Consider the following 56721-nt stretch of genomic DNA (forward strand, 5'->3'; position numbering starts at 1 on the left):
CGACGAGGAGCGGCTCGCGGCCGAGCACCGCCCCGGCGTCGCCGCTGGACATCCGACGCCCCGGCCCCCGCCGCAGGAGCACCTGTCCGGCCCCGCCCGACCGGTTCCGCGCCGCCAGCAGCCCGCGCAGGTCGGCCCCGACGAGGTCGAACCGCCGGTCGACGGCCAACCCCATGAGGTCGGCGTCGCCCAGTGATCCCCGGTCGAGCACGAGCAGGTCGAGGTCGCTGACGAGGGACTCGACGACCGACCCCCGTGCCCGTGCGCCGACCGTGCAGTCCTGACGCCCGGCAGAGACGAGATGGACCCCGTCGATGGACGGCAGGTGGGTGCGCAGGTCCCCGACGGTGCCGCGGGCCGAGGCCAGCTGCGGCCATCGCCATCCATCGACCCGTTCGGCACCGACGAGGAGGTCGAGCCCTCCGCCTCCCGGGTCGAGCTCGACGAGGGCGCACGACCATCCCGCGTCGACGGCGCTGAAGGCCACTCCTGCCGCCATGGTCGAGGCACCCAGTCCACCGCTGGCCTGTCCCAGGAGGAGGACGACACCGCGACCGGAACGGCGTACGCCCTCGCGGAGCAACTCGGCCAGGGTGGAGCTGGCCGACGGCACGACGACGACGCTGGCCCGCAGGACCGCCGACCATCGGACGACCTCCTGGGCGTCCTGGCCGACCAGGTGGACCCCGCCACGGTCGGGCAGGCTCCACGAGGCGACCTGGGCGGCCAGGTCCTCGCCGATGAGCAGGGGCCCGTCGGTGTCCCGCCAAGCGGCGTCGACGGCGGACCGATCGGCCAGGACCGTGAGGTCGACCCCGACGCTGGCGCCCACTGATCCGACGACCTCGACGAGGCGATCGTCCTGGCTCACCAGGGGCACGCTCAATGGCCCGTCCGGTTGCCGGGCGGGCCATTGAGCGTGCCCCTGGTGAGCCAGGGCGATCGCCTCGTCGAGGTCGTCGGATCAGTGGGCGCCAGCGNAGCCGTGCCGATCCGCACTCGCCCGCTGGCGGGAGGGGCGGGCGAGTGCGGATCGGCACGGCTGGGGTGGTTCATGGATTCTCACACCCACAGTTATCGGGGCGAACCGGAGAATCCGGCACCCGGATGCGAACCTGTGGACGGCGTCGTCCAGCCCCCTGTGGACAACTCTTCTCCCTAGACTGTGTGCCATGCCGTCCCCCGCCACGCCCCGATTCCCCGCCGGGTCGCTCGAGTGGCTCTGCGGCGAGCGCCTGGGCCCCGACGCCAGGATTCTCACCGTGGCCGCCCCCGTCTCGTTGTGCCGCACCCTGGCCGCCCATGGCGCCCGGGTCATGGCCGTCCACCCCGACCTCGGCGTCGCAGCCGTGAGCAACCGGATCCCCGGCGTCACCGGTGTGTGCGCGATGGCGGACTCCCTCCCCCTCGACGGGGCCAGGTTCGACGCGGCCCTCGTCCACCAGCACTTCCACCGGCTGGCCCCCGGGCTCGTCCTGCCCGAGCTCGCCCGCATCCTTCGGCCCGACGGCTGTCTGGGGATCTCGTGGCTGGTCCGTGACGACTCGATCCCCTGGGTGCGTCGGCTGGCGACCCTCCTGCGCACCGTCGATCCGTCCGCGATGACCGGTGACTACGGCACCGAGGCCATCACCGCGGTCGAGGAGTCGGCGTACTTCCCCTCCCTCGAGTCGCGTTCGCACCGGCTGTGGGTCCCGGTGACCAAGGCCGCCCTCGTCGAGATGGCCATGTCGCGTCCCGCCGTCCAGGCCCTCGATGAGGCGGCCCGGGCCGGACTCCAGGCCCAGGTCGAGCGTCTGCACGACGACTCCTGCGGCCCCGGAGGGCTCCGGCTGCCCTATGAGCTGGCCTGCTGGCGGGCCTGGGTCGACCACGACGAGCTCACCCAGCCCATCGAGGTGGACCGGCACGGCCTGGTCATCCGCATCTAGGCGCGTTCACCATCCGGGACGTCCGTCCGCAAGGTGGTCAGGCCCATTAGCATCACCCGTGGTGTGCCGGGAAGTCTGGTCGGCGATGAAGAACTCCTACCCCTGGAGGTGACGCATGGCCGTACGACGTCGTGGAACCCTGTTCCGCCCTGTCTCGGGCCCTGATGCCCTGCACCTGTCCGACATCCTGCGCAACGAGACGACCGGCGGCCTGCTCATGCTGGCAGCCACCGTCGCCGCTCTGCTGTGGGCCAACATCTCGTACCACTCCTACGAAGCGGTGCGGTCCACCACCCTCGGCCCGCTCACCATCGAGGCCTGGGCGGCCGACGGCCTGCTCACCGTGTTCTTCTTCATCGCCGGGCTCGAACTCAAGCGTGAGTTCGTCGAGGGATCCCTGTCGCGTCCGGCCGACGCCATGTTGCCCATCGTCGCGGCCCTGTCGGGGATGCTCTTCCCGGCCGGCATCTACGCCCTCATCAACATCACGGTCGCCGGCGGACACCCGGCCGGCTGGGCCGTGCCCATGGCCACCGACATCGCCTTCGCCCTGGCCGTCCTGGCCATCGTCGGGGCGGGTCTGCCGCAGGCCGTCCGCGCCTTCCTGCTCACCCTGGCCATCGCCGACGACCTCGGTTCGATCATCGTCATCGCCGTCTTCTTCGCCCACGGACTGCAGATCTGGTGGTTCGCCGGAGCCCTCGCCTGCCTGGGGCTGTGGTGGCTCATGCAACGGTCCCGCAAGGTCGAGAACGGCTGGTTCTACGTGCCGCTGTTCCTCCTGGGCTGGTGGTGCATGCTCCACTCCGGGGTGCACGCCACCATCGCCGGAGTCGGGTTCGGACTGCTCACCCGCACCAACGCCGACGAACTCAACGACCCCATCGACCGCTGGCAGGCCCGCGTCGAGCCGTGGTCGGCCGGACTCATCGTCCCCGTCTTCGCGCTTATGAGCGCCGGCGTCAAGGTGACCGGCGAGGCCTTCAAGGCGCTGTGGACCAATCCGGTGCCACTGGGCATCATCTGTGGCCTCGTCATCGGCAAGACGGTCGGCATCACGCTCGGGTCCTGGCTCACCGCCCGCTTCACCTCCGCCGAGCTGGGCCGCGGCGTCGTCTGGCGTGACATCATCGCGGTGGCCTGTCTGGCCGGCATCGGATTCACGGTGTCGATGCTCATGACCGACCTGTCCTTCCCCCGCAGCCACATGTACGCCGACGAGGCCAAGGCGGCCGTGCTCGCCGGGTCGGCGATCGCCGCCCTCGTCGGCGGCGCCCTCGTGCGGCACCGTGGACGTCAACACCAGCGGTGGGACGCCCCCCACCCCGACGATCCGCCCGTCGCCGCCGGCGCATGAGGGGCAAATACCCCACCTGGGCGTCGCGGCGCAGTCCTTTCCCACTAGGCTGACGTCGACCGACATCCACGACTCGGAGGCTTCCATGGCAGACAAGCGCCAGGTCAGCGACTTCATCGCAACCCTCAAGACGGACGGCCCGTCTCTGGTCAAGGACAACATCGCCCTTGTCAAGGCCGAGATCAAGCCGGCCGTCAAGCACGCCGGCATCGGCGGCGGGATGTTCGGCGGCGCCGGGTACTTCGCCATCGTCGGCGTCAACATGCTGTGGCTGTGCGCGGCGTTCGCCTTCACCCTCATGTGGCACGCCGCCGTCTCGAGCGTTCTCGTGGCGCTCGTCCTCGGGTTCGCGACCGACGGCGTCGTCATGCTCGTCATCGCGGGCATCCTGGCCCTCGTCGGCAAGGGACAGATCTCCAAGGTGCAGCCGCCCAAGGAGTCCGTCGCCGAGGCAAAGAAGACGGTGGCCACCCTCAAGTCCTCCTTCGCCCGGGGCAAGTCGAACGCCCTGACGCAGGCTCGGGCCGAGGCCCCGCGGCGCCTGCAGGGCTGACGCCGAACCCCGCTGCCCGACTCAGCTCACCGGCCGACCGAGGTAGTCCGAGGGGATCTCGACGACCCGCTCGACGTCCCAGGGACGCTCCCATCCGCCCAGTCTCAGGACGGCGTCGAGCACGTGGGCGGTAAATCCCCAGACGAAGAGGTCGGGCAGGCAGAAGGCCGGCCCGAGCCCACCGCGCGGGAAGCGTGCACGGGCCCGCACCGCCGGGTTGGCCAGCTCGCCGACGCCCACCCGCCGGATCTGGGCCACCTCGGCCGGGTCGGCGATCCGCAACCCCTCGCCGCCGTCCCAGGTACCGACGACGGCGGTGACCTCGGCCTGGCTGACGATGACGTGGAAGGAGGGCAGCTGGCCGAGGACATGGACCCGCTGCGGGGCGATCCCCACCTCCTCCTCGGTCTCACGGAGGGCCGTGGCGACGATGTCGGCGTCCTCCTCCTCGGCCCGGCCTCCGGGCAGGGCGACCTGTCCGGCATGGAATCTCAGGGTCGCCGGTCGACGGGTGAGGACGATGTCGGGCCGGTCGGCGTCCGACAGGAGGACGAGGACACCGGAGGGACGTCCCCGGGGCGGCTGCGGGGCCTCGTCGGCCCGGTCGGCCAGGGACTGCTCGAGGCGTGCGAACCTGCTCACTGCGATCTCCTCCTGACTCGGGTCCTACCGCCCCAGGGCGGCGTCGACGGCCCGACGCAGTTCCTGGGCGGAGGTCCAGGCCCCGTCCCGACGCGCGACGACGACACCGTCGGCGTCGACGACGAGGGTGACCGGCATGCCGGCGACCCCCCAGGCAGTGCGACTGGTCCGGTCGGGGTCCTGGAGCTGGGGGAAGGTCCACCCGGCGGCACGGGCGAAGTCGACACCATCGGTGGCGGCGTGTTCCCCGTAGTCGACGCCGATGACGTCGACCCGACCCGAGCGTGCCAGGGCGGCCATCATCGGCGCCTCGGCCCGGCACGGTCCGCACCAGCTCGCCCACATCGTCACGACATGGGGGGTGCCGGTGAGCACCGAGGAGGTCGAGACGACGCGGTCGCCGCCGAGGCATGACAGGGTGAGCGCGGGCAGCCTGCGGCCGATACGACCCACCCCGCCGACCTCGTCGGTCCCCTTCGGGGCTGACGACGAGCTCGTCGACGGCCAGGCCGAACAGTCCGGGATCCCCGATGCCGCCCGCGCCGAGACTGCCGCTGAATCGACCGCCGTCCCGCTCTGGCACCCGGCGACGAGGGTCGCCAGGAGGACGACCGCGATCCACCGGCGACACCCCGCCGGCACACGGCATGGGGGGTGCGGCAGGGACGGCATGGGCCCAGCATAGGGCGCGCGACGGGGGCGGCTGTGGGCTCCGATGTGACAACTGCCACAATGGTCGTCAACGATCGACGATCCGGGCCGGATCGTCGACGCCGTGCACGGGGTGGCCGCCGAGCCGACCCCGTGCTCGAGGAGCGAGCGACCGACAGACCGGTCACGGAAGGATATCGATGACGAGCGTCGTGACGACGGCTGCGACCCAGCCGTTCTTCTCCGCTCTTGGCCCCAGTTCAGCGGCCAGGCTCATGGCCATGTGCGAAGCCATGGTGTGCGCCCGCGGGACGGTGCTCTTCGAGGCAAGCGAACCCGCCAAGGACCTCTACCTCGTCGTCGAGGGCAAGGCGAAGCTCACCCGCCCAACGGTCGACGCGTCGACCGACCACCGCGAGTCGCTGCTGTGGATCATGGGCCCCGGTGACATGTTCGGGGAGCTCTCACTGGTTGACGGCGGCACCCGTTCGACGACGGCCACGACGCTCACCCGGGCCAGCCTGCTACGGGTGCACGGCGCCGACCTGCAGGCGCTCGTCGAGAGCCGGCACGACGTCGCCCTGGCCCTGCTGGGGCGCATGTCCGAACGACTGCGTCGATCCGACGACAACACCGCTCACTTCGTCACCGGCGATGTGCCGAGCCGGTTGGCGTACATCCTGCTCGACCTGGCACAACGCTTCGGGACCGTGAGCCCGACAACGGGACATCTCGTGGTGCGCCACGACCTCACCCAGAACGAGCTGGCTCAAGCGGTGGGTTCGTCCCGGGAGACGGTCAACAAGGCGCTCACCGACTTCACGAACCGGGGCTGGATCACCGCTCGCCCCAAGGTCGTGACGATCCTCAACCGCGAACGGTTGGCTGCCCGGGCCGGGTGACCGGCTGTCCCTCGTGCATGTGTGCCTGGCCGGCTCAGGCCTCGACGGTGAGTTCGACCTCGACCGGCGAGCCCAGCGGCAGGCTCGCGACGCCGACCGCGCTGCGGGCGTGACGTCCGGCGTCCCCGAAGATCTCACCGAGGAGTTCGGAGGCCCCGTTCGCGACCTTCGGCTGGTCGGTGAACTCGGCCGTGCTGTTGACGAAGACGACGACCTTGACGATCCGTCGGATGGCATCGACCCCGCCTGCGACGTCGGCCGCCGCCGCCAGGGCGTTGAGAGCGGCGACCCGCGCCTGGGCGGCGCCGTCCTCGAGGCTCACCTGCGCACCGAGACGCCCGACCAGGGGCAGCGCCCCGTCGACGAACGGGAGCTGGCCCGAGGTGACGATGGTGTCACCCGAGCGGACCGCGGGGACGTAGGCGGCCACCGGCTTGGCGACCGGGGGCAGGGCGAGGTCGAGTTCGGCGAGGCGATCGCAGATGCTCATCGCTCCCCCTCGGCGGGCAGAGGACGCTTGAAGTAGCCGACGAGGCTCTCCGGATTCGGTCCGGGGACGATCTGGACGAGTTCCCACCCGTCGGCCCCGAAGTTGTTGAGGATCTGCTGCGATGCGTGCACGAGGATCGGTGCTGTGAAGTACTCCCAACGAGTCATGGGCTCACCCTAACCCGCTGACGGTTGCGGTCGACGCCTCACCGATCAGTCGGTGCGCGAACCTGCCGGGGTACGGATCTCGGCCTCGAGGACCTCTCTCCAGTTGGTGACGTCGGGACGGTCGCGCAGCAGCTTGCGGCGCTCGCGCTCGGTCATGCCGCCCCACACGCCCCACTCAATCCTGTTGTCGAGCGCCTCGGCGAGGCACCGTGCCTGCACCGGGCAGTCGGCGCAGATCCGTCGCGCCCTTCGCTGCTCCTTGCCGTCGGGGAAAAGAGCATCAGCCATTCCGCGACAGTTCGCGAGAAGGGTCCAGTCATCAGCCTCACCGCCTGTCACAGCCCGTACACTACCGCTTCCCACGTTGGGACGACAATACTTGTCAGAGGCTGGACGCTGGACTCGTCAGGGGCTGGACCACCGTCCGCCCGACCCTCCCGGGCCGCGGCCGGGACCTCGTCGACGGCCACCCGAACCCGGCGCGCGGCCGACTCCACCGTGCCATCCGGGCACCCGTCCGACACCGCCGCGCCGTCCGGAGGACGGGGCCTGTCGTCGTCCTGACGTACGCTGTTGCCCATGCCGTCCCTGCACACCCGATGGTCTCGACCGAGCGGACTGGGCTCGCAACTCGACAAGTTCGAGCGGTTGACCGAGCGTTCGAGCCACCTGTCCGCCCTTGCGATGTTCTGCGTCGTGAGCATCCTCGCCGGACTGCTCGCGGCGGGATTCGTCGTGCCCGCGGCCGCCCTCGGTGGATCGGTGGCGCGGGCCGGAGCCGACGCCCTGGAGAACCTGCCGGCCGACTTCAACGTCAACCCGCAGGCCCAGCGCTCGCAGATCCTCCTGGCCGACGGGTCGGTCCTGGCGTCCTTCTTCGACGAGAACCGCGAGTACGTCGCGCTCAAGTCGATCGCCCCCATCATGAGGCAGGCCCAGGTCGCCATCGAGGACAACCGCTTCTACTCGCACGGCGCCATCGACCTGCGCGGCACCTCACGCGCCCTCCTCACGAACATCGCCGGGTCGGCCACGCAGGGCGGCTCGACCCTCACCCAGCAGTACGTCAAGCAGGCGCGCATCGAGCAAGCCGTCTCCGCCGGTGATGAAGCCGGGGTGCAGGCCGCCCAGGAGCAGACCGTCAGCCGCAAGCTCCAGGAGCTGCGCTACGCCGTCGCCCTGGAGCAGAAGCTGTCGAAGGACGACATCCTCGAGCGCTACCTCAACATCGCCTACTACGGCGACGGCGCCTACGGCGTCGAGGCCGCGGCCAAGCACTACTTCAAGACGACGGCCGCCAAGCTCACCCTGGCCCAGGCCGCGATGCTCGCCGGACTCGTGCAGAACCCCGTCGCCTACGACCCGGTCAACCACCCCGACGCGGCCATCCAACGACGCAACATCGTCCTGGCGCGGATGGAGCAGCTCAAGATCATCACCCCCGAGCAGGCCGCAGCGGCAAAGAAGGAGGGGTTCGACGACAAGCTCGTGACGTACCCCAAGAACGGCTGCATCAGCTCGAGCTACCCCTTCGTCTGCGACTACGTCTACCACGCCCTGCTGCAGATGCCGAGCCTGGGCAAGACGAAGGCCGAACGCGAGAAGCTCATCAAGCGTGGCGGCCTCAAGATCCACACCCTCATCAGTCCCAAGGCCGAGGACGCCGCCCTCAGCGCCGTGTCCTCCATGGTCGGCCCCAAGGACCCCGTCATCTCCGGTGTGGCGATCGTCCAACCGGGTACCGGGCTCATCCTGGCCATGGCTCAGTCGCGTCCGCAGATGGGCACCGCGTCGGGACAGACGTACTACAACTACCTGGCGCCGCTGAACATGGGCGGGTACGGCGGCTTCCAGGCCGGGTCGACCTTCAAGGCGTACACCATGGCCTCCGCCCTCGAGCAGGGGTTCCCCATCTCCACCCGGTACACCGCGTCGTCCCCGATGGACTTCACCGGCGAGACCTTCACCAGTTGTTCCGGGGCCTTCAAGTCGGGTTCCTTCGAGGTCTCGAACTCGGTGGGACACTCCTGGAACATCGATCTGCGGGAGGCCGCGGCGTACTCGGTCAACACCTACTTCGTCCAGCTCGAGCGTGACGCCGGGCTGTGCAACGTCACGAAGATGGCCCAGCGCACCGGCGTCGAACTGGCCAGTGGCAAGGACATCGTCAAGAGCTTCAACCAGGTTCCGTCGTTCACCCTGGGTACCGCCTACGTGACCCCGCTGTCGATGGCCACCTCCTACGCCACCTTCGCCGCCCGCGGGATCCACTGCGATCCCATCATCCTCAAGTCGGTCATCAACCGTGAGGGCAAGGCCCTGGCCGTTCCCAGCGCGAACTGCCGACGGGTCATGAGCCAGCAGGTGGCCGACGGCGTCAACTCGGTGCTGCAGGGGGTCATGCAGGCCACCGGTGCCCCGGCGACGATCCCGGGGGGCTACCCGCAGGCCGGCAAGACCGGTACCACCGACTCGCACGAGGCGGTGTGGTTCGACGGCTACACCCCGCGGGCCGCCGGCGTCGCGATGATCGCCGCCGACCCGGCGAGTTCCTACTTCAAGGGACGTGAGGAGAAGTCGATCAAGGGCCTCACCCTGAGCACCGGCGTCTACCTCCAGGGTTCCGGTGGCGGTGACGCCGGAAAGATCTACCAGCGAGCCATGACCGCCGTCCTGGCCGGGCAGCCACGGACGTCCTTCGTGGACCCGACGAAGGACATCCTGTACGGCAAGCAGGTCGCCATCCCGGACACCTCGTCGATGACCTACGACGAGGCCAAGGCGGCGCTGACGAAGGCCGGCTTCTCGACCGAGGTGTGGCACGTCTACTCGAGCTCGTCCTACGGCACCTTCCTCGGCACCGACCCGTCGAGTGGCACGGCGACGAAGGGATCGACGGTCCATCTGCTCGTCTCCAAGGGCCCGCAGCCGTACGTGCCGCCGGTGCAGAAGACCACCCAGCCGACCACCCAGCCCTCCGCCACCCAGGCGCCGACGAGCACCGCTGGGGGTCAGAGCGCCGGTACGGGCAACGGGAATGGCAACGGCAACGGGAACGGGAACACCCAGCCGACGACCAAGCCGTCGAACCGATGAGCACCCGCCGCGTCATGGCGAAGCTCGCCCTCGGAACCGTGGGACTCGGCCTCGCCGGCCTCACCTGGGGGTTGACGGAGGCCCATCTCTTCACGGTGCGGCGGGTCGAGGTGCCGGTCCTTCCGGCCGGGGCGGGGCCGATGAGGGTCCTGCACCTGTCCGACCTGCACATGACGGCGTCCCAGCACGACAAGCAGCGGTTCGTCGAGGGTCTGGCCGAGCTCGAGCCCGATCTCGTCATCGACACCGGTGACAATTTCTGCTCGCAGCAGGCCTTGGGCCCGCTGCTCGACAGTCTTTCGGGGTTGCTGCCGCGGCCCGGGGCGTTCGTCTTCGGGTCGAACGACTACACCGCCCCGGGCTTCCGGAACCCGGTGAGCTACCTCGTCCACGGGAGGTCGCACATCGACCACGAGGTCAACGACCTGCCCACCGAGACGCTGCGCTCCGCCCTGACCGACGCCGGCTGGGTCGACCTCGATGACGCCGCCGGCTCACTCGAGGTGGGCGGCTTGCGCATCGACCTGCGCGGCACCGACGACGCCCACCACGACCGCGACCACTACGACCGGGTCGCCGGCCCCACCGATCCGCGGGCCGACCTCACCCTCGGCGTCACGCACGCGCCGTACCGTCGGGTGCTCGACGCGATGACCGCCGACGGGGTCGACCTCGTCATGGCCGGGCACACCCACGGTGGGCAGGTCTGCCTGCCCCTCAAGGGTGCCCTCATCACGAACTGCGATCTCGACACCGCCCGGGTCAAGGGCCTGTCGACCCACTCGGCCGGCGGACGCACCGCCTGGCTGCACGTGTCGGCCGGGGTCGGCACGTCCCCCTTCGCCCCGTACCGCACCTTCTGCCGGCCCGAGGTGACGCTGCTCACCCTCGTCGCCCGGTGAGCGCGCGTGCCGGCCGGCGTCGCGGGCGCACCGGCCTCAACTCGTCTTGCCTCATGTCAAGATGTCCGGATGAGCGCAGCGCTTGCCTCAGCTGAAATGTCCGGATGGAGATGAGTCAGGCGGCGGGTTGGTCGGTCTGGGTGCGACGCTCGGCTAGGCGGATGAGCTGGTTCTGGATGTCGGTGATCCGCCGGGCCAGATCGGCGGGGTTGAGCCTGTCGTGCTCGGCTGCCAGGCGGGCCCGTGTGGCGGGGTCCAGGACACGGGAGTCGACCAGCCGCTGGTAAGGGGTCTTGGGCTTGTCGTAGACCCGCTTCTTGCGCCCCGCGGAGGTGGTGGTCCAGCCGATGGCCTTGACGCAGGGCAGTAGGTGGTTCTTGCGGGCCATCACCAGGGGCCACAATTGGTTGAGCAGCTGAAGCTCGGTTGCGGTCTCGTAGCGGTATCTGAAGGCGTGGCGGCGGACCCAGTCGCCGTTGCGCTGCTCGACGTGGGCGTTGTCGTTCTTCTTGTAGGGCCGCGAGCGGGACATCGCGATGTCGTGGCCCTTTGCCCAGTCGATGAGGCCCCAGTTGATGAACTCCGACCCGTTGTCGACGTGGACCTCCGCCACGGGCACGGGCATCTGGTCGACGATCCGGTCCATGCCGGCCCCGATGTGGACGAATGCCTTGTTCTTGACCGTGGTCAGGACCGTGTAGCCGGAGACGGGCAGGGTGGCCGACAAGGTCCACAGGAATTCCCCGACCAGGGTGTGGCCGCAGTGGGCCACGGTGTCGACCTCTACCAGCCCGGGATCGGTGATCGGCCCGTCCAGGCTGGTGCGCAGGGGCACCGCGGCACGCAGGATGTGAGGGGCGGGTCGGGTGGCTGACAGGCCGGCGGCCGGGTAGGCGGCGTCCTTGAAGGGGTTCAGGTACCTGTCGATGGTGGCCGCCGACATGGAGCGCAGTTCGGTCAGCACCGCGGGGGTGGCCCGGCGGGTGACTTTCCCGAACTCCTTGAAGCGTTCCAGCCTGTTCAGGGTGTCGTCCATCACGGGGGCCAGGTACTTCCCGGAGGGCTGACCCGTCACGCTCCACACGTGCTGGAGGACCTTCACGGCGTCGTAGGAGTACTTGCGGGGCCGGGGCCGGCGCTTCTGCTGGGACGCGGCACCTTTCCGCGTCAGGGCTGCCCGGATCGCGCGGCGGGCGTGGTCACGGGTCCAGCCTGTGGTGGCGGTCAGGGAGTCCAGCAGCACCGACTTGTCCTTCTTCGATGCGGCCCGGTACTGGTGGGCGTACTTCTTGGTGATCTCACGGCGTGCGGCCATCGACAGCTCCCGATCCATGGCCCGGGCCTACACCGTCAGTACGCGGACATCCTCATCTGAGGCACGTGCTGCCGCATCCGGACCTTTTACGTGAGTCTCGTCGCGANACTTCTTGGTGATCTCACGGCGTGCGGCCATCGACAGCTCCCGATCCATGGCCCGGGCCTACACCGTCAGTACGCGGACATCCTCATCTGAGGCACGTGCTGCCGCATCCGGACCTTTTACGTGAGTCTCGTCGCAACTTGGCGGGCGCTGTCCCCCTGGGTTAGACTGGCCGTCGGCCTCACGGGGCCAGCGATTCGCAGGAATCCATCGGGGTGTGGCGCAGCTTGGTAGCGCGCTTCGTTCGGGACGAAGAGGTCGCAGGTTCAAATCCTGTCACCCCGACCACGGGACGGCCCGGGACATGATGTCCCGGGCCGTCGTCGTTCTCCCCCGCGACACCTGCTCCACCCGGGGACGAGCGCCCATCTCCCGTGAGCCGAGTCGCCGTCACCCCGACACCGGAGTGGACATTCGACGTGGAGGGCCCTGAAAGGCCAGTTTCACGTCTAGGAACCGCGCTCCAGGTCGAGAATCCACCCACCTCGACCACCGGGCCGGGCCCCGACCGCGACACGGCGAAGACCCATACCACACCCCGTCAACCCCCAGCCGCCATCCCTGCCGTCAGACGCAAAGGTTGCAACTCAATAACAATGCGGTGCTGGAGCCGTCCAGACCCTGTGAAGATCGCGATCGACCGGGCAGACTTCTGGCCACCAAGCCCCCGGACTTCCCGGGGGGCCGGCGACCGGATCGCCGGACCAGCTCGGAGGAGACATCAATGCGTCGAATCTCGCCTGTCGTGGCGCTCTCGGTCGCAGGCGTCCTGGCCCTGTCCGCCTGCGGACAGGACGTCGCAGCCCCCAGTGACACGAGCAGCAACAGCTCAGCCAGCACCAGCACCTCGTCGGAACCCGCCAAGGATGGCGGCACCATCACGATTCGCGGCTGCACCCCGCAGAACCCGCTCATCCCGGCCAACACCAACGAGACCTGCGGCGGCAACGTCCTGGACGCCGTCACCGCCAAGCTCGTCCACTACAACTCGGACACCGCAGCGCCCGAGCTCGACATCGCCGAGTCGATCGACACGACCGACAACCAGAACTTCACCGTGAAGATCAAGTCCGGCTACAAGTTCTCCGACGGCACCGAGGTCAAGGCCAGCAACTTCGTCGACGCCTGGAACTGGGACGCCTACGGACCCAACGCCCAGCAGAACTCGTACTTCTTCGAGCCCATCGAGGGGTACGCCGACCTGCAGTGCTCCGACGACACCTGCAAGGCCAAGCCCAAGGCCGACAAGATGACCGGTCTCAAGGTCGTCGACGACCACACCTTCACCATCAAGACCACCGAGAAGGTCTCGAACCTCAAGGTGCGTCTGGGCTACACCACCTTCGCGCCGCTGCCCGACGCCTTCCTCAAGGACCCGAAGAACACCAAGTGGGCGAAGATGCCCATCGGCGCCGGCCCGTTCACCGTGACGGCCAACTCCGCCACCCAGATCGAGCTCACCCGCAACAAGGACTACTCGGGCAGCTACAAGGCCCACGTCGACAAGGTCATCTACAAGATCTACAACGACGCCGCGCCGGCCTACAACGACACCGTCGCCAACCAGCTCGACGTCACCGACCTCATCCCCACCGACCAGCTCACCAATGACCAGTGGAAGCAGGATCTGGCCAACCGGTGGAGCATCCGCCAGTCGGGCGTCTTCCAGTCGATCACCCCGTCCAGCAAGGACAAGCAGCTCGCCAATGCGGACCTCATCAAGGCCCTGAGCATGGACATCGACCGCGCGACCATCACCAAGCAGATCTTCGCCGGCTCCCGCACCCCGGCCGACGGCTGGGTCTCCCCCGTCGTCGACGGCTACGTCAAGAACGCCTGCGGTGACCTGTGCACCTACGACAAGGCCAAGGCCAAGGAGCTCTACCAGAAGTCGGGTGGCTACAAGGGCACCCTCACCATCGCGGTCAATGGCGACGGTGACCACAAGGCTTGGTCCCAGGCCGTGTGCAACGGGTGGAAGAACGACCTCGGCCTCGACTGCCAGCTCAAGGTGACCCCGGACTTCAAGACCCTGCGTGACCAGGTCAACAAGCGTGAGCTCACCGGCTTCTTCCGCACCGGTTGGCAGATGGACTACCCGTCGATCGAGAACTTCCTCACCCCGCTGTATGCCACCGGCGCCTCCAGCAATGACGGCGACTACTCCAACAAGGCCTTCGACGCCAAGCTCAAGGAGGCCGCCGCGGCGACCGACGAGAAGCAGGCCAACACCCTCTACGGGGACGCCGAGAAGATGCTCGCCGAGAAGGTCCCGGCCATCCCGCTGTGGACGGTCTCGACCCCCTTCGGCTGGTCGAACAAGGTGACGAACGTCAAGCTCACCCCGTTCGGCACGATCGACCTGTCCTCGATCAGCGTCAAGTGACCCACCTGGTCCGATGACCGCCGGGGCGGTCCACCGGGAACATCCGGTGGACCGCCCCCGGTCACGAGGACCCCGCTGCGAGGAAACACATCATGGCCAAGTACGTCATCCGACGTCTGCTCCAGATGATCCCGGTGGTCATCGGCGCGACGTTCATCCTCTTCGCCCTCGTCTTCGCCCTGCCCGGTGACCCCACCGCCGGACGATGTGGCGAGCGCCCCTGCCCGCCGTCCTACGTCGCCGCCTTCCGGGCCGAGTACCACCTCGACCAGCCGCTGCTCGTCCAGTACGGCATCTACATCGGCAAGCTGCTGCACGGCAACCTGGGCACGAACTTCTACGGCAACACCGTCGTCAGCGAACTGGCGGTGCGCTACCCCGTGACGATCCGGCTGGCCCTCATCGCCATCCTCGTCGAGATCATCGTCGGCATCGCCGCCGGCGTCGTGGCCGGGGTGCGACACGGCAAGTTCATCGACTACCTCATCCTCGTGTCCTCGCTCGTCGTCATCTCCATCCCGATCTTCGTCATCGGCTCGCTGGCCCAGCTCGTCTTCGGCATGCGCCTGCACTGGGCCCCGGTGACGGCCTCCGACGGCACCTGGGGACAGCTCATCCTGCCGGGGTTCGTCCTCGGTGCCCTGTCGGTGGCCTACGTCGCGCGGCTCACCCGGACGAACCTCATCGAGAACCAGCGCGCCGACTACGTGCGCACCGCGAAGGCCAAGGGCCTCTCGCGGGCCCGCACGGTGACCGTCCACACCCTGCGCAACTCGCTGGTGCCCGTCATCACGTACATCGGGTACGACTTCGGCGCCCTCATGGGCGGTGCCATCGTCACCGAACGCATCTTCAACATCAACGGCATCGGCAATTTCATCTACCGGTCCATCAACCAGCGCGACGGCGTCTCGGTCGTCGGCGCGGTGACCTGCCTGGTGCTCGTCTACCTGCTCGCGAACCTCGTCGTCGACCTGCTCTACGGGGTTCTGGATCCGAGGATCAGCCATGACTGAGGCACACCTGAGCGAGGCCACCGACGCTCCCGAGGACATCCCGATCGGCGGTCAGGACGGCGGCCAGGCCGTCGTCGGGTCGACGCTGTCGGCGTCCTCCCCGAGGTCCCTGTGGACCGACGCCTGGGCTGATCTGCGACGCAACCCGCTGTTCTGGATCTCGGCGATCCTCATCGTCGTCTTCGTCGTCATGGCCGCGTTCCCGGGGCTCTTCACGACCAAGGACCCCCGCTCCTGCGACCTGTCGGCGGCGCGGCACATCCCGTCGGCGGTGCACTGGTTCGGCACCGACGTCCAGGGGTGCGACGTCTACGCCCGCACCGTCTACGGGGCCCGGTCCTCGATGCTCGTCGGCGTCCTGGCCACCCTGGGCACGGCCCTGCTGGGTTCGGTCATCGGCCTCATCGCGGGCTTCCGCGGGGGATGGGTGGACAGCCTGCTGGGCCGCGTCGGCGACATCTTCTACGCCATCCCGCTGCTGCTCGGCGGCATCATCATCCTCTACACCTTCCCCAACAAGCTGGGGACGCCGTACATCGTCGTCGTCCTCAAGGTCGTCGGGGCCGTCGTCATCCTCGGCTGGCCGTCCATCGCCCGGCTCATGCGGTCGGCGGTGCTCCAGGTCATGCCGAACGACTACATCCAGGCCGCACGCGCCCTGGGAGCCAGCCCGCGGCGGATCATCATGAGCCACATCCTGCCCAACGCCATGGCCCCGGTGCTCGTCGTCTCGACGATCAACCTCGGTGCCTACATCGCCATCGAGGCGACGCTGAGCTACCTGGGCATCGGCCTGCAGGAACCGGCGATCAGCTGGGGGGTGTCCATCTCGGACGCCTCCGGTCTGGGGTACGTGAGGTCGGCACCGCACATGCTCCTCTTCCCGTCCCTGTTCCTGTCGCTGGCCGTGCTGGCGTTCATCTTCCTGGGCGAGGCGGCGCAGAGCGCCTTCGACCCCAAGCGGCACTGAGAGGAGCCGTCATGCCACTGTCCAGAGCACGTCTGCAGGTCGAACCGGTCGACGGCAAGCTCCTGGAGGTCGACGACCTCCACGTCGAGTTCCGCACCCGCGACGGCGTCGCCAAGGCGATCAACGGGGTGACCTTCTCCCTGTCGGAGCGCGAGACCCTGGCCATCCTCGGGGAGTCCGGGTCGGGCAAGTCGGTGACCGCCCAGGCCATCATGGGGATCCTCGACAGCCCACCGGCCCACGTCACCGGCGGCTCCATCCGCTACTGCGGGCTCGAGCTGCTGTCCATGCGCAGCCGTCAGATGCAGGACATCCGCGGCGAGCACATCGCCATGATCTTCCAGGACGCCCTGAGCGCCCTCAACCCGGTGTTCCCGGTGGGGTGGCAGATCGCCGAGATGTTCCGCGTCCACCGCGGCATGAACCGATCCGACGCCCAGGCCGAGGCGGTCCGGCTCATGGAGCGGGTGCGCATTCCCGCCGCCAAGGAGCGGGCGGGCAACTACCCGCACCAGTTCTCCGGCGGCATGCGCCAGCGCATCATGATCGCCATGGCCATCGCCCTCAACCCGAGGGTGCTCATCGCCGACGAGCCGACGACCGCCCTCGACGTCACCGTCCAGGCGCAGATCATGACCCTGCTCAAGGAGTTGCAGGACGAGTCCGACATGGGCCTCATCCTCATCACCCACGACCTGGGGGTCGTCGCCGACGTCGCCGACGACATCGCCGTCATGTACTGCGGCCGGTTCGTCGAGCACTCCGACGTCCACCGGCTCTACGCCAATCCGGCCCATCCGTACACCGTGGGGCTCATCGACTCGATCCCCCGGCTCGACCAGAAGGGCGACCAGCTGTACGCCATCGGCGGCCTGCCGCCGTCGCTGACGAACCTGCCGTCCGGGTGTTCCTTCCATCCCCGGTGCCGGTTCGCCACCGACGAGTGCCGGGTGGGCGGGGCACCCACGTTCAAGGAAGTGGAGCCGGCGCGGTTCGCCGCCTGCCACCATGCCGAGGAGGTGCTCCATCGTGAGCGAGTCTGAGCTGACCATCCCGCGCCGGTCGCAGGAGGCGTCCCCCCGCCCGGAAGGCGCGCGCGAGCCGATCCTGTCGGTGCGCGACCTCACCAAGCACTACCCGCTCAAGGCCGGGGTCGTGCGGCACACCGTGGGTCACGTCAAGGCCGTCGACGGGGTGAGCTTCGACCTCTACCCCGGCGAGACCCTGGGTGTCGTCGGCGAGTCGGGCTGCGGCAAGTCGACCCTGGGGCGTCTGCTCGTGGCCCTCGAGAAGCCCACCTCGGGCACCATCACCTTCGAGGGCAACGACGTCACCGACGCCACCGGTTCCCAGATGCGCAAGCTGCGACGCGACATCCAGATCGTCTTCCAGGACCCGTACACCTCCCTCGACCCGCGCAAGACCGTCGGCGACATCGTCGGGGAGCCGTTCAAGATCCATCCCGACGTCGTCCCGAGGGGCAAGCGGGAGGAACGGGTCAAGGAGCTGCTCGACCTCGTCGGCCTCAATCCTGAGCACATCAACCGCTACCCGCACCAGTTCTCCGGCGGCCAGCGTCAGCGGATCGGGATCGCCCGCGGCATCGCCCTCAACCCCAAGGTCGTCATCTGCGACGAGCCGGTCTCGGCCCTCGACGTGTCCGTGCAGGCGCAGGTCGTCAACCTGCTCCAGCGGCTGCAGAAGGAGCTGGGCCTGGCGTACGTCTTCATCGCCCACGACCTGTCGGTGGTGCGGCACATCTCGGACCGGGTCGCGGTGATGTACCTCGGTCGGATCATGGAGATGGGCGACGAGGCGCAGATCTACGACCGGGCGACCCACCCGTACACCCAGGCGCTCATGTCCGCGGTACCGGTGCCCGACCCGCAGATGCGTGGCAAGCGAGAGCAGATCATCCTCCACGGCGACGTGCCCTCCCCGGCCAACCCGCCCTCGGGCTGCCGGTTCCACACCCGGTGCTGGCGGGCCCAACCCATCTGCGCCGAGAAGGACACCGAGCTGCTGCCGCGCGACGACGGGGCCGGCCAGCACGACTGCCGGTGCCACTTCGCCGCGCTCTTCGAGAAGGCGGCCGAGGACATCACGGCCGACGACCTCATCGGCTGAGGGATCCCCCACCGGCACGAGTCGGGGGCGGCTTCGAGGACCGGCCGCCCCCGATGCGCGTGCATCGGTTAGCGTGTGCCCGTGCTCGTCCTGCTGTCCCCGGCCAAGACCCTCGACCTCACCTCGCCCCTGACGACGCCGTCGAGGCACCACTCGACGCCACTGTTCGTGGACCGGGCCGACACCCTGGCGGCCCGGATGGCGGAGCTGTCGGTCGACGAGCTCGCATCCTTGCTCGGCGTCTCGCACGACCTCGCGGCGCTCAATGCCGGGCGCTACGCCACCTTCGGGTCCGGGCCCGGCCGACCGGCGGCGCGGTGCTTCGACGGTCCGGTGTACCGGGCCATGGCGCCGTCCACCTTCGACACCCGCGACTGGACGGAGGCCACGAAGACGCTGCGGATCCTCTCGGGGCTCTACGGATGGCTGCGCCCACTCGACCTCATCCAGCCCTACCGCCTGGAGATGGGGGTGCGCCTCGACGGGCGGACGATGGCCGCTCGCTGGCGCCCGGCGGTCACCGCGGCGCTGCTGCGCGACGTGGACCGGTCCCCCGGGCCGCGGGTCGTCGTCAACCTCGCCTCGGCCGAGTACTGGGACGCCGTCGACGCCGCCGCCCTGGCCGACGCCGCGGTGCGGGTCGTCACACCGAGGTTCGAGGACCTCGACGGGCAGGGTCACTGGCGGGTGTTGTCGTTCCCGGCCAAGTCGGCACGAGGTCACCTGGCGGGGTGGATCGTGCGGACCAGGCTGCGATCGGTGCGCGGACTGCGCGAGGCCGACGGCGTCCACCGGTGGGTGCCGGGGAGCCCGGTGGACGAGCCGGTGTTCCGCGCGACGACGGGTCGAGCCGCGGCGGGGGCGAGGCGGGTCCATCCCGGGCGTTGACCGCAGCCGCGGCGACGTCGCTGCCGGCACCGGCGTCATCCCCGCCAGGCCATGGATCCGGGCCCCCGCTCCATGCCATGACGGGGGCCCGGACGTCTGCGGGTCAGGCGCTCCTGCGCCCGTATCGGCGGTTGAACTTCTCCACCCGGCCGGCGGTGTCGACGATCTTCGCCTTGCCCGTGTAGAAGGGGTGGCTCGCCGAGGAGATGTCGACGTCGATGACCGGGTAGGTGTTCCCGTCGATCCACTCGATGGTCCGGTCGCTCGTCGCCGTCGACCTGGTGAGGAAGGTGAAGTCCGCGGAGATGTCACGGAAGACGACCGGATGGATGTCGGGCTTCATGTCGTCCTCTCGGTGGCGGATCTCGTCTCTTCGTATATGATAACGGTTCTCATTACGTTTTGCATCCATCAGAGGAGGATCCATGTCACGACGCTGCCAGGTCCGTCAGACCCGCCCCGGGTTCGGCAACAGCGTCTCCCACTCGCATCGGCGCACCCGCCGACGCTGGGACCCGAACGTCCAGACCAAGCGGTACTGGGTGCCGTCGCTGGGGCGCACCGTCACCCTGCGCCTCACCCCCAAGGCCATGAAGACCATCGAGCGACGCGGGATCGACGTCGTCGTCGCGCAGATGCGTGAGCGCGGGGAGAGGTTCTGATGGCCAAGAAGTCCAAGGACCTCCGTCCGATCATCAAGCTGAGGTCGACCGCCGGCACCGGCTACACCTACGTGACGACGAAGAACCGCCGCAACACCCCCGACCGCCTCGTGCTCATGAAGTACGACCCGGTCGTGCGCCGACATGTCGAGTTCAAGGAGACCCGCTGATGGCCAAGAAGTCCAAGATCGCCGCCCAGAAGAGGCGCGAGGAGATGGTCGCCCGGTACGCCGACCGGCGCGCCGAGGTCAAGGCCGCCGCCAAGGACCCGCGGGCCTCGCTCGAGGAGCGGATGGAGGCCTCCCGCCAGCTGGCGCGGCTACCGCGCGACTCCAGCCCAGTGCGACTGCGCAACCGGGACGCCGTCGACGGACGCCCCCGCGGATTCCTGCGCAAGGCCGGGATCAGCCGGGTGAGGTTCAGGCAGATGGCCCACGACGGGGAACTCCCCGGAATCACGAAGTCGAGCTGGTGAGGCACCCATGGCAGTACCGAAGCGAAAGAAGTCCCGTTCGACCACGCGCCATCGGCGTGCCCAGTGGAAGGCGACCGCGCCCGAACTCGTGTCGATCCGGGTCGAGGGCCGCACGATCCGCGTCCCGCGCAACCTGGTCAAGGCCTACCACCTTGGGTTGATCAAGCCCGAGGACTGAGTCCGTGCCGGGGCCCACCAGCCCCTCGGCCGGCACCCCCGGGCCCGGCCCGCGTCGACGGCGACCGTCCGGGTCGACGGTTCCGGCCCGGCCGCCTTAGGCTCGTTCCCATGGACAAGCCCCACGTGACCCTGCCCGATGCAGCACCCGAGGACCTCGTCATCGAGGACATCACCGTCGGCGACGGACAGGAGGCCCAGGCCGGCAACCTCGTCGAGGTGCACTACGTCGGCGTCGCCCTGAGCAACGGCAAGGAGTTCGACGCCTCCTGGAACCGCGGCGAGCCGCTCACCTTCCAGCTCGGCGTCGGCCAGGTTATCCCCGGCTGGGACACCGGCGTGCAGGGGATGAAGGTCGGCGGCCGCCGCCAGCTCACCATCCCCCACCAGCTGGCCTACGGCGAGCGCGGGATCCCCGGCGTCATCGCCCCCGAGGAGACCCTCGTCTTCGTCTGCGACCTCGTCAACGTCATCTGACCGTCAGGAAAATCCCCTGAGCGCGGCTTTCCTCCCCTGGCGGGGAACAGTCCTCCGCTCAGGGTGATTTCCCGACACCTGCCATGACGGACCACCCCTGGCAACCCCCGGTCGTCGACCCGGCGACCGCGATCGAGGACGCCCGGACCCTCCCGACACGAGCCGGGGGCCGAGCGGTCATCGGACTGTGCGGCGAGCCGGGGGCCGGCAAGTCGACCCTGGCGGCCCTCCTGGCCCGCGAGGCCGGGGCGGTCGTCGTCCCCATGGACGGGTTCCACCTGGCCCAGGTCGAGCTGGAGCGCCTCGGCCGGGCCGGACGCAAGGGCGCCCCGGACACCTTCGACGCCTACGGTTTCGTCGCCCTGGTGCGACGCATCGTCACGGCCACCGACCCCGTCACCTACGCCCCGGCCTTCCACCGGGACATCGAGGACTCCATCGCCGGGCAGATCCCGGTCGCCGCCGACGACCTCTTGGTCGTCATCGAGGGCAACTACCTCCTCCTCGACACCGAGCCGTGGTCCCAGCTCGCCGACCTGTTCACCCGGACGTGGTACGTCGAGGTCGACGAGCGGCTGCGCCTCGAGCGGCTCGTCTCCCGCCACGAGGCCTTCGGCAAGTCCCATGAGGCCGCCGTCGCCTGGGCGAACGGGCCCGACGAGGCCAACGCCCGGCTCATCAGGCGGTGCCGCACCCGAGCCGACCTCGTCGTGCACCCCTGATCCAGGGCGACCCCACCCCCTTTCAGGCGACTCGACCATCCCCACAGATTCACCCGCCAGATCCGCACCACGCCGAAGGTTCTGCTGCCAATCACGGGACGATCGACGAAACTCACAGGTTTGAGTCGGGAAGATTCCACGTAACCTCTTCCCTTGCCGCCCAGCGACAGCTAGATTCTGCACATCGGCAAAGATGCCCAGAGACGCCACCGGGTGGGAGGACCCATGACGACGACCCCTGCGGGCCAGACGACCCCGACGATCCGTTCCGTCGAGCGCGCGCTCGACCTTCTCGGGGTGGTGTGCGACCACCCCGGCATCACCCTCAGCGACGCCGCCCGGAAAGTCGATCTGGCCCCCTCGAGCGCGCTGCGCCTGCTGCGTACCCTCACCGAGACCGGACACCTGTCGCGCAGCGCCGACGGGCTCTACGACGTCGGTCCCGAGCTCATCCGGATCGCCGGTCGAGTGCTCGCCGACAACTCCCTGCGCCGCATCTGCCGTCCGACGATGACGGCCCTGGCCGCCGAGGCCGGGGAGTCGGTCTACCTGTCGGTACGCCACCTCGACCGGGCCATGTACATCGCCCTCGCCACCGGGTCGCGGGCCATCCAGCACCGTTCCTGGGAGGGTCAGACCATTCCCCTGGAGACCAGCGCCTCCGGCGCGGCGCTCACCGGACGGATGGGCCGGGCCCGGTTCGCCGTCGTGGCCTCCGGCGTCGAGAAGGACGTCACCGCCATCGCCGCCCCCATCTGCCTGCACGGGGAGACGGTCGCCGCACTGAGCATGGTGGCCCCGTCGTACCGCCTCACCCCCGAGCTCATCAGCAAGTACGGAGCCCTCGTGGCGACGAAGGCCGCCGGTCTGTCGAAGATCCTCGGCGACAACCCGCCGCCACAGCAGCGTCGCAAGTCGTCCCGACGTCGCACGACGTCGGCCACCTCACCGGCCTCCCCGACCGAACCCGGCGACGACGCGGGTCGACGCACCACCGGGGCGCACTCCGTGTCCGGGCTGAACCGTGCCCCCGGCACCCAACCGCAGCCAGCACACCCCCAGGTGACCAGACTGCATCCCCTCCAGCCCGGCGCCGGTCAGCACCCAACCGCTCAACTCGGGCACCTCCAGAGCGGTCCTGCCCCGGCCACGCAGGGCACCCGCAGCCTCGGGCGCTTCGTCCCGGCCCATCCAGCCGCCGTGCAGAACTGCCCCACCTACCTCGACAGGAGCGCGCAGTGACGACGAACGAGACGACTTCCCGGGCCATGCACATCACCCTGGACGCCGCATGGCCGGACGACCCCGTCTTCGAGCCGGGTGTCCGGCGGGCCCCCTCCCGTGGGTTCCACCTCACCGACGAGCAGACCCGCACGGCCCTGCGCAACGCCCTGCGTTACCTGCCACCGGAGCTGCACGCCAAGGCCGCCCCCGAGTTCCTCGAGGAACTGCGCACCCTGGGGCGCATCTACGCCTACCGCTGGCGTCCGGCCGGGCGGCTCCATGGCAAGCCCATCGACGAGTACCGCGGCCGGTGCATCGAGGGCAGGGCCTTCCAGGTCCAGATCGACAACAACCTCGACTTCGACGTCGCCCTCTACCCGTATGAACTCGTCACCTACGGCGAGACCGGCTCGGTGTGCCAGAACTGGCTGCAGTACCGGCTCATCACGAAGTACCTCGAGCAACTCACCGAGGACACCACGCTCGTCGTCATGAGTGGACACCCGCTCGGGCTCTTCCCCTCCCGGCCCGAGTCGCCGCGGGTCATCATCACGAACTCGCTCATGGTGGGGCGCTTCGACAACCCCAAGGACTGGGAGATCAGCGAGGAGCTCGGCGTCGCCAACTACGGCCAGATGACCGCCGGCGGCTGGATGTACATCGGCCCCCAGGGCATCGTCCACGGCACCTTCAACACCATCCTCAACGCCGGACGCCTGCGTCTGGGCATCCCCGCAGACGGTGACCTGTCCGGGGTGCTCTTCGTGTCCTCCGGTCTCGGCGGCATGTCCGGGGCCCAACCCAAGGCCGCCGAGATCGCCCACGCCGTCGGCGTCATCGCCGAGGTCGACATGTCGCGCATCCAGACCCGCCTCGACCAGGGCTGGGTGGGCCATGTCTCCGACGACCTCGACGAGGTCTTCGCCCTGGCCGGCCAGCACATCGAGGCCCGGACGCCGGCGTCGATCGCCTACCACGGCAACATCGTCGACCTGCTCCAGTACGCCGTCGACCACGACATCTCCATCCCGCTGCTGTCGGACCAGACGAGCTGCCACGCCGCCTACGACGGCGGCTACTGCCCGCAGGGGTTGAGCTTCGAGGAGCGCACCGAGCTGCTGGCCACCGACCGCCAGGAGTACGCCCGTCGCGTCGACCAGACCCTCGCCAAGCACTTCGAGCTCATCTCGACCCTCGTCGACCGCGGCACGTACTTCTTCGACTACGGCAACAACTTCATGAACGCCGTCTTCGAGTCGGGGGTCACCCGGATCGCCAAGGGCGGGGACAACCGCAACGGCTTCATCTGGCCCTCCTACGTCGAGGACATCATGGGCCCCGAGCTCTTCGACTACGGCTACGGGCCGTTCCGCTGGGTGTGCCTGTCGGGCCGCCACGAGGACCTCATCGCCACCGACCACGCGGCCATGAGCTGCATCGACCCCGACCGGCGCGGGCAGGACCGCGACAACTGGATCTGGATCCGCGACGCCGAGGCCAATGACCTGGTCGTCGGCACCCAGGCGCGCATCCTCTACCAGGACGCCCAGGGCCGCATGGACATCGCCCTCAAGTTCAATGAGATGGTGCGCCGGGGCCAGATCGGGCCGGTCATGCTCGGCCGCGACCACCACGACGTCTCGGGCACCGACTCGCCCTTCCGCGAGACCGCGAACATCAAGGACGGCTCCAACGTCATGGCCGACATGGCGACCCAGTGCTTCGCTGGCAATGCCGCTCGCGGCATGAGCCTGGTCACGCTCCACAACGGCGGCGGCACGGGCATCGGCAACGCCGTCAACGGCGGGTTCGGGCTGGTCCTCGACGGCTCCGAGAGGGTCGACGCCGTCATCCGCAGCTCCCTGCTGTGGGACGTCATGTGTGGTGTGGCGCGGCGCGGCTGGGCCCGCAACGACCATTCCATCGAGACGGCCACCCAGTTCAACCTCGAGCACCCGGAGGCCCAGATCACCCTGCCCTTCCTCGTCGAGGACACCCTCATCGACGGGCTGGTGACGCCGTGAGCCTCGACGTCGTCGAGCTGCTGGGTCGCATCGAGTCGGTCGGACGGGCCGAGGACGGGTCCTACTGGAGGTTCTCCCTCACCGACGTCGACGCCGTCCTACGGCAGTGGTTCACCGATGTGGCCCACTCGCTCGGGCTGACGGTCGAGTCCGATCCCAACGCGAACCTCGTCGCCTGGTGGGACGGGGCGGACGGGGACGAGTCGCCCGGGGCCAGCAGGGCCGGGGCGGTCCTCACTGGCTCCCACGTCGACTCCGTCCCCGGCGGCGGCGCCCTCGACGGGCCGCTCGGCGTCGCCTCCTCGCTGGCCGCCGTGTCGCGGCTCATCGAGGCCGGGGTGCGCCCGTCGCGGCCGGTCGGCGTCGTCCTGTGGACCGACGAGGAGGGTTCACGGTTCGACATGCCCTGTCTGGGGTCCCGACTGGCCTGCGGCGACCTCGCCCCTGACAAGGCCAGGAACCTGCCCTGCCGGGACGGGGGCACGCTGGCCGAGGCGTGGACCGCCGCCGGGCTCGACCCGGCTGCCCTGGGCCCGACCACCTGGGCCCTGGACGCCGCCTGCCTCGTCGAGCTGCACGTCGAGCAGGGCCGGGCCCTGGCCGACGGACCGCACCCGGTGGCCGTGGCGACGGCGGTGCGTCCGCACACGCGGATGCGGGTCGACGTCGTCGGCCGACCGGATCATGCCGGAACGACCCTCATGCCGCACCGTCAGGACCCCGTCGTCGCGACCGCCGCCATGGTCCTGGCCGCCCGCCGGGCGGCCCTCGAGTCGCCCGACCCCATGGCCACCGCCACCGTCGGACGCACCCACATCGCCCCCGGCGGCACCAACGTCATCGCCGGCCAGGACACCTCCTGGCTCGACTGCCGCGCCGAGACCGAGGACGGCGTCCGTGAGGTGCTCGAGCGCATCGAGGAGGAGTCCGTCCGGGCTGGGAGGGCCGAGGGCTGCCAGGTGACGTGGACCCGCGAGTCGTGGACCCCGCGCGTCGAGTTCGACGCCGACCTGTCCGAACTCATGGTGCGGGTCCTCGGCGACGTCCCCCGACTGTCGACAGGCGCCGGGCACGACGCCGCCGTCATGGCCGCTCACGTCCCGGCGGCGATGCTCTTCGTCCGCAACCCCACCGGGGCCTCGCACACCCCGGCCGAGACCGCCAGTGACGCCGACTGCCGGGCCGGCGTCGACGCCCTCACCGCCGTCCTCGAGGAGCTCGTCCGATGATCCTGTGCCGTACCGCCCTGGTCGACGGGCAGTTCGTCGACGACGTCGCCGTCGGCGTCGACGACCGTGGCTTCATCAGCGAGATCCTCACCGGTGAACCGATCACCACCGCCTACGACGTCGACGGAGTCGTCGTGCCGGGGTTCGTCAACACCCACTCGCACCTCTTCCACCGGGCACTGCGCGGGGCCGGGGAGGGCGAGGACTTCTGGAGCTGGCGCACCGAGATGTACCGGCTGGCCGGCCGGCTCGACCCCGACGGGTACCACCGGCTCGCCATCGGCGTCTTCGGCGAGATGCTCGACGCCGGCTACACGAGCGTCGGCGAGTTCCACTACGTCCACCACCGACCGGACGGTCGGCCCTACCCCGGGCACGAGATGGAACTGGCGGTGGCTTGGGCCGCCATCGAGGCCGGCATCCGGCTCACCCTGCTCGACACCTGCTATCTGCACGCCGGGTTCGGTGCGCCGCTGGAACCGGCCCAGGTGAGGTTCGGGGACGGCTCGGCCGAGGGCTGGGTCGACCGCTGGCACCGGCTGGCCGACGCCCTGCCGCGCTCCCCGTTGGTGAGCCTGGGAGCGGCGGTGCACAGCGTTCGCGCGGTGAGTCCCGAGGAGATGGACGCCGCCGTCGACGGGCTGCCCGATGACGTCCCCCTGCACGTCCACCTGTCGGAGCAGCCGGCCGAGAACCGGGCCTGCCAGCAGGCCACCGGGTTGACGCCGACCGCGGTGCTCGAACGGGCCGGGGTGCTGTCGCCACGCACCACCGCCGTCCACGCCACGCACCTCACCGACGACGACATCGACGCCCTGGCGGCCTCGCGGACGACGGTGTCGCTGTGCCCCACGACCGAGGCCGACCTGGGCGACGGCATCGCCCGCGTCGCCGACCTCCTCGACGCCGGCGTGGCGCTGTGCATCGGGACCGACGAGGACGTCGTCACCGACCCCTTCGCCGAGCTGCGGCTGCTGGAGTCCGGGGCGCGGTTGATCGGTGGGCGGCGCGGGGTCGTGCCGAGCGAGGAGCTGTGGGCGATCGGTTCGCGGGTGAGCTCCCTGCTGCCCGGGGTCGGCCGCGCCGAGCGGGCCGGGCTCCGGGTGGGCGACCCGGCCGACATGGTCGCGGTGAGTCCGAGGTCGTCGCGTCTGGCCGGGGTGCCGCCGCAGCGGTGGCCGCTCGTGGCGTCGGCAGCGGACGTCACCGCCACCATCGTCGGCGGGCGAGTCGTGCCGGGAGGGTCCACGAGGCGGCTCGTGGCGGCGCTGGACGAGCTGCGCGGGCTGCCTGCCGAGCTGCGCGGGGAGCACCCCGAGCTGCGCGGGGACGGCCGATGAGCACCCTCGTCACCGGCATCGGACTCCTCGTCACCAACGACCCGGATCAGTGGGGCCACGAGTCCCCGCTGCCGGACGCCGACACGAGGTCCGCCGACCGGCTCGGGCAGATCCGCGACGCCGCCGTCGTCCTCGACGGGGACCGGATCTCCTGGATCGGCCGGGCGACCGCCGCCCCGGCGGCCGACGACGCCGTCGACCTGGGCGGGGCTGCCGTCATCCCCGGGTTCGTCGACTCCCACACCCATCCGGTCTTCGCCGGCGAGCGCAGCGACGAGTTCGATGCCCGTCTCACCGGGCAGCGCTACGACGGGGGAGGAATCCGGCGCACCATGGCCGCCACCCGGGCGGGCTCCGACGACCACCTGGGCGCCATGGTCGACGGGCTGCTGGCCGAGATGACCCGGCAGGGCACCACCTGCGTCGAGGGCAAGACCGGCTACGGGCTCGATCTCGCCACCGAGACACGATCGGCCAGGGTGCTGGCCGGGCGGGTCGACGAGGTGACCTTCCTCGGCGCCCACGTTGTCCCCCCGGAGTATGCCGCACGCCCCGACGACTACGTCGACCTCGTCCGCGGACCCATGCTCGAGGCCGTCCGCGAGGACGTCTCGTGGATCGACGTCTTCTGCGAGCAGGGCGCCTTCGACACCGACCAGACCCTGGCGATCCTCGCCGCCGGGCGCGACGCCGGCCTCGGCCTGCGGCTCCACGCCGCCCAGCTGCACCCGACCTCCGTCATCGCCCCGGCCGTCGAGATGGGGGTGGCCGCCATCGACCACTGCACCTTCCTGTCCGACGCCGACGTCGAGGCCATCGCCGGGTCGAGCACGGTCGCGACCCTGCTGCCGGCCGCCGAGTTCAGCACCCTCCAGCCCTACCCGGACGCCTCCCGACTGCTCGCGGCAGGGGCGACGGTGGCCCTGGCCACCGACTGCAACCCGGGCACGGCGTTCACCTCGTCGATGCCCTTCTGCCTGGCCATCGCCGTACGCGAGATGGGCATGACCCCGGCCCAGGCCCTGTGGTCGGCGACCGCCGGCGGGGCCGCCGCGCTGCGCCGCGACGACGTCGGCGTCGTCCGGGTCGGGGCGCGGGCCGACCTCCTCGCCCTGGCCGCGCCGAGCTGGCTGCACCTGTTCTATCGACCCGGGGTGCCGCTCGTCTCGCACGTGTGGCACCGCGGCGTCCACCACGACCTGTCCGTCCCCTCCCTCACGTTCTGACCGAATCCCCTGGATTGGAGCCCCCATGACCGTCCGCATCGGCACCCCGCTCACCTTCGACGACGTCGTCGCCGTCGCCCGTCACGACGAGCCGGTCGAGGTGACCGCCGAGGCCCTGGCCGCCGTCGACCGCGCCGCCCGGCACATCGAGGACCTGGCCGACGACGTCGTCCCCCACTACGGCATCAGCACCGGATTCGGCGCCCTCGCCTCCAAGCGGGTGCCGAGGGAACAGCGGGTCGCCCTGCAGCACTCGCTCATCCGCTCACACGCCGCCAGCACCGGAGCCGAGGTGGAGCGCGAGGTCATCCGGGCGATGATGCTGCTGCGCCTCAAGACCATGGCCTCGGGCCACACCGGCGTGCGCCGCGAGGTCGTCCTCGGCTATGGCGCCATGCTCAATGCCGGCATCACCCCGATCGTCGGCGAGTACGGGTCGCTCGGCTGCTCCGGCGACCTGGCCCCGCTCGCCCACGCCGCCCTCGCCCTCACCGGCGAGGGGGTCGTCCGCGACCGGGCCGGGCAACGGATGGACGCCGCCGCGGCCCTGGCTGCGGCCGGACTGGAGCCCCTCACGCTGCGCGAGAAGGAGGGCCTGGCGCTCATCAACGGCACCGACGGGATGCTCGGCCAGCTCATCCTCGCCCTGGCCGACCTCCACGTCCTCGTGACGACCGCCGACCTCACCGCGGCCATGACCGTCCAGGCCCTGTGCGGGATCGCCGCCGTCTTCGCCCCCGACCTGCAGCAGCTGCGCCCGCACGCCGGGCAGGCGGCATCGGCGGCGAACATCCTGGCCCTGCTGGCCGGGTCCCCGCTCATCCAGGCCGGCAAGGACGAAGCCCACAAGAGGGTCCAGGACGCGTACTCGTTGCGCTGCGCGCCCCAGGTGCACGGGGCGGTGCGCGACACCATGACGCACGCCGAGCACGTCGCCGGGGTCGAGCTCGTCTCGGCCGTCGACAACCCGGCGGTGACCGATGACCTGCGGGTGGAGTCGAACGGCAACTTCCACGGGGCCCCGGTGGCCTACGTCCTCGACTTCCTGGCCATCGCGGTGGCCGACCTGGCCTCGATGAGCGAGCGGCGGACCGATCGGATGCTCGACCCGGCGCGCAGCCGCGGGCTCAACGCCTTCCTCGCCGATGACCCCGGGGTCGATTCGGGCTACATGATCGCCCAGTACACCCAGGCCGGGATCGTCTCGGAGCTCAAGCGCCTGGCCGTGCCGGCCTCGGTCGACTCGATCCCCACCTCGGCCATGCAGGAGGACCACGTCTCGATGGGCTGGTCGGCCGCCCGCAAGCTGCGTCGCGCCGTCGACGGCCTGGGCAAGGTGCTCGGCATCGAGGCGCTCACGGCCGCCCGGGCCATCGACCTGCGCGGTCTGGGTGCCTCCGCCCCGGTCAACGAGGTCATCGCCCTCATGCGTGGCACCCTTCCGGCGCCGGGCCCGGACCGTTTCCTGGCCCCTGACATCGCCGAGGTCGACCGGCTCGTCGCCACCGGGGCCCTCGTCGAGGCCGCACGCGGGAGGGTCGAGCTGGGCTGATCGGGCAGGCACCGCCACGATTCCCCGCGCAACCCGACGTGCGGCCCCCGAACCGGCCGTGAGGGAGGTTGCGCGGGGAATCGTGGCGGTCGGGGCCGGGCACGGGTCGTCCGACCGTCGGCGGCCCACGCCATCTGCGCGGCACAATGGACCGCCGGGAGGGCCCATGGGAACATTCACGGCGATCGACTTCGAGACGGCCAACGGGGCCAGGGCCTCGGCCTGCTCCATCGCCGCGGTCGTCATGGACGAGTCCGGCCAGGTGCTCGCCACCCGGTCCGACCTGCTGCGCCCGCTACCCGGCCACGACTGGTTCGCCGCGCGGAACATCGACATCCACGGCATCACCCCGGCCATGGTGGCGGACTCCCCCACCTGGGACGAGGTCGTCGACGACTACCTCGACCTCATCGGTGCGGGCCCGGTGGTCGCCCACAACATGGCCTTCGACGCCAGCGTGTGGGACGCCATGGCGGCCGAGATCGGCACCCCGACCCTCGAAGCCCCCCGGCTGTGCACCTACCGCACCGCCGCGACCCTGCTCGGCTGGCCGCGCGGCACGATGAAGCTCGACATGGTGCATCGCCACTACTTCCCCGGCCGCACCTTCGCCCACCACCGGGCCGACGCCGACGCCCTGGCCTGCGCCCAGATCCTCCTGGCCCAGATGGCCGAGGCCGGGGTCGACCTGGCGTGGATGGTCGAGAACCGGGCGACGGCCCGTCGCCCCCGGGGACCCCGGTGGTGAGGCCGGTCCGTGAGCCGGTGACACCCACGACGGTGCGGACAGGTCGTGCACCGGTCCGTGGCGGGGACACTTCCCTCAGGCGGCACCGATCTGACGGGCCCTGACCCTCTTGCGCCACACCATCGCCAGGGTCGTCGGGGCCGACATCGCGACGAAGGCGAACCAGGCCGCGGTGAGTCCGCCACCGTGACGCACGATGAGCCACGCGATGACGACCACCGTCCAGTTGCTCACGGCCTCGACGTAGAGCGGGCTCATGGGGTCGCGCATGGCCCGCAGCGCCCCGGAGTTCTGGATCGTCGTGCACCAGAACGGCTGGGTGAGCATCATGACCGGCAGGGTGATGGCCGCCAGGTTGGCCACCGACGGGTCCTGGGTGAAGCAGGCGACGATGGGCCGGGCCAGCAGCGAGACGACGATCCCCAGGCACACCGCGATGCCGAAGGCCCACCGCTCGGTGCGCCCGGCGACCTGTCGGGCGAGCATCGGCCGACCGGCTCCCAGAGCCTGTCCGACGAGGGTCGTCGTGGCGATCATGAGGGCGATCCCGGGCAGGAAGACGAGACCCTGGATGCTCATCTGGACCCGCTGGGCAGCCATGGAGTCTGTGCCCAGCTGCGAGACGATGATGGTGAAGACGAGCCAGGCTCCCGAGATGACGAGCTGCTCGCCCGCGGCCGGCAGGCCCAGCCGCATGATGGCCCGGGCGGCCTCCCAGCGCGGTTTCCAGTAGACGAGGATCGTGCCGACGGGACGCTGCAGGGAGACCCCGGCGCGGCCCTTGGCCATGAGCCAGACCATGGCGACCAGGGCCAGCGTGCGCGAGATGGCGGCGGCGATGGCAGCCCCTTCGACGCCCAGCTCGGGCGCACCGAGGTGGCCGTGGATGAGGATGAAGGCGAGCACCATGTTGATGGCGTTGGCACCGGCGGTGACGTACATGGGGGTCCGGGCGTCTCCGGCCCCGCGCAGGACGCCGCCGGAGATCATGAGCATGGCCAGCACCGGGGTGGCGGCCAGGGACACCGACAGATAGCTCGCGGCGATGCCGGTGGCGTCGGCCGGGAGCCCGAAGATCGACGCCACCGCCGGCGCCCCGAGGGCCCCGGCGACGGCCAGCGGGAGCGAGAGGATGAAGCTCCACATGAGTGCCTGCCGGGCCAGCCGGGTGCCCTCGGCGGGATTGTCGGCGCCGACGGCGTGGGCGACGAGGATCGACCCGCCGGTCGACAGTCCCGACAGTGCCGACAGGACGATCTGCATGACCTGGATCGCGGCCCCAGCCCCGGCCAGGGCGGCCGCCCCGAGGGTGGCGACGAGGAGGGTGTTGACGACGTCGAGGCTCATCTCGAGGAGGTTCTCCCCGAAGATCGGCACGCTCAGCCGGATGATCCGTCGGCGCAGGACGGTGGGGTCCTCGAGGGAGCGGGCGCGCACGATCTCGGGGTCGGGCGGGCAGGTGTCGTCGACCCCCTTCGGGAGGACGGGATCGGTGAGGGGCTTCTTGTCGACCATGGTTCCCACATCGCGACGACTGCTTGGACTCGGCCGATCATCCTACGGTGCGCTGCGGGGCCCGCTCGATCCCGAGGGCCGGCCGTGCACCATTGAGCACACGGCCGGCGGGTCTCCGGTCGTCCGGGAACACCCGGTCAGGAATCGACCCACTCGTCCCCGGTCGGCATGAGGCGGGTCGGACGCACGACGAGGACGTCGCAGTGGGCGCGCCGGGTGACGGCCGTCGAGACGACCCCCATGAGCCGTTCGGCCAGGGAGACGTCGCGTCGGGCGCCCATGACGATGAGGTCGGCGTCGTAGTCGTCGGCGGCTGACAGGAGGGCCTCGGCCGGGTCGGCGTCGACGAGCAGGGAGGCGCGGATGTCGGCGTCGAACATGTACGCGAACCCCATGGCCGACTCGATGGCATCGAGGGCGGCCCGCTTGCCCTGCACCCTGCCGATCCGCGGGTCGGCGCCGGTCGTCGTCGTGTTGATGGCCTCGGCGCGGCCACTCAACGGCGTGTAGGCACAGACGATGACGAGCTCGGCCTCCTGCTCGGCGGCCAGGTGGGCGGCCCGGGCGACGGCCGGGACGGCCAACGGGGAGCCGTCGGTGCCCACGACGATGGTGTGGTACGTCGGCCGGTCGAGGAACTCGTCCTCGAGCTGGTCGATCTGCGAGCTCTCGGTCATGCCTGTGCTCCTTGCGCGCTCGGGGCTCCCTCGGTGGTCGGGTTGTCGAAGACGGCGTCGACGTCACGGACGATCGGCGGCTCCTTGATCCACAGCATGGCCAGGGCGGCCAGGCCCAGCAGGATGGCGGCCAGGGTGATGGCCGAGGTGGGATTCGAGCCGAGCAGGTGCGAGTAGATCGGCCCGAAGGTCACCGTCTGGATGAGCATGGGGATGACGATCATCATGTTGAGGATGCCCATGTACACCCCGTATCGGGTGGACGGGATCATCCGGACGACCATGATGAACGGCACCCCGAGGATGGACGCCCAGGCGACGCCGAGGCCGATGATCGGCAGGAAGAGCAGGTACTGGTTGGTGATGTGCGGGAAGATGAGCAGGCCGACCGTCGCCAGCAGCAGGGAGCAGGTGTGCACCCACTTGGCCCCGTGCTTGCGGGCCAGGCTGGCCAGCCAGAAGGACACGCAGAAGCAGACGATGTTGTAGGCGCCGTTGACCGATCCGGTCACCGAGACGGCCTGCTCGTAGAGGGAGCTCTGCTTGACGGTGTCGGTCACCCCGAACACCGACTTGCCCACCGACAGCGAGACGTACTGCCAGTAGACGTTCATGGCGTACCACTGGAAGAGGTAGACCAGGGCGAGTTTGCGCATCTCGACCGGCATGTCGATGATGGCCGACCCGATCTCCTTGAACATGCCCAGGCCCTTCTCGGCCTTCTTCTTCGCCTCGATCTCGGCGAGCTCGGAGGGGGTGGGGGGCAGCTCGGCTGTCGAGTGGACCGAGACGAGCACCGATCCGATGGAACAGACGGCGCCGATGAAGAAGGCGATGAGCACCCAGGTGGGAAGCTTGCCCGTCGTGCCGCCGAAGAGGTGCGGGAAGGCCCAGATGCACATGTTGGCCAGGGTGATGCCGAAGCCGGCGAAGAAGGACTGGGCGAGGAAGCCCTTGGCGAGTTGGCTGGGGGGAAGGCGGTCGGAGATGAAGGCCCGGTAGGGCTCCATGGCGGTGTTGTTCGAGGCGTCGAGCAGCCACAGCAGCAGGGCCGCCATCCAGATCGCCGAGACGAAGGGGAAGAACGCCAGGCAGACCGAGCAGCCGATGGCACCGACGATGAAGAACGGCTTGCGTCGTCCCCACCTGTCGCTCCACGTACGGTCGGACCAGGCGCCGATGAGCGGCTGGATGAGCAGACCGGTGATGGGCCCGGCGAGGTTGAGCAGGGGGAGCTCGTCGGCCGAGGCGCCGAGCATCTGGTAGATGGGGTTGATGGCGGTCTGCTGCATCCCGAAGGAGTACTGGATGCCGAAGAAGCCGAAGTTCATGAGGAGGATCTGCCTCATGGACATCATCGGCTTGGTGCGCACCACCGTCGCCGTGGAGGCTGCCTCGCTCATCGCTGGCCTCCCGATCCGCCGCGGGACTCGAGGAAGTCGGCCAGGCGTTGCATCTCCAGCTCCCAGCCGGTCGAGTGCTTGCCGGCCTCGGCGGCCTCGTAGGGGCCCTGGATGACGCGGACCAGGGTGCCGTGACGCCGGTACTCGGTGAACTCGACCCTCAATTCCATGGTGAGGGTGGGGTCCATGCCGGGGTCACCGGAGATCCGTTGCAGGGCGACGAAGACCTCGGGCCGGAAGAACTCGGTGAAGATCGCCTCGGTGGTGACGCGGTTGGTGGGATCGTCGTCGACGACCTTGACGTGGTGGTGGCGCCCTCCGGTGCGCAACTGCGAGACGACGGTCTCCTTCTCGACGTGCCAGCCGGGGCTGCCACGCCACTGGGACATCTGCTCGGGGTCGGTCCAGGCGTCGAAGAGGAGCTCCCGCGACTGCGGGAACACCCTCTCGACGATGACCATGGTGTCGGCGGTCATGTGAGTTCCCCCTCGGTGGGGTCGTGAGGCGGATGGGACGGCGGGGGGTGGGGCGACGGCGCCCTCGCACGTCCCGCTTGATGAGCACTCTAGGTCGCGGCGACGCCGAGCGCCGGACTTTGGATCACATCCCGGACATGACCGAGCCCGGCCTCACCTCACGAGGTCTCCCCGGGCCAGGCCGATGAGCCGGTCGAGGACCGCGCCGCCGGAGGCGTTCGACCCGTTGTGCTCGTACTGGTTGGTGACCCACGGGTGCATCTGCGGCAGCAGGGCGGCGGTCTCCAGGGAGAACCGTCGCGGCACGTAGGCGTCGTCGTGGTAGACGGCGGCGGCGCACGGCACCTCGGCCCGGGCCAGGGCGTCGGCGTCGTAGAGCGTGGGCCAGGGGTGGTCGGCGATGATGTCGGCGACCTCCTTCCACGGCCGCAGGGCGGAGTCCTCGTCGAACCACTGCGGCATGAGGTGCTCGCCGGTGAGAAGGGTCGGGTCGTCCCGGAAGGACGGCGGCAGACAGCGAGCGGCCGACCAAGCCGTCGTGACGCCATCGGCGTAGGACGACTCGTGGATGACGGCGTAGAGGACGTTGCGGCCACCGAAGGGCAGCAGGGAGTCGAGGTCGTACCGGAAGTTGCGGGAGCTCGGTTCGTACTCCAGGAGGTAGTGCAGCTTCTCGGCCCCACCGGAAGCGCCGAGCAGGTGCCCCAGCGAGCGCACCCGTGAGGGGCTGACGGCGTCCCCGCAGGGAGTGCGCACGCCACCCTCGGCGGACAGGTCAAGGAGCTGGCGGACGCGGTCGCGGTCGCCGGGGAAGCGCCGGTAGAACTGCTCCGACTTGGCCGCCAGGGTGGCGTAGCAGGCGGCGTAGACCTCGTCGGCGCCGCGACCCACCGGGGGAAGCCCGCCGGTGAAGTAGCCGGCCAGGAGCGACTCGGCGTGCACCGACAGGTAGCGCAACAGGGTGAACCCACCGAAGGACTGGCCCAGCGCGGCCCACTGGTCGACGCCGAGGTGACGACGCAGGTCCTCGCAGTCCTCGACGATCTCGTCGGCGCGCAGGTGGGTGAGGTACTCGGCCTGGTCGGCGGCCGACCCGAGGGGCTCGGAGACCGGGGACGACAGCCCGGTGCCGCGCTGGTCGAGCAGCACCACGCGGTAGTCCTCGAGGGCTCGGGCGAGCCAGCCGGGGAAGCCCGGGTCGGTGAGGGTCGGACGCGGCGACTCACAGCCCGGACCGCCCTGGAGGAACACGAGGTAGGGCTTGTCCTGGTTGGCGCGCGTGGAGACGACGCGGGCGAAGATCTCGATGGTGCGCTCATCGGCGGCGTCGGAGTGGTTGAGGGGGACGACGAGGCGGACGTCGTCGAGGAGGAGGCCTGGGATGCTGCGGTCGGTCATGGGGACGACTGTAGTGAGACCTCCGGTAGCGTGGAGTCTGCTCTGCCAGGCAGAGGTGAGCCCTTGTTGGGTTGGGTGAGGTACACAGCCCGGGCGTCTTCCCCGCCGTCGCGGGGGTCGATGACGAGCCTCGCTACCACTCTCCACATTTTTCTCAACTTGTTTGGTTGTGTGCTCGGATTCGTGCTATCGTCCTGTCAACATCCATCGCAAGGAGAGCGTCGATGCTCAACACGTGGTCACCGCAGGCGAGGTCCTGCTGGGGCAAGACGAATGCCGAAGGAGACTGGCTGCCCGTCGTCCAGCACCTCGAGGACGCCGCCGGAGTCATGACCGAGGTGTGGAGTCTGCAACCACGCTCCATCAGATCACTGCTGTCGGACAGTCTTGGCGGAGAGCGGGCCGCTCAGACGTTCGAGTGCTTCCTCGCCGGGATTCATGACGTCGGCAAGATCAGCGCGGATTTCGCCCACATGGCCCGATTCCCACGCCGCGATGGAGTCTCGACGAGCCATCTGTGCGACCGGATGGAGCGTCAGGGATTCGTCATCCTGACTCCCGAACATCCGATTCCTCATGGCACGGTGGGCCAGCTCCATGTCGAGACCTGGCTGCTCCGCCGCTACCACCATGCGCCGAGGGCACGTCGGAGCGCTCGCAACATCGCATCCATCGTCGGGGGTCACCACGGGACGAACCCGACGGAGGGTGACGTCGAGAACCTGAGAACCGAGATGTCCCGGGAGGACGAGCTGTGGCGCACGACCCGCGACGAGGTCCTCGACACCATGGTCACACACACGGGCGCCGACGCGTTCCTCGCGGACTGGATGAGTTCCCCCATCCCCATCGAGGTCCAGGTGCTGTCCGAGGCGCTCGTCATCATGGCCGACTGGATCGCCAGCTCCGAGTCCCTCTTCCCCTATGACCTCACCGACTCGACTCCGGACCGCGTCCGCCGCGCGGCCTCACGTCTTCATCTACCTCGCCCGTGGCAGCCGAGCCCCGGGCCCGACTCCGCGGACGATCTGTTCCCGACGAGCTTCCCGTCCTTGGCCCATGGCTCCCCCAACGCCATGCAACGAGCCGCTGTCGAGGCGGCGTCAGCGATGACCGACCCCGGGCTGCTCATCATCGAGGCACCCATGGGTCAGGGCAAGACCGAGGCCGCCCTCATGTGCGCCAACGTGCTGGCCCGCACGTTCGGACAGGGAGGCATCTTCTTCGGACTACCGACGATGGCGACCTCCAATCCCATGTTCGGGCGAGTGCGCGAGTGGCTCGACGCCGTCCCGGCCGACGGTCCGTCGAGCATCACCCTGGCCCACTCGAAGGCCGGTCTCAACGAGCAGTACCAACAACTCATGCCCTGGAACGCGTCGATGGCCGTCTACGACGAGGGCACCTCACAGCGCGAGGCCTCGGCGATCGTTCACGAATGGCTTCTCGGTCGAAAGCGCGCCATCCTGGCCGATCACGTCGTCGGCACCATCGACCAGGCGCTCTTCGCGGGGCTCAAGGCCAAGCACGTCGTGCTGCGTCACCTCGGTCTGGCCAGCAAGGTCGTCATCATCGATGAGGTCCATGCCGCCGACGTCTACATGCGCGAGTACCTCAAGGTGGTCCTCGAGTGGCTCGGCGCCTACCGCACACCGGTCATCCTCATGTCCGCGACCCTGCCACCCTCGCAACGGGAGGAACTCGCGCTGGCCTACGCCAAGGGAAGCCGCGGACGGCGTGCCACGATCACCCTGCCCAGCTCGGACGAGTATCCACTCATGACCTGCGTCGTTGACGACGTCGGCCAACGCGGCTCGTCGGCCGACGCACCGACGCGGCAGGTCACGGTGCGTCGAGTGAGTGACTCCCTCGACGATCTCGTCGCCCAACTCGAGGAGAGGATGTCCGACGGCGGTTGCGTGGGGGTCATCCGGGACACCGTCGCGCGGGCCCAGGCGACATTCGATGTCCTGCGGCAGCGTCTCGACTGCGAGGTCGTCCTCGTCCACTCCCGCTTCGTCGCACCGCAACGTGCCCGGCGGGAGGCCGACCTCGTCCACCGCCTGGGCCGCTCTGGCAGCAACCGACCCGACCGCATCGTCGTCGTCGGCACCCAGGTGCTCGAGCAGTCCCTCGACGTCGACTTCGACCTGCTCGTCAGCGACATCGCCCCGATGGACCTCCTCCTCCAGCGCATCGGTCGACTGCACCGACACGACCGGCACCGTCCGACACCTCTTCGTGACGCCGTCTGCCTCGTCACGGGCGTCGATGCCTGGGACGACGAGGGCCCGACCTTCAGCCGAGGACTTGACCTCGTCTACGAGACGGACTCCCTCCTGCGCACCGCAGCCCTCCTCGAAGGCCTTCCCACCGGAAAGATCTCGATCCCCACGGACATCCCCCGCCTCGTCCGGCGGGCCTACGAGGAGCCCTTCCCCTGGCCCCACGGCTGGACATCTCGGGGCGAGAAGGCCGCACTCGAGGCCAGGTCGAATCGTCAGCTGGCGGCGACTCGCGCCGTGACCTTCCGTCTCGCCGATCCATTCGGCGCCTCGAGCCTCATGAAAGGGCTCACCGACATGGCTTCCTCCGACCCCGAGAACACCCGCGGCCACGCAACGGTGCGCGACTCCGAGGACTCCATCGAGGTCATCGTCGTCCAGCAGTCCGACAACGGCCACCGACTGCTCGACGACATCGGGGAGTTCTCCGGAGCGGAGCTGCCGCTGTTCGGCGCCCCTGACGGTGATCTGGCACGGGCCGTCGCATCGTGTACCGTCACCCTTCCCCGGTCACTGTCGAACCCCTGGGACATCGATCGGACCATCGCCGAGCTCGAGGCGGCTCCGATCGACCTCAGCTCCTGGCAGGCATCCCCATGGCTGCGCGGTCAGCTCGTCCTCGTCCTCGACGTTCATGGCAATTCCACACTTCTCGGACATCCACTTCATTACGATCACCATCGGGGGCTCACAGTCGAGCCCCTCCCACAGAACGGAGCATCGGCATGACGAGCGCCTTCAACCTCATCGACGACCCCTGGATCGCGGCAAGACGCCACGACAACGCCGTCATCGAGGTGTCGATCCGCGAAGTCTTCCATCAGGCGACCAGTTTCCGGGGGCTCGCCGGCGAGATCCCGACACAGGAGGCTGCGGTCCTTCGCCTCCTTCTGGCCATCGCCGTCCGCGCCACTGCCGAGTACCGCAGTGACGACGAGAAGGTCGACGACTGGGCTCAGTGGTGGGCGTCAGGGCTCCCGCTGGAGCAGCTCGACGACTACCTCGACCGGTGGCACGACCGGTTCAACCTCTTCGACGACCGGGTGCCATTCATGCAGGTCGCGGATCTGCACACCGGCAAGGGCGGGTATTCAGGCCTACTCAAGATCATCAGCGAGGTCCCCGCGAACGACAAATTCTTCACGACGAGGGACGGGGCCGGTATTGCGTCCTTGAGCTACGCGGAGGCCACCAGGTGGCTCATTCACGCCCAGGCCTTCGACGTCGCGGGCATCAAGTCCGGCGCCGTGGGCGATCCGCGTGTCAAGGATGGCAAGGGGTTCCCCATCGGGACGGGCATCAGCGGCCCCATGGGCATCGTCATCGTCGAAGGCACCAACCTGGCCGAGACGATCCTGCTCAATCTCTTCCTCGACGACGATCCCGAGGCGGATGTGCCGGTGTGGGAGCGTCCACCGCAGACGGCAGCCCCCGACGCCGAGCACCCGGTTCCCACCGGATGCGCCGATCTCTTCACCTGGCAGAGCCGGCGCGTGCGACTCATCGCCTCGGCGGACCGCGTCGTCGACGTCCTCCTGTGCAACGGCGACAAAGTCGAATGGAAGTACCTGCTGCACAAGGATCCGTCGACCGCGTGGCGCTTCAGCGCACCCCAGACGAAGGCGGCTGGGCAGATCGTCTACATATCCCGCAGCCACGACCCCAGCAAGGCCATGTGGCGCGGGCTGGAGCCCTTGCTGGCCCGCGAACCCTCGGCCGATGACACGCGCAGGAAGAAGGCCGGCGAGCCGGACAAGGTCTGGCTCCGACCGGAAATCTTCGAGCAGCTCGCGTCCTTGACGAGCGATGGCGCTCTGCCTCGCGATCACCTCACCCGCGTGCGAACCGTCGGCATGGAGTACGGCGGCCCTAACAATACAAAATCAGTCATAAAGACCACCATCGACGACTCTCTTCCGACGTCGGTGGCCGTCATCGCCGACGAACGGCTGGGTCGGCTCGCAGTCGACTGCGCTCACACGGCCGAATCCCTTGTCTTCGCCCTGCAGAACCTCGCTTCCGATCTGGCGGCCGCGACCGGCGACGAGTCGGAGGGGGTCCGCCCACGGGCCGCCGAAGCTGGATTCTCCGCCCTCGACCCGACCTATCGAGACTGGTTCGGTCACCTCACCAGCACCACCGACATCGCCACCGCGACCTTGGCTTGGCGCAGGACCGCCCGGCGCGTCGTGCACGAGGTCGGCCTCCAGCTCTGCCGCGACGCCGGGTCGGCAGCCCTCACCGGCCGCATGGTTCCAGTGCCCAACACCGAGCGACACGACCTCATGGACCTTGCCCGCGCCTGGCAGCGATTCCTCTCCCGAGTGCGCTCCAGCGCCCCCCTACCCGATGATCCTCAACGCGACACCAAGTCATCCTCGAAGGAGCAGTGATGCCAGAACCATGGAATGACGTCAGCGCTGCGACGCTCGGCGTCGTCAACCACCTGCAACGGGGCTACCTCGCCACGCCGCGCGATCCGTGGGCGGTACGGACTCTGGCAGACCTACGCCACGCCGACGCAGCCCACGCCGGAACCGATCCCGCGCTGTGGGAGATCACCCTCGGCCACCTTCCGGAGGACCTGGTGGGCCACGGCGCATCGCCGGCGACGTACGCCGAACGAGCCGTCCACGCCGCCGTCGTCCTTTATGCCATCCATCAGCAGTCTCGGCCCAGCCCGATGCATGTCAAGGCCATCGGGCTGGGGCAGGCAGTGCGGATGCTGTCAGCACGGCGCTCGACGAGCACCGAGTGGGACCCCGGCACGGTCTCCCGATTCCAGCACCTGTGCCGGGCTCAGCAGTGGGCCATCCGCATCGAGAACCTCCGAGGGCTCGTCACCCTCATGCGATCCGAGGACGTCCCGCTCGACTACGGCCGGCTCGCTGCCGACCTCTGGCGACTCCAGACCTCGGCATCCGACCGAGTCCTCCTCGACTGGGGACGGCAACTCCACCATGTCCCCTCACACGACCAGAACCCGTCCACTGACAGCACAGACCAAGGAGAACCCCGATGAGCTCGTACTACGTCGACATCCACGTCATCCAGAATGTTCCTCCGTCCAACATCAACCGGGATGACACCGGGTCACCGAAGTCGGCCCTCTACGGCGGGGTCCGACGCGCCCGCGTCAGCTCCCAGGCGTGGAAGAAGGCCGTCCGCACGTCCTTCAAGGACTTCCTGCCCGCGTCCCAGACCGGCGCGCGGACACTGCGCGTCGTCGAACTGCTCATGAACCGCCTCACCGCCGATCCCTACCGACTGGCGCAGGAGGATGCTCGACAGAAGGCCCTCGCGGTCGTCAAGGCGCTCGGTCTCAAGGCCGACAAACCTCGAGTGAAGGACGGCTCGGGCCACGAGGGCGTCGAGCGCACCCAGTACCTCGTCTTCTACTCCAACCAGCAGCTCGATCGCCTGGCGCAGCTCGCGGCGACCTCGGAGGGCAAGATCTCCAGTTCCGACGCCAAGAAGGCCGCCGATTCCGATCATGGGATCGAGGTCGCGTTGTTCGGTCGCATGGTCGCCAATTCCAAAGACCTCAACGTCGACTCGGCCGTGCAGGTCGCCCACGCGCTGAGCACCCACGCCGTCGAGATCGAGTCCGACTACTTCACCGCCGTCGACGACTACAAGCTCGATGAGGACGACGCCGGAGCCGGCATGATCGGAACCGTCGAGTTCACCTCCGAGACCCTCTACCGTTTCGCCACGGTCGCCGTGTCGACCTTGGAGAACAACCTGGGCGATGTCGACCTCACGGCCGATGCCGCCTCGGCCTTGGTCCGTGGGTTCGTCATGTCGATGCCCACCGGCAAGCAGAACACGTTCGCCAACAACACCGTGCCGGACGCCGTCGTCGTCCAGATCCGCAAGGGGCGATCGGCCAGCTTCGTCGGCGCCTTCGAGGACGCCGTCACCTCCACCACCGGTGGGTTCGTCGAGGCATCGTGCAAGGCACTGGCGACCTATGCGCACGACTGCGAGGAGGCCTTCCTCGGGGCACCGGTGGCCTCCTTCGTCACCCGGGTCGGCACGCGCACCGAGGCCGTCAGCGCCATGGGCACTGTCATGTCCATCGACGACCTCGTCTCGTCGGTGCGAGACCAGGTCGCCACCGTCCTGCGAGCGCAGTCGTGACTGTCCTGCTGCTGCGGCTCGCCGGCCCTCTGCAGTCCTGGGGAGATTCGAGCCGGTTCACGACCCGCGCGACGCGTCGCGAGCCGACCAAGTCGGGCGTCATTGGGCTGCTGGCAGCGGCGCAGGGGCGACGTCGCACCGACAGCATCGAGGATCTCCTGACGTTGCGGTTCGGTGTGCGCACCGACCAGCCCGGCTCGGTCGTCCGAGACTTCCAGACGGCCATGGACTGGGCGCACCCCAAGAAGGACGGCAATGTCGACGCGATGCCGCTGTCACACCGCTACTACCTGGCCGATGCCGTCTTCATCGCGGCGGTCGAGGGGGATCGGTCGCTGCTCGAGGGGCTCGACGAGGCCATCGGAGAACCGGCGTTCCCCCTGTACCTGGGCCGCCGCGCATGTCCCACGGAGGGACAGGTGTCCTTGGGTATCCGCGACGACGAGATGCTGTCTGCCTTGGAGACCGAACCGTGGCATGCCAAGCCCTGGCATCGACGCCGTTTGGGCCGCTCGGTGCACCTGCCCATCGCCTACGACGCCGCCCCCGGCCAGCTCGGAGACACCGTCCGAGACCTTCCGCTGAGCTTCAACCCGGAGCGGCGCGAGTACGGGTGGCGCGACGTCGCCTCGACGACTGTCGTCGTCGACAACCCCGACGGCAACGACGAACCCGACTGGTTCGCAGGCCTGGAAGGAGCGTGATGTTTCTCACCCAGTTCGACGTCAACGTCGCCCGCCGCGACGCCGTGCGTCTGTTGGCATCTCCGGAGCGACTCCATGCTGCGGTGCTGAGCTCGTTCCCGCCTGGCCAGTCGACGTCCGACGGAGGCCGAACCCTGTGGCGACTGGACCGTGGGCCGACTCCCCATGAGGCGAAACTCATGATCGTCAGCCCGCTGAGACCTGACCTCACCGTGCTCAACGAGCAGGCCGGATGGTCGACGGGGGTGTCGGGGCGGTCAGCCGACTACGACCCCTTCCTGCAGGGCCTCCGACCCGGCTCCACCTGGCGGTTCAGGTGCGCGGTCAACCCGACCACTGCAGTGCGCGAGTCCGCGAGAGAACGGGGACGGCGTCTGGGCCACGTCACGGCCGAGCAGCAACTGGCTTGGTTCATCGACCGCGCCCACCGGCACGGATTCAGCGTGCCGGAGGCCGACGACGGGGGACCGTCGGCCCGGGTCACTCGTCGGGAGGTCCTCAAGTTCCGACGCCAAGGGGCCCTGGTGACCCTGGCGATGGCGCAGGTCGATGGCGTCATCGACGTGGCCGATGCCGACGCCGCACGTCTCGCCTTGACTCATGGCATCGGTCCAGCCAAGGGATACGGCTGTGGCCTCATCACCCTGGCGCCGATGACGAGGTGACCCATGGCCAAGCCGATCCCGGGCGCGCGGCCCGCTGAGGTCCAGGAGTTGGCGCGCGCCCAGGACCGGCTGAGCTTCATCTACATGGAGCACTGCATCGTCAACCGCGACTCGAATGCCATCACCGCGTCGAACCAGCAGGGGATGGTGCACGTGCCCGCTTCGATGATCGGGGCACTATTGCTCGGTCCGGGGACCAACGTCACCCATCAGGCGATGGTGCTGCTCGCCGAGTCCGGGGCGACGACGCTGTGGGTGGGCGAACACGGCGTGCGCTACTACGCGCATGGACGGCCCCTGGCGCGGACCACCCGGCTTCTCGACCTGCAGGCTGAGGCAGTGACCGACCGCACGAAACGACTGGCGGTGGCTCGACGCATGTACGAGATGCGCTTCCCCGATGAGGTCGCGACCGGGCTGACCTTGCAGGAATTGCGCGGGCATGAGGGAGCACGGGTCCGACAGGCCTACCGGGATGCGGCCGTCCGATTCGGAGTCGACTGGGACAAGCGCAGCTACAAGGTGGAGGATTTCGAGTCGTCCGACCCCGCGAACCAGGCCCTCACCGCGGCGACGACCTGCCTCTACGGAGTCGTGCATTCCGTCATCGCGGCGCTGGGGTTGTCCCCCGGGCTCGGGTTCGTGCACACGGGCCATGATCGGTCCCTCGTCTACGACGTCGCGGATCTGTACAAGACATCGCTCGCGGTGCCTGTCGCGTTCAAGTGCGCTGCGACCTCGAGCGTCGACGATGTGCCCGCCGCCACACGCCGAGCCATGCGCGATGCCATTCACGATTCGAAGCTCCTGAGCAGGTGCGTGGAAGACATCCACACCCTTCTCGACGCTCCGGGTGATCCCGATGATGGGTACGGGTGGGATGTCGTCGACCTTTGGGACGACCGCGCCGGCACGGTCGCCGCAGGGAGATCGTGGGCGTAGCCGTGGTCGTGCTCGTCCTCACTGCCTGCCCTGCAGGGCTGCGCGGCCATCTCACACGATGGCTGCTCGAGATCAGTCCCGGAGTATTCGTCGGGCATGTTCCTGCGCGGATCAGGGATGCCCTGTGGAGCCGAGTCGTTGAGATGTGCCGCGATGGCCGGGCGGTCTTGGTGTACTCGGTGCGTGGGGAGCAACGCTTCGAGTTCCGCGTACATCGCCATGATTGGGACGTCGTCGACTTCGACGGTCTCAAGCTCGTGAGGCGACCGAGTGGGTCGACGCAGTCGCCTGGCCTTCGCGCAGGATGGAGCTCAGCGGCACGCCGTCGGAAGGCGTCAAGGAGGTAGGCCGAGTACAGTTGCATCTCAATGAGGCTCCGATGTTTGCCGTTGTCGGCAAGTGTCCTCCCCGCCTATGCGGGGGTGAGCCCGTGTTATCGGATGGGTGACACGCTGCTGGTCCGTCCTCCCCGCCTATGCGGGGGTGAGCCCTAGAGTCGGGTGAAAAAGTAGAAACTCGCCACAGTCCTCCCCGCCTATGCGGGGGTGAGCCCCGGCTTGTGCGCGCTGACCCGCTTGTGCCGTGGTCCTCCCCGCCTATGCGGGGGTGAGCCCCGCATCGGGGACGTGCGCGAGGCCCTCGGAATGTCCTCCCCGCCTATGCGGGGGTGAGCCCGGTTCCCGCTGGACCTTGCGGCCGCCATGTCCGTCCTCCCCGCCTATGCGGGGGTGAGCCCAGACATGTCAACGGTTTGACCCGGGACGCAGAGTCCTCCCCGCCTATGCGGGGGTGAGCCCTCGGCTGCGTGGGCTGGGCTGTCTGGCAGTAAGTCCTCCCCGCCTATGCGGGGGTGAGCCCCCAGACCCGCCGCCACACCGGAGTCAGCGACTGTCCTCCCCGCCTATGCGGGGGTGAGCCCGCCGCCGCGTGCTCACGGCGTTCCGCGGCACTGTCCTCCCCGCCTATGCGGGGGTGAGCCCCATTCCATGCCTTGTCGGAATACTGGAGACAGGTCCTCCCCGCCTATGCGGGGGTGAGCCCCATCTGCCGCACTGCCGACGCCGCACGATCAAGTCCTCCCCGCCTATGCGGGGGTGAGCCCTACGCGCCCGGCTACAGCAGCATCGACGTCGCGTCCTCCCCGCCTATGCGGGGGTGAGCCCCGCTGTGGCCACCCCGTACAGGGCCTTGCGCTGTCCTCCCCGCCTATGCGGGGGTGAGCCCATCTCCCCACCCCACCACCTCCCAGAGCCTCAGTCCTCCCCGCCTATGCGGGGGTGAGCCCCATTCGGTGGCCACGAGCAAGTCGAGGTTGGCGTCCTCCCCGCCTATGCGGGGGTGAGCCCTCGAGACGGTCCAAGTCAGCCGGCGTGCCTACGTCCTCCCCGCCTATGCGGGGGTGAGCCCTCGAGGGTGGAGCGGCCGCCGATCTGAGGGTCGTCCTCCCCGCCTATGCGGGGGTGAGCCCCTGTCACGCTTGATCGTGACAGTGCGGCCGTCGTCCTCCCCGCCTATGCGGGGGTGAGCCCCGGCATGTCATGGCCGGATGGATGTGGTGCGCGTCCTCCCCGCCTATGCGGGGGTGAGCCCGGCACACGACCTGCGCACAACCATCTCCAGAAGTCCTCCCCGCCTATGCGGGGGTGAGCCCCAGTCGACGGCGGCGGTGGCGGCCCGACGGCCGTCCTCCCCGCCTATGCGGGGGTGAGCCCCATGCTCAGGGGGCGCATAGCTGCCAATCAGGGTCCTCCCCGCCTATGCGGGGGTGAGCCCTTCACCGGTGACTCGAACGGCGGCACCTGGGGGTCCTCCCCGCCTATGCGGGGGGTGAGCCCAACACCAGCAGCGCCGCCACCAACGCCACGAAGTCCTCCCCGCCTATGCGGGGGTGAGCCCCCAGCGGCCCAACAGCGGTGAATGCACACGGTGTCCTCCCCGCCTATGCGGGGGTGAGCCCCAGCACGGGGGAATGTTGCTGAGGTGGTAGCGGTCCTCCCCGCCTATGCGGGGGTGAGCCCTGCTTGCTACGGATGTCCTGAGAGATACCCACGTCCTCCCCGCCTATGCGGGGGTGAGCCCCAGTCGTGTACTTGTTGAGACTGGGAAGAAGGGTCCTCCCCGCCTATGCGGGGGTGAGCCCTATCCGTACCCGCACCCTCGCCCAAAGTAAACGTCCTCCCCGCCTATGCGGGGGTGAGCCCGTCTTCGGAAGCGCATCGATTTTCCGTTCGGCGTCCTCCCCGCCTAGGTCAAGTCCCTTTGAGTGGTGTCACTTCGTCTGCTGGGTGGGGGTCAGGCGGTGAGGTGAAGTGGCTCTTCAGGATCCAGGGTGTAGTTGTGACTTGACTGTGTGAGAGTCTGCTGTAGTTGGCCTGTGGGGCCGGGGTGCGTGGGGGGAGGACCCTGCGCGAGGATCGGAGTGTCTTAAGTCCCGTCCTCGTGAATCGCAAGGTCCTCCATGAACCACGCTACCTTCGGCGCCCCCGACCTGACCACATTCGCCCGTCTGGACGAACTCGGTCTGGAGGTCACCGGCCAGCTGATCAGTGACGAGGAGACGGTCCTGGCCTGCCGGGTCGTCGCCCCCGACGACTGGTGCCACTGGTGCGGATGCCAGGGGGTCCCTCGTGACACGGTGATCCGCCGGCTGGCCCATACCCCGATGGGCCACCGGCCCACGATCCTTCAGATCCGGGTGCGCCGGTACCGGTGCACCGGCTGCGGACACGTGTGGCGCCAGAACACCGACCAGGCCGCCCAGGCCAGGGCGAAACTGTCGCGGGGAGGGCTGGCCTGGGCACTGGAGGGCCTGGTGCTCGATCACCTGCCGGTCTCCCGTATCGCCGCTGGTCTGGGGGTGGACTGGACCACCGCCAACGATGCGGTGCTGGCCGAGGGCACCCGCCGGCTCATCGACGACCCGCACCGCTTCGAGGGCGTGGAGGTCATCGGGGTCGACGAGCACGTGTGGCGCCACACCAGCCGTGGTGACAAGTACGTCACCGTGATCATCGACCTGACACCGAGACGCGACGGCACCGGGGCCTCCCGGCTGCTCGACATGGTGGCCGGACGTTCCAAGAAGGTGTTCAAGACCTGGCTCGCCGGCCGCGACCAGGCCTGGCGCGACCGCATCCAGATCGTGGCGATGGACGGGTTCACCGGCTTCAAGACCGCAGCCGCCGAAGAACTCCCGGCCGCGGTCGAGGTCGTGGATCCGTTTCACGTCGTGCAGCTCGCCGGCGACCAGCTCGATGTCACCCGCCAACGCGTCCAGCAGGACACCACGGGCCATCGGGGCCGGGCGGGCGACCCCCTGTTCGGGGTCAGGCTGACCCTGCACACGGGCCGGGACCTGCTAACCGACCGGCAGGCCGCCCGCCTGGAACAGGCGTTCGCCGCCCACGCCCACGCCCCGGTCCAGGTCACCTGGGCGGTCTACCAGGAGATCGTGGCCGCCTACCGCGCCGAGAACCGTGCCGAGGGCAGACGCATCATGGCCCACCTCATCGACGCGATCGCCACCAAAGTCCCGAAGGCCCTGCCCGAAGTGGTCACCCTGGGCCACACCCTGAAGAAGAGAGCCGCCGACATCCTGGCCTACTTCGACCACCCCGGGACCTCGAACGGGCCCAGTGAAGCCATCAACGGCAGACTCGAACACCTCCGCGGCATCGCCCTGGGATTCCGCAACCTCACCCACTACATCACCAGATCACTCCTGGAGACCGGAGGATTCAGACCCCGACTACACCCTGGATCCTGAAGAGCCGATGAACGCCGGGACGAGCATCCAAAGGTAGGCCCCCTCGATGCGGCGGTGGTCACCGACCGGTCGGAGGGTACGGCGCGAACCGGGCGCCTTCGGCGTCGCCGCGCGGGGTGTGATTGACAGGGACATCGGTCCTCCTCACTGGGTCTTCTGGAGTCGGGCCATGACCTGGTCCCACTGCTGGTCGAGGGTGCGGGCGAAGGCGTCCACGTCGCCGTTGATGAGGAACTGCTGCATGTAGGCGGACAGGTTCATCGAGGGCGGGAAGTTGTGGTCGGAGTAGGTCGCGATCCGGCCGGCGTCGAAGTAGGGCTGCAGGCCCTTGAGGGCCGAGTCGCTCGTCGAGGTGCCGGTGAGGGTCGGGTAGGCGACCTGGGCGTCGCAGTAGGCCTTCATGGCGTCGGGGCTCATGAGGGCCTCGAAGAACTCGACGACGACGTCATGGTTCGGCGAGGACGGCGGCATCGTCAGGGCGACGTCGACACCGGAGACGACCTTGGTGTTCTTCTCCTCGTCGGCCGGCATGGCGAAGGTGCCCAACGGGATCTTGGCGTTGTAGGAGCGGATGGCCGGGATGGCGTAGGTGCCGTGGACGTACATGGCGGCCTTGCCCTGGGCGAATCCCTGGTTGCCGTCGTTGTAGCCGAGCTCGAACTTGTTCGTGTTGCCGTAGGAGGCGATCTGCTTCATCTTGCGCATGATGGGGCGGTAGGTGTCCATGAAGGTCACCTGCCCGGCCTTGCGCTTCTGGTACCAGGCGGCGACCCCCTCGGTGAGGGTGTCCCCCGACAGTGAGGAGAACATCGGCGCGCCGGTCCAGTTGTCCTTGAAGGCCCAGTAGAAGGGGGCGACGCCGGCCGCCTTGAGCTTGTCGCAGACGCCGATGAGCTCGTCCCAGGTCGTCGGCGGCTCGATGCCGTGCTTCTCGAAGATCTGGGTGTTGTAGATGATCCCCGAGCCGTTCGTCGACAGGGGCAGGCCGTTGACCTGGCCCTCGCCCCCACGGCCGAGCGTGCCGAGGATCTGGCCGACCGAGGGGATGACCTTGGAGAAGGAGGGCAGCGCGCGGCAGTCGGCGAAGATGCCGGTGCGGGCCAGGGCGCCGAAGTTGTAGTCGCCGTTGATGGTGATGCCCTCGGGGATGTTGCCCTTGACGAGGCGGACCCGCAGCGAGGCGATGTTGTCGGCCTGGAAGTTCTGGCGCACCGGGTGGGCGGGGTGCTCGGCGCTGAACTTCTTGCACAGGGTGTCGAAGTAGCTGATGGCCTCCGACTTGAACTGGAACAGCTCGACGTCCTTGGACCCCGATCCCGCGCAGCCCTCCAGTCCGCCGACGGCCCCGAGGGCCGCCAGGGCGGCGGCTCCCTTGAGGAAGGTCCTGCGCGTCGGTGAGTGCCCGCCGGGACCCGCGCCCTGCGGGCCTGCCGGTCGTGGCAGGTGGTCGATCATGACTACTCCTTCGTCGATCGCCGGATGATTTATTGTTGCTCCGTAATTTAGTGATGTCAAGGAGGTGCCCGATGGACCGTCCACACGGGTCCGGGTCGTACGATGTGGGCCTTGTGAGAAGCCCGTTCCCGCGACCGTCCGAGGCCGAACGACGCCTGGCCGTCCAGGTGCTGCTGCACGGGCCGATCACCCGCGCGGAACTGGCCGAGCGGCTCGACCGGTCGGCGGCGTCGATCACCCGACTGGCCAAACCCCTCGTCGCCAGCGGGGTGCTCATCGAGTGCGAACCGGTCATCCATGGCCGGGCCCGGCCCCAGGTACCCCTCGACGTCGACCCGGACCGGGCCCACGTGCTCGGGGTCAACGTCGCGACGCGTCTGGTGACGTGCACCCTCACCGATCTACGCGGCAACCCGATCGAGTCACGTCGATTCGAGACGGGCAGCACCTCACCCCGGGAGGTCGTCGACGCCGTCACCGCCGCGCTCCCGACGACCGTCCGGGTCGACGCCATCGGCATCGGCCTGGGCGGCAACACCTCCGACGCCCGTACCGTGGAGCGCGCCCACCTGCTGGGCTGGCATGACGTCCGGCTGGCCGACCTCGTCGAGGAGCACACCGGGATACCGGCGATCATCGGCAACGACGTCGAGTGCCTCACCTTCGGCGAGAGCTGGTTCGGGGCCGCCCGCGACCGCTCCGACTTCAACGTCGTCACGGTGGGGTCGGGCATCGGGTTCTGCGCGGTGCGCTCGGGCACCCTCGTCCGGGGGCGTGACGCCGGCCGGGTCCTGGGCACCCTCAAGCTCACCGACGTCGACGGCACGACCCTGCCCGGTGCCCAGTTCCTCGAGAACCTCGCCCTGGTCGACCTCTTCCAGCAGGCCGGCGGACGCCCGGGGGTCGGGGCCGGACAGATCCTGCGTCTCGACGGGGCCGGCGATCCGGCGGCGGTGCAGGCCTGCACGACGCGGGCCCGCCGGCTCGGAGTCCTCGTGGCGACGGCGGCGGCCTTCACCCTGCCCACCGTCACCCTCGTCGCGGGCGAGGGGGCGGCGACGGCGCAGCGTCATCGGGAGGCGATGCTCACCGGGATGGCCAGCGTGCGCCCGCACGGGCTCGACCTGCCGCAGGTCGTCGTCCTCGAGCACGACCGGAACCGGTGGTCGCGCGGAGCCGCGGTGCTCGGGATCCGGGCATTGCTCGGGCTCGAGGACGACAGCCCGACCACCCTGCACGACGAGCCCATGCTGCGGCGGGAGGGGTGACCCGGACGGTCCGCGTCGGCCCCGGGAGGGCCGGTCAGCGCAGGGCGGGCATGACGTCCCGGACGATGGTCCCGAGCAGGTGGAGGTTGTAGTCGACGCCGAGCTGGTTGGGCACCGTGACGAGCAGCGTGTCGGCCTCCTGGACGGCTGCGTCGCGGGAGAGCTCCTCGGCCAGGACGTCGGGCTCACCGACGTAGGTGCGCCCGAAGGTGGCCCTGATCCCCTCGAGCAGACCGACCTGGTCGTCCTCCCCCGACCCGCCGAAGTACCGGCGGTCCTCGTCCGTGGTGATGGGCAGGACGCTGCGCGAGACCGAGATGCGCGGCTCCCGGTCATGTCCGGCCTCCCGCCAGGCCTCACGGTAGGCGCGCAGCTGACGGGCCTGGAGCTCGTCGAAGGGCACCTCACCGGCCTCCGACAGGAGCGTCGAGGACATGAGGTTCATCCCCGACGACGCCGCCCACCGTGCGGTGCCGGTCGTGCCCGAACCCCACCATATGCGCTCGTGGAGGGTCGGAGACTGGGGCTGGATGGCGAGCTTGCCACGGAAGCCCACCTGCTGGGGGTCGGCGTCGGCGACCCCACCACCCCGGATCGCGGCGAGGAAGAACTGTGTCTTCTCGCGAGCCTGGTCGGCCAGCGTCGACCCCTCGGCGGGGTGGTAGCCGAAGGCGGTGGCGCCGTCGAGGGCGAACTCGGGCGACCCCCGGCTCACCCCGAGCTGGAGTCGCTGCTGGCTGATGAGGTCGGAGGACGCCGCCTCCTCGGCCATGTACAGCGGGTTCTCGTACCTCATGTCAATGACCCCGGTGCCGATCTCGATCCTCGACGTGCGCGAGGCGATGGCCGACAGCAGCGGGAAGGGGGAGGCGAGCTGTCGGGCGAAGTGATGCACCCGGAAGAAGGCGCCGTCGACACCGATCTCCTCGGCCCCCACGGCCAGATCGATGGCCTGGAGTAGCGAGTCCTGGGCCGTGCGCGTGCGCGACCCCGACACCGGCTGCCAGTGACCGAACGAAAGGAACCCGAGCTTCTTCATGCCGCCCCCTGGTGATTGATGCGTCAACTACCCTAGCAACGTCGGCCGCTCCGATAGTGTTCCCGCCATGACGAGGTCGTCAGGAGGGCCCGTGATGCAGACCGATCCGTCCACGCCCGACACGACGTCGACCCCCTCGCCACGGCGACGAGGGCGGCGCCCCGGCTCCCCCGACACCCGCGCCCAGATCGTCGACGCCGCCAAGGAACTCTTCGCCGACCGGGGCTTCAGGGCCGTGTCCTTGCGCGCCATCGCCCGCCGGGCCGAGGTCGACCCAGCCCTCGTCCACCACTACTTCGGCTCGAAGACCGAACTCTTCCTCGTCGCCCTCATCGATGTCCGGGCCGATCCGGCCGTGGTCCTCGAGGCCCTCACCGAGGTGCCCTCGGGGGTGCGGGGACGTGCGCTCGTCCTGGCCTTCACCAACCTGTGGGAGTCGACGGATCTCGCCGGACGGTTCCAGGAGGTCGTCCTGGGCCAACTCGCCGACTCAGGTGGCACGAGCAACGCCGCCGAATTCATCACAGACATCATCATCGACCGGCTGACCGCCCTCTGCGCCCCGGACCAGCGCGACCTGCGCGCCGACCTGGTCGCCAGCCAGATCATGGGCATGGGTCTGGCCCGTTACGTCATTCACGTGGAGCCGCTGGCGTCGATGGATCGCTGGGAGGTGGCCGCGACGGTCGGCCCCACGATCCAGCACTACCTCACCGGCACCGTCGATCCGAATTCATCACCAGGGCCCACTCCCCGTGCCCGACACGCCTGACTCCCTAGCATTCTCGTCATGACGAACTCAGCGGTGCAGGTGCGCGGCCTGCAGGTCCGGCGAGGGGGCCGAACGGTCCTCGACGGGCTCGACCTCGACATCCCCTCAGGTCTGGTGACCGGCCTGCTCGGACCGTCCGGGGCCGGCAAGTCGACCCTCATGCGGGCCATCGTCGGCGTCCAGAAGGTGGCTGGAGGGACGGTGACCGTCCTGGGCAAACCGGCCGGGAGCGCCTCCCTGCGCCGCAAGGTGGGCTACGTCACCCAGGCACCGAGCATCTACGACGACCTGACGATCATCGACAACCTCCGCTACTTCGGCTCCCTCCAAGGGGCCCCGAGGACGCGCGCCGACGAGGTGCTCGACCAGGTCGACCTCGTCGACCACCGCAACCAGCTCGCCGGGCGACTGTCGGGAGGGCAACGGTCGCGGGTCTCGCTGGCCTGCGCCCTCGTCGGATCACCCGACCTCCTCGTCCTCGACGAGCCGACGGTCGGTCTCGACCCGGTGCTCCGTGTCTCCCTGTGGGACCTCTTCAACCGGCTCGCCGACGACGGCACGACCCTCCTGGTGAGTTCGCACGTCATGGACGAGGCCTCCCGGTGCGACCAGCTCGTCCTCATCAGGCAGGGCGAGGTGCTGGCCCAGGAGAGCCTGCCGGATCTCCTCGAGCGCACCGGCGCTGCCGACGCCGAGGGCGCCTTCCTCGCCCTCATCGGTGACGCCGATCCCGATGCGCCGGCTCGTCGTGCCGGTGCCACCGATTCCACCGCGACGACGAGCGCACCTCGCCACGCCGCCCCACGCACCGAGGAGGCCGACCGATGACCGGAACCCTGCTCACCTCACGACGGGTCCTCACCCAGATCCGCCACGACCCACGCACCATCGCCCTCGTCCTCGTCGTCCCGTGCCTGCTCATCGGGCTGCTCGCGTGGATCTACCACGCCCATCAGCAGGCGGTCTTCGACCGGGTCGGGCCAGCCCTGCTCGGCGTCTTCCCCCTCGTCGTCATGTTCGTCATCACGAGCGTGTCGACCCTGCGTGAGCGTCGCTCGGGCACCCTCGAGAGACTGTGGACGACGCCCGTGACGAAGGCCGGCTTCGTCGCCGGCTACGCCCTGGCCTTCGGTCTGCTCTCGACCCTCCAGGCCCTCGTCGCAACGGGATTCGCGGTATGGGTGTGCGGGCTCGACCTCGTCGGGCCGGCCTGGCAGCTCGTCGTCGTCGCCATCCTCGACGCCCTCCTGGGCACCTGCCTGGGACTGTTGGCCTCCGGGTTCGCGCGCACCGAGTTCCAGGCCGTGCAGTTCATGCCCGCGTTCATCCTGCCGCAGTTCCTCCTGTGCGGGCTGCTCGTGCCTCGCGACCAGCTCACCGACGTCCTGCGGTGGATCTCCGACGTCCTGCCGCTGTCGTACGCGGTCGACGCCATGAACACCCTGGCGACGCGCACCGACTCGGGCCACGACGTCGCCCGGGACTGCGTGATCCTCGCCGGGTTCATCGTCCTGGCGGTCATCGGCGGGACTGCGACCTTGCACCGACGGACGGACTGAGTCCGTCCGGGACGGCTCGATCGGTGAGGCGCACCCCCGCGTGTGGAGCACCCGCGTGAGCTCCCCCACGTCAACGGTGCAGCACCGTAAGCTGGAGGGCGGCGGCACCCCGTCCCGCCGACCACGAGTCCAGCAGCCCACGAGTCCAACAGCCCACGAGTCCAGCAGCCCACGAAGCCAGGAGCACGGTGTCCCAGAGTTACCCGACCCAGAGCCAGCCATGGTCGGCGTTCCCGGAACCCACCGGGGCGCCACTCATCGCCGACGATCCCTCGGGCATCCTCACCCTTCCCCCGCTGGAGCCCACTGCGGGATTCGACCCCGAGGGCATCCCGCGTCGACCAGGGACGGCGGTCGCCGCGACCGCCTGTTTCGCGGCGGCGTCGGTGGCCTCGGCGGTCGGGCTGGCGCTGGCCTGGTGGGGGTCGATCCACATGAGGACGTTCTCCAGCGCGACGCATCTCATGACCTGGACCCATCCCCGTCCCGGCTCACTGGCCTCGGTGCTGCTCGTCACGCTCATGACCGCGATCGGCATGGCGATGACCGCCATGCCCGGCATCCTCGCGGTGAACACGTGGTTCGCCCGACGCTGGGTGCGCTGGGGGGCGATCGGTGGGATCGGCACGGCAGCCCTGGCGGTGACCCTGGGCTGGTCGGCATGGATCGGGGCCCCGTTCGCCGTCGCCGGACTCGTGCTCGTGTGGTTGCCGACGAGCCGGCGGTGGTTCGAACGGTGGGTCGGGATCCGCGTGGCGCGCGGCCCGGTGCCGTACCAGCCCAGGCCCGTGCGGTACGGGCCCGTGCGCCAGCACCTCTGAGCCCCGCGCCAACACCTCCGAGCCCCGCGTCAGCACCGGAGGGGACCGCGTCAGCGGCTGGTCCGCCCCGCCTCCTCCAGGACACACCCGAGGGCCAGCAGACGCGCCTCGTCGTACATCCGCCCGCCGATCATCATTCCGATCGGCAGCTCGACGCCGTCGATGACCGCCGTGTGGAGGGGCAGGCTCATCGCCGGACGCCCGGTGATGTTCCACAGGCTCGTCCATGGCGTGAACCGACACTGGGCCTCGAAGTCAGCCGCCGGGTCGGCGTCGTCCCGCAGCGCCCCGACCGGCAGCGGAGGTTGGGCCAGGGTGGGGCTGAGGACGACGTCGAATCGCTGCCAGTCCTCCCCCACCCGACGGGCCACCAGCTGGATGCCGGCCAGGGCCTCGGCCAGGTCGACGCCGGTCCGACGTCGACCCTCCGCCCGTAGCCAGCGCGACATCGGCGTCATGAACTCCTCACGCCCGGGAGA

General features: G+C 69.4%; 54 protein-coding genes, 1 tRNA gene, 1 pseudogene and 1 CRISPR repeat array (2 of these 57 only partly in view). Of the genes and pseudogenes, 40 read left to right on the forward strand and 16 right to left on the reverse strand.

The features are described 5' to 3' along the window. Positions 1-871, reverse strand: the 5' portion of a protein-coding gene (ssd, locus tag E0E30_RS10870; RefSeq protein ID WP_130866287.1) for a septum site-determining protein Ssd. It extends 122 nt beyond the left edge of the window; the window shows 871 of its 993 coding nt (coding positions 1-871); it begins with the start codon at positions 869-871; its stop codon lies beyond the left edge, outside the window. Positions 872-1172: 301 nt separating this feature from the next. Here ssd and E0E30_RS10875 point away from each other — a divergent pair, with 301 nt between their 5' ends. The 3 genes and pseudogenes from E0E30_RS10875 to E0E30_RS10885 form a co-directional block, all read left to right on the forward strand. Further along, positions 1173-1931, forward strand: a complete 759-nt coding sequence (locus E0E30_RS10875) for a class I SAM-dependent methyltransferase (protein ID WP_130866288.1) — start codon at positions 1173-1175, stop codon at positions 1929-1931. Between the two features lie 115 nt (positions 1932-2046). Beyond that, positions 2047-3288 (forward strand): Na+/H+ antiporter NhaA, encoded by a 1242-nt coding sequence (gene nhaA, locus E0E30_RS10880; protein ID WP_130866289.1) that lies wholly within the window; start codon positions 2047-2049, stop codon positions 3286-3288. 85 nt (positions 3289-3373) lie between these two features. Further along, positions 3374-3873, forward strand: a pseudogene (locus E0E30_RS10885) (phage holin family protein); the annotation flags it as partial. Here the strand turns inward: E0E30_RS10885 and E0E30_RS10890 are convergent. Together E0E30_RS10890 and E0E30_RS10895 are read right to left on the reverse strand one after the other, a co-directional pair. Further along, entirely contained in the window at positions 3863-4483 is a 621-nt protein-coding gene (locus tag E0E30_RS10890; RefSeq protein WP_245306581.1) for an NUDIX hydrolase, read from the reverse strand. The pseudogene E0E30_RS10885 and the gene E0E30_RS10890 sit on opposite strands and share 11 nt — an antisense overlap. Before the next feature lie 24 nt (positions 4484-4507). Next, positions 4508-5155, reverse strand: coding sequence for a TlpA family protein disulfide reductase (locus E0E30_RS10895; protein ID WP_130866292.1), 648 nt, complete (start codon positions 5153-5155; stop codon positions 4508-4510). A gap of 179 nt (positions 5156-5334) precedes the next feature. On the opposite strand from E0E30_RS10895, the gene E0E30_RS10900 reads away from it, so the two are divergent. Further along, entirely contained in the window at positions 5335-6036 is a 702-nt protein-coding gene (locus E0E30_RS10900) for a Crp/Fnr family transcriptional regulator (protein ID WP_130866293.1), read from the forward strand. 34 nt (positions 6037-6070) lie between these two features. Here E0E30_RS10900 and E0E30_RS10905 read toward each other — a convergent pair whose 3' ends face one another. From E0E30_RS10905 to E0E30_RS10915, 3 genes are read right to left on the reverse strand one after another with little or no spacing between them, the layout of a single operon-like run. Beyond that, entirely contained in the window at positions 6071-6526 is a 456-nt protein-coding gene (locus tag E0E30_RS10905; protein WP_130866294.1) for a RidA family protein, read from the reverse strand. After that, positions 6523-6693 (reverse strand): DUF4177 domain-containing protein, encoded by a 171-nt coding sequence (locus E0E30_RS10910; protein ID WP_130866295.1) that lies wholly within the window; start codon positions 6691-6693, stop codon positions 6523-6525. The genes E0E30_RS10905 and E0E30_RS10910 overlap by 4 nt, the downstream gene beginning before the upstream one ends. A 45-nt stretch (positions 6694-6738) precedes the next feature. After that, a complete protein-coding gene (locus E0E30_RS10915) occupies positions 6739-7032 on the reverse strand; it encodes a WhiB family transcriptional regulator (protein WP_130866296.1) in 294 nt (97 codons plus the stop codon). A 345-nt stretch (positions 7033-7377) separates the two neighbouring features. Here E0E30_RS10915 and E0E30_RS10925 point away from each other — a divergent pair, with 345 nt between their 5' ends. Together E0E30_RS10925 and E0E30_RS10930 are read left to right on the forward strand one after the other, a co-directional pair. Further along, positions 7378-9789 carry a transglycosylase domain-containing protein gene (locus E0E30_RS10925; protein ID WP_130866876.1) on the forward strand — a complete coding sequence of 804 codons (2412 nt, stop codon included), beginning with the start codon at positions 7378-7380 and terminating at the stop codon, positions 9787-9789. Beyond that, positions 9786-10691 carry a metallophosphoesterase gene (locus E0E30_RS10930; RefSeq protein ID WP_130866298.1) on the forward strand — a complete coding sequence of 302 codons (906 nt, stop codon included), beginning with the start codon at positions 9786-9788 and terminating at the stop codon, positions 10689-10691. Before E0E30_RS10925 ends, E0E30_RS10930 begins: the two co-directional genes overlap by 4 nt. A 115-nt stretch (positions 10692-10806) precedes the next feature. Here the strand turns inward: E0E30_RS10930 and E0E30_RS10935 are convergent, their stop codons facing one another. Further along, positions 10807-12024 (reverse strand): integrase catalytic domain-containing protein, encoded by a 1218-nt coding sequence (locus E0E30_RS10935; RefSeq protein WP_130866299.1) that lies wholly within the window; start codon positions 12022-12024, stop codon positions 10807-10809. Between the two features lie 298 nt (positions 12025-12322). Between E0E30_RS10935 and E0E30_RS10940 the strand changes: the two genes are divergently transcribed. From E0E30_RS10940 to E0E30_RS10970, 7 genes are all read left to right on the forward strand, one after another. Further along, a tRNA-Pro gene (locus tag E0E30_RS10940) sits at positions 12323-12399 on the forward strand. A 436-nt stretch (positions 12400-12835) separates the two neighbouring features. Continuing rightward, a complete protein-coding gene (locus tag E0E30_RS10945) occupies positions 12836-14497 on the forward strand; it encodes a peptide ABC transporter substrate-binding protein (RefSeq protein ID WP_130866300.1) in 1662 nt (553 codons plus the stop codon). Positions 14498-14589: 92 nt separating this feature from the next. Beyond that, the gene (locus E0E30_RS10950; protein WP_130866301.1) at positions 14590-15513 is read left to right on the forward strand and encodes an ABC transporter permease; all 924 of its coding nucleotides are present in this window, start codon (positions 14590-14592) and stop codon (positions 15511-15513) included. Beyond that, positions 15506-16483, forward strand: a complete 978-nt coding sequence (locus tag E0E30_RS10955; RefSeq protein ID WP_130866302.1) for an ABC transporter permease — start codon at positions 15506-15508, stop codon at positions 16481-16483. The genes E0E30_RS10950 and E0E30_RS10955 overlap by 8 nt, the downstream gene beginning before the upstream one ends. 11 nt (positions 16484-16494) lie before the next feature. Next, a complete protein-coding gene (locus E0E30_RS10960) occupies positions 16495-17526 on the forward strand; it encodes an ABC transporter ATP-binding protein (protein WP_130866303.1) in 1032 nt (343 codons plus the stop codon). 7 nt (positions 17527-17533) lie between these two features. Next, the gene (locus E0E30_RS10965; protein WP_245306682.1) at positions 17534-18610 is read left to right on the forward strand and encodes an ABC transporter ATP-binding protein; all 1077 of its coding nucleotides are present in this window, start codon (positions 17534-17536) and stop codon (positions 18608-18610) included. An 81-nt stretch (positions 18611-18691) separates the two neighbouring features. Further along, positions 18692-19498: a YaaA family protein gene (locus E0E30_RS10970; RefSeq protein WP_130866305.1), complete on the forward strand. Its 807-nt coding sequence runs from the start codon at positions 18692-18694 to the stop codon at positions 19496-19498. 103 nt (positions 19499-19601) lie between these two features. Here E0E30_RS10970 and E0E30_RS10975 read toward each other — a convergent pair whose 3' ends face one another. Then, positions 19602-19841, reverse strand: a complete 240-nt coding sequence (locus E0E30_RS10975; protein WP_130866306.1) for a type B 50S ribosomal protein L31 — start codon at positions 19839-19841, stop codon at positions 19602-19604. A gap of 82 nt (positions 19842-19923) precedes the next feature. Between E0E30_RS10975 and rpmB the strand changes: the two genes are divergently transcribed. The 13 genes from rpmB (at position 19924) to E0E30_RS11040 (ending at position 31354) form a co-directional block, all read left to right on the forward strand. Beyond that, entirely contained in the window at positions 19924-20160 is a 237-nt protein-coding gene (rpmB, locus tag E0E30_RS10980) for a 50S ribosomal protein L28 (protein ID WP_130866307.1), read from the forward strand. Beyond that, a complete protein-coding gene (gene rpmG, locus E0E30_RS10985; RefSeq protein WP_130866308.1) occupies positions 20160-20330 on the forward strand; it encodes a 50S ribosomal protein L33 in 171 nt (56 codons plus the stop codon). The genes rpmB and rpmG overlap by 1 nt, the downstream gene beginning before the upstream one ends. After that, positions 20330-20635: a 30S ribosomal protein S14 gene (rpsN, locus tag E0E30_RS10990; RefSeq protein ID WP_130866309.1), complete on the forward strand. Its 306-nt coding sequence runs from the start codon at positions 20330-20332 to the stop codon at positions 20633-20635. Before rpmG ends, rpsN begins: the two co-directional genes overlap by 1 nt. 7 nt (positions 20636-20642) lie before the next feature. Then, the gene (rpmF, locus tag E0E30_RS10995; protein WP_130866310.1) at positions 20643-20813 is read left to right on the forward strand and encodes a 50S ribosomal protein L32; all 171 of its coding nucleotides are present in this window, start codon (positions 20643-20645) and stop codon (positions 20811-20813) included. A 110-nt stretch (positions 20814-20923) separates the two neighbouring features. Then, complete coding sequence (locus E0E30_RS11000; RefSeq protein ID WP_130866311.1) at positions 20924-21289, forward strand: FKBP-type peptidyl-prolyl cis-trans isomerase; 366 nt, start codon at positions 20924-20926, stop codon at positions 21287-21289. Between the two features lie 83 nt (positions 21290-21372). After that, on the forward strand, positions 21373-22011 hold the full coding sequence (locus tag E0E30_RS11005) for a nucleoside/nucleotide kinase family protein (RefSeq protein WP_130866312.1): 639 nt from the start codon (positions 21373-21375) through the stop codon (positions 22009-22011). Between the two features lie 225 nt (positions 22012-22236). Continuing rightward, complete coding sequence (locus tag E0E30_RS11010) at positions 22237-23253, forward strand: IclR family transcriptional regulator (protein ID WP_130866313.1); 1017 nt, start codon at positions 22237-22239, stop codon at positions 23251-23253. Between the two features lie 26 nt (positions 23254-23279). Further along, a complete protein-coding gene (locus E0E30_RS11015) occupies positions 23280-25259 on the forward strand; it encodes a urocanate hydratase (protein WP_130866877.1) in 1980 nt (659 codons plus the stop codon). After that, entirely contained in the window at positions 25256-26488 is a 1233-nt protein-coding gene (locus tag E0E30_RS11020; RefSeq protein WP_130866314.1) for an allantoate amidohydrolase, read from the forward strand. The genes E0E30_RS11015 and E0E30_RS11020 overlap by 4 nt, the downstream gene beginning before the upstream one ends. Beyond that, the gene (locus E0E30_RS11025) at positions 26485-27828 is read left to right on the forward strand and encodes a formimidoylglutamate deiminase (RefSeq protein WP_130866315.1); all 1344 of its coding nucleotides are present in this window, start codon (positions 26485-26487) and stop codon (positions 27826-27828) included. The genes E0E30_RS11020 and E0E30_RS11025 overlap by 4 nt, the downstream gene beginning before the upstream one ends. Continuing rightward, the gene (hutI, locus tag E0E30_RS11030) at positions 27825-29054 is read left to right on the forward strand and encodes an imidazolonepropionase (protein ID WP_130866316.1); all 1230 of its coding nucleotides are present in this window, start codon (positions 27825-27827) and stop codon (positions 29052-29054) included. Before E0E30_RS11025 ends, hutI begins: the two co-directional genes overlap by 4 nt. Positions 29055-29079: 25 nt before the next feature. Then, positions 29080-30606, forward strand: coding sequence for a histidine ammonia-lyase (hutH, locus tag E0E30_RS11035; RefSeq protein ID WP_130866317.1), 1527 nt, complete (start codon positions 29080-29082; stop codon positions 30604-30606). Between the two features lie 166 nt (positions 30607-30772). Then, positions 30773-31354 carry an exonuclease domain-containing protein gene (locus E0E30_RS11040; RefSeq protein WP_130866318.1) on the forward strand — a complete coding sequence of 194 codons (582 nt, stop codon included), beginning with the start codon at positions 30773-30775 and terminating at the stop codon, positions 31352-31354. 75 nt (positions 31355-31429) lie between these two features. Here E0E30_RS11040 and E0E30_RS11045 read toward each other — a convergent pair whose 3' ends face one another. From E0E30_RS11045 to E0E30_RS11065, 5 genes are all read right to left on the reverse strand, one after another. Then, positions 31430-32869, reverse strand: a complete 1440-nt coding sequence (locus E0E30_RS11045) for an MATE family efflux transporter (RefSeq protein WP_130866319.1) — start codon at positions 32867-32869, stop codon at positions 31430-31432. A 137-nt stretch (positions 32870-33006) separates the two neighbouring features. Then, positions 33007-33546 carry a universal stress protein gene (locus tag E0E30_RS11050; protein WP_130866320.1) on the reverse strand — a complete coding sequence of 180 codons (540 nt, stop codon included), beginning with the start codon at positions 33544-33546 and terminating at the stop codon, positions 33007-33009. Then, positions 33543-34949: an MFS transporter gene (locus tag E0E30_RS11055; protein ID WP_130866321.1), complete on the reverse strand. Its 1407-nt coding sequence runs from the start codon at positions 34947-34949 to the stop codon at positions 33543-33545. The genes E0E30_RS11050 and E0E30_RS11055 overlap by 4 nt, the downstream gene beginning before the upstream one ends. Next, positions 34946-35425, reverse strand: a complete 480-nt coding sequence (locus tag E0E30_RS11060) for an SRPBCC family protein (protein WP_130866322.1) — start codon at positions 35423-35425, stop codon at positions 34946-34948. The genes E0E30_RS11055 and E0E30_RS11060 overlap by 4 nt, the downstream gene beginning before the upstream one ends. Before the next feature lie 153 nt (positions 35426-35578). Further along, on the reverse strand, positions 35579-36823 hold the full coding sequence (locus E0E30_RS11065) for an alpha/beta fold hydrolase (protein WP_130866323.1): 1245 nt from the start codon (positions 36821-36823) through the stop codon (positions 35579-35581). Between the two features lie 224 nt (positions 36824-37047). Between E0E30_RS11065 and cas3 the strand changes: the two genes are divergently transcribed. From cas3 to E0E30_RS11110, 9 genes are all read left to right on the forward strand, one after another. Then, positions 37048-39837, forward strand: a complete 2790-nt coding sequence (cas3, locus tag E0E30_RS11070) for a CRISPR-associated helicase Cas3' (protein ID WP_130866324.1) — start codon at positions 37048-37050, stop codon at positions 39835-39837. After that, on the forward strand, positions 39834-41501 hold the full coding sequence (gene casA, locus E0E30_RS11075) for a type I-E CRISPR-associated protein Cse1/CasA (RefSeq protein ID WP_130866325.1): 1668 nt from the start codon (positions 39834-39836) through the stop codon (positions 41499-41501). The genes cas3 and casA overlap by 4 nt, the downstream gene beginning before the upstream one ends. After that, the gene (gene casB, locus E0E30_RS11080; protein ID WP_130866326.1) at positions 41501-42130 is read left to right on the forward strand and encodes a type I-E CRISPR-associated protein Cse2/CasB; all 630 of its coding nucleotides are present in this window, start codon (positions 41501-41503) and stop codon (positions 42128-42130) included. Before casA ends, casB begins: the two co-directional genes overlap by 1 nt. After that, positions 42127-43251 carry a type I-E CRISPR-associated protein Cas7/Cse4/CasC gene (cas7e, locus tag E0E30_RS11085; protein WP_130866327.1) on the forward strand — a complete coding sequence of 375 codons (1125 nt, stop codon included), beginning with the start codon at positions 42127-42129 and terminating at the stop codon, positions 43249-43251. Before casB ends, cas7e begins: the two co-directional genes overlap by 4 nt. Next, positions 43248-43955, forward strand: a complete 708-nt coding sequence (gene cas5e, locus E0E30_RS11090; protein ID WP_130866328.1) for a type I-E CRISPR-associated protein Cas5/CasD — start codon at positions 43248-43250, stop codon at positions 43953-43955. The genes cas7e and cas5e overlap by 4 nt, the downstream gene beginning before the upstream one ends. Next, on the forward strand, positions 43955-44620 hold the full coding sequence (gene cas6e, locus E0E30_RS11095) for a type I-E CRISPR-associated protein Cas6/Cse3/CasE (protein WP_130866329.1): 666 nt from the start codon (positions 43955-43957) through the stop codon (positions 44618-44620). The genes cas5e and cas6e overlap by 1 nt, the downstream gene beginning before the upstream one ends. Positions 44621-44623: 3 nt before the next feature. After that, on the forward strand, positions 44624-45562 hold the full coding sequence (cas1e, locus tag E0E30_RS11100) for a type I-E CRISPR-associated endonuclease Cas1e (RefSeq protein WP_130866330.1): 939 nt from the start codon (positions 44624-44626) through the stop codon (positions 45560-45562). Between the two features lie 2 nt (positions 45563-45564). Then, complete coding sequence (gene cas2e / locus E0E30_RS11105; RefSeq protein ID WP_130866878.1) at positions 45565-45909, forward strand: type I-E CRISPR-associated endoribonuclease Cas2e; 345 nt, start codon at positions 45565-45567, stop codon at positions 45907-45909. Positions 45910-45963: 54 nt separating this feature from the next. Next, a CRISPR array of direct repeats spans positions 45964-47763; the repeat unit is 29 nt; unit sequence GTCCTCCCCGCCTATGCGGGGGTGAGCCC. 257 nt (positions 47764-48020) lie between these two features. Continuing rightward, positions 48021-49328 (forward strand): ISL3 family transposase, encoded by a 1308-nt coding sequence (locus E0E30_RS11110; RefSeq protein ID WP_130866331.1) that lies wholly within the window; start codon positions 48021-48023, stop codon positions 49326-49328. Between the two features lie 144 nt (positions 49329-49472). Here the strand turns inward: E0E30_RS11110 and E0E30_RS11115 are convergent, their stop codons facing one another. Beyond that, a complete protein-coding gene (locus tag E0E30_RS11115; RefSeq protein WP_130866332.1) occupies positions 49473-50783 on the reverse strand; it encodes an ABC transporter substrate-binding protein in 1311 nt (436 codons plus the stop codon). A gap of 113 nt (positions 50784-50896) precedes the next feature. Here E0E30_RS11115 and E0E30_RS11120 point away from each other — a divergent pair, with 113 nt between their 5' ends. Next, positions 50897-52051 carry an ROK family transcriptional regulator gene (locus E0E30_RS11120; protein WP_167853932.1) on the forward strand — a complete coding sequence of 385 codons (1155 nt, stop codon included), beginning with the start codon at positions 50897-50899 and terminating at the stop codon, positions 52049-52051. Positions 52052-52085: 34 nt separating this feature from the next. Here E0E30_RS11120 and E0E30_RS11125 read toward each other — a convergent pair whose 3' ends face one another. After that, the gene (locus tag E0E30_RS11125) at positions 52086-53090 is read right to left on the reverse strand and encodes an LLM class flavin-dependent oxidoreductase (protein WP_130866334.1); all 1005 of its coding nucleotides are present in this window, start codon (positions 53088-53090) and stop codon (positions 52086-52088) included. Positions 53091-53184: 94 nt separating this feature from the next. Here E0E30_RS11125 and E0E30_RS11130 point away from each other — a divergent pair, with 94 nt between their 5' ends. The 4 genes from E0E30_RS11130 (at position 53185) to E0E30_RS13820 (ending at position 56242) form a co-directional block, all read left to right on the forward strand. Beyond that, positions 53185-53862: a TetR/AcrR family transcriptional regulator gene (locus tag E0E30_RS11130; protein ID WP_245306684.1), complete on the forward strand. Its 678-nt coding sequence runs from the start codon at positions 53185-53187 to the stop codon at positions 53860-53862. Positions 53863-53880: 18 nt separating this feature from the next. After that, positions 53881-54690: an ABC transporter ATP-binding protein gene (locus E0E30_RS11135; protein WP_130866336.1), complete on the forward strand. Its 810-nt coding sequence runs from the start codon at positions 53881-53883 to the stop codon at positions 54688-54690. After that, positions 54687-55421, forward strand: a complete 735-nt coding sequence (locus E0E30_RS11140) for an ABC transporter permease (RefSeq protein WP_130866337.1) — start codon at positions 54687-54689, stop codon at positions 55419-55421. Before E0E30_RS11135 ends, E0E30_RS11140 begins: the two co-directional genes overlap by 4 nt. A gap of 188 nt (positions 55422-55609) precedes the next feature. Continuing rightward, positions 55610-56242 carry a hypothetical protein gene (locus E0E30_RS13820; RefSeq protein WP_342588119.1) on the forward strand — a complete coding sequence of 211 codons (633 nt, stop codon included), beginning with the start codon at positions 55610-55612 and terminating at the stop codon, positions 56240-56242. Between the two features lie 50 nt (positions 56243-56292). On the opposite strand, the gene E0E30_RS11150 is transcribed toward E0E30_RS13820, so the two are convergent. Continuing rightward, positions 56293-56721, reverse strand: partial view of an amidase gene (locus tag E0E30_RS11150; protein WP_130866338.1) — the 3' end only. The gene runs 969 nt beyond the window's last position; the window shows 429 of its 1398 coding nt (coding positions 970-1398); its start codon lies beyond the right edge, outside the window; the stop codon is at positions 56293-56295.

Source organism: Acidipropionibacterium timonense (genome assembly GCF_900605005.1).
In the GTDB taxonomy this organism is placed as follows: Bacteria; Actinomycetota; Actinomycetes; order Propionibacteriales; family Propionibacteriaceae; genus Cutibacterium; species Cutibacterium timonense.

What these genes read in the sequence shown, in the direction of transcription:
- E0E30_RS10875 (WP_130866288.1), top strand. Translation starts at nt 1,173, where the DNA reads ATGCCGTCCCCCGCCACGCCCCGATTCCCCGCCGGGTCGCTCGAGTGG.
- nhaA (WP_130866289.1), top strand. Translation starts at nt 2,047, where the DNA reads ATGGCCGTACGACGTCGTGGAACCCTGTTCCGCCCTGTCTCGGGCCCT.
- E0E30_RS10895 (WP_130866292.1), bottom strand. Translation starts at nt 5,155, where the DNA reads ATGCCGTCCCTGCCGCACCCCCCATGCCGTGTGCCGGCGGGGTGTCGC.
- E0E30_RS10900 (WP_130866293.1), top strand. Translation starts at nt 5,335, where the DNA reads ATGACGAGCGTCGTGACGACGGCTGCGACCCAGCCGTTCTTCTCCGCT.
- E0E30_RS10905 (WP_130866294.1), bottom strand. Translation starts at nt 6,526, where the DNA reads ATGAGCATCTGCGATCGCCTCGCCGAACTCGACCTCGCCCTGCCCCCG.
- E0E30_RS10910 (WP_130866295.1), bottom strand. Translation starts at nt 6,693, where the DNA reads ATGACTCGTTGGGAGTACTTCACAGCACCGATCCTCGTGCACGCATCG.
- E0E30_RS10925 (WP_130866876.1), top strand. Translation starts at nt 7,378, where the DNA reads ATGTTCTGCGTCGTGAGCATCCTCGCCGGACTGCTCGCGGCGGGATTC.
- E0E30_RS10930 (WP_130866298.1), top strand. Translation starts at nt 9,786, where the DNA reads ATGAGCACCCGCCGCGTCATGGCGAAGCTCGCCCTCGGAACCGTGGGA.
- E0E30_RS10935 (WP_130866299.1), bottom strand. Translation starts at nt 12,024, where the DNA reads ATGGATCGGGAGCTGTCGATGGCCGCACGCCGTGAGATCACCAAGAAG.
- E0E30_RS10945 (WP_130866300.1), top strand. Translation starts at nt 12,836, where the DNA reads ATGCGTCGAATCTCGCCTGTCGTGGCGCTCTCGGTCGCAGGCGTCCTG.
- E0E30_RS10950 (WP_130866301.1), top strand. Translation starts at nt 14,590, where the DNA reads ATGGCCAAGTACGTCATCCGACGTCTGCTCCAGATGATCCCGGTGGTC.
- E0E30_RS10955 (WP_130866302.1), top strand. Translation starts at nt 15,506, where the DNA reads ATGACTGAGGCACACCTGAGCGAGGCCACCGACGCTCCCGAGGACATC.
- E0E30_RS10960 (WP_130866303.1), top strand. Translation starts at nt 16,495, where the DNA reads ATGCCACTGTCCAGAGCACGTCTGCAGGTCGAACCGGTCGACGGCAAG.
- E0E30_RS10975 (WP_130866306.1), bottom strand. Translation starts at nt 19,841, where the DNA reads ATGAAGCCCGACATCCATCCGGTCGTCTTCCGTGACATCTCCGCGGAC.
- rpmB (WP_130866307.1), top strand. Translation starts at nt 19,924, where the DNA reads ATGTCACGACGCTGCCAGGTCCGTCAGACCCGCCCCGGGTTCGGCAAC.
- rpmG (WP_130866308.1), top strand. Translation starts at nt 20,160, where the DNA reads ATGGCCAAGAAGTCCAAGGACCTCCGTCCGATCATCAAGCTGAGGTCG.
- rpsN (WP_130866309.1), top strand. Translation starts at nt 20,330, where the DNA reads ATGGCCAAGAAGTCCAAGATCGCCGCCCAGAAGAGGCGCGAGGAGATG.
- rpmF (WP_130866310.1), top strand. Translation starts at nt 20,643, where the DNA reads ATGGCAGTACCGAAGCGAAAGAAGTCCCGTTCGACCACGCGCCATCGG.
- E0E30_RS11000 (WP_130866311.1), top strand. Translation starts at nt 20,924, where the DNA reads ATGGACAAGCCCCACGTGACCCTGCCCGATGCAGCACCCGAGGACCTC.
- E0E30_RS11005 (WP_130866312.1), top strand. Translation starts at nt 21,373, where the DNA reads ATGACGGACCACCCCTGGCAACCCCCGGTCGTCGACCCGGCGACCGCG.
- E0E30_RS11010 (WP_130866313.1), top strand. Translation starts at nt 22,237, where the DNA reads ATGACGACGACCCCTGCGGGCCAGACGACCCCGACGATCCGTTCCGTC.
- E0E30_RS11015 (WP_130866877.1), top strand. Translation starts at nt 23,280, where the DNA reads ATGCACATCACCCTGGACGCCGCATGGCCGGACGACCCCGTCTTCGAG.
- E0E30_RS11025 (WP_130866315.1), top strand. Translation starts at nt 26,485, where the DNA reads ATGATCCTGTGCCGTACCGCCCTGGTCGACGGGCAGTTCGTCGACGAC.
- hutI (WP_130866316.1), top strand. Translation starts at nt 27,825, where the DNA reads ATGAGCACCCTCGTCACCGGCATCGGACTCCTCGTCACCAACGACCCG.
- hutH (WP_130866317.1), top strand. Translation starts at nt 29,080, where the DNA reads ATGACCGTCCGCATCGGCACCCCGCTCACCTTCGACGACGTCGTCGCC.
- E0E30_RS11040 (WP_130866318.1), top strand. Translation starts at nt 30,773, where the DNA reads ATGGGAACATTCACGGCGATCGACTTCGAGACGGCCAACGGGGCCAGG.
- E0E30_RS11045 (WP_130866319.1), bottom strand. Translation starts at nt 32,869, where the DNA reads ATGGTCGACAAGAAGCCCCTCACCGATCCCGTCCTCCCGAAGGGGGTC.
- E0E30_RS11050 (WP_130866320.1), bottom strand. Translation starts at nt 33,546, where the DNA reads ATGACCGAGAGCTCGCAGATCGACCAGCTCGAGGACGAGTTCCTCGAC.
- E0E30_RS11055 (WP_130866321.1), bottom strand. Translation starts at nt 34,949, where the DNA reads ATGAGCGAGGCAGCCTCCACGGCGACGGTGGTGCGCACCAAGCCGATG.
- E0E30_RS11060 (WP_130866322.1), bottom strand. Translation starts at nt 35,425, where the DNA reads ATGACCGCCGACACCATGGTCATCGTCGAGAGGGTGTTCCCGCAGTCG.
- E0E30_RS11065 (WP_130866323.1), bottom strand. Translation starts at nt 36,823, where the DNA reads ATGACCGACCGCAGCATCCCAGGCCTCCTCCTCGACGACGTCCGCCTC.
- cas3 (WP_130866324.1), top strand. Translation starts at nt 37,048, where the DNA reads ATGCTCAACACGTGGTCACCGCAGGCGAGGTCCTGCTGGGGCAAGACG.
- casA (WP_130866325.1), top strand. Translation starts at nt 39,834, where the DNA reads ATGACGAGCGCCTTCAACCTCATCGACGACCCCTGGATCGCGGCAAGA.
- casB (WP_130866326.1), top strand. Translation starts at nt 41,501, where the DNA reads ATGCCAGAACCATGGAATGACGTCAGCGCTGCGACGCTCGGCGTCGTC.
- cas7e (WP_130866327.1), top strand. Translation starts at nt 42,127, where the DNA reads ATGAGCTCGTACTACGTCGACATCCACGTCATCCAGAATGTTCCTCCG.
- cas6e (WP_130866329.1), top strand. Translation starts at nt 43,955, where the DNA reads ATGTTTCTCACCCAGTTCGACGTCAACGTCGCCCGCCGCGACGCCGTG.
- cas1e (WP_130866330.1), top strand. Translation starts at nt 44,624, where the DNA reads ATGGCCAAGCCGATCCCGGGCGCGCGGCCCGCTGAGGTCCAGGAGTTG.
- E0E30_RS11110 (WP_130866331.1), top strand. Translation starts at nt 48,021, where the DNA reads ATGAACCACGCTACCTTCGGCGCCCCCGACCTGACCACATTCGCCCGT.
- E0E30_RS11115 (WP_130866332.1), bottom strand. Translation starts at nt 50,783, where the DNA reads ATGATCGACCACCTGCCACGACCGGCAGGCCCGCAGGGCGCGGGTCCC.
- E0E30_RS11125 (WP_130866334.1), bottom strand. Translation starts at nt 53,090, where the DNA reads ATGAAGAAGCTCGGGTTCCTTTCGTTCGGTCACTGGCAGCCGGTGTCG.
- E0E30_RS11130 (WP_245306684.1), top strand. Translation starts at nt 53,185, where the DNA reads ATGCAGACCGATCCGTCCACGCCCGACACGACGTCGACCCCCTCGCCA.
- E0E30_RS11135 (WP_130866336.1), top strand. Translation starts at nt 53,881, where the DNA reads ATGACGAACTCAGCGGTGCAGGTGCGCGGCCTGCAGGTCCGGCGAGGG.
- E0E30_RS11140 (WP_130866337.1), top strand. Translation starts at nt 54,687, where the DNA reads ATGACCGGAACCCTGCTCACCTCACGACGGGTCCTCACCCAGATCCGC.